Origin of the sequence: Rossellomorea sp. GCM10028870 (assembly GCF_042666755.1) — a bacterium.
GTDB lineage: Bacteria > Bacillota > Bacilli > Bacillales > Bacillaceae_B > Rossellomorea.
In genome coordinates, this window is the sequence record NZ_JBHTGN010000001.1 from 648879 (window position 1) to 706549 (window position 57671).

At 40.5% G+C, this 57671-nt stretch carries 64 protein-coding genes (1 of these 64 only partly in view); 60 read left to right on the forward strand and 4 right to left on the reverse strand.

What is annotated here, in order from left to right:
- Positions 1 to 497 precede the first annotated feature (497 nt).
- A complete protein-coding gene (locus tag ACFQWC_RS03335; RefSeq protein WP_299738034.1) occupies positions 498 to 1775 on the forward strand; it encodes a Glu/Leu/Phe/Val family dehydrogenase in 1278 nt (425 codons plus the stop codon).
- A gap of 780 nt (positions 1776 to 2555) precedes the next feature.
- Positions 2556 to 3521: a YpdA family putative bacillithiol disulfide reductase gene (locus tag ACFQWC_RS03340; protein WP_299738031.1), complete on the forward strand. Its 966-nt coding sequence runs from the start codon at positions 2556 to 2558 to the stop codon at positions 3519 to 3521.
- A gap of 76 nt (positions 3522 to 3597) precedes the next feature.
- Here the strand turns inward: ACFQWC_RS03340 and ACFQWC_RS03345 are convergent, their stop codons facing one another.
- The gene (locus tag ACFQWC_RS03345; protein ID WP_377106044.1) at positions 3598 to 4575 is read right to left on the reverse strand and encodes an asparaginase; all 978 of its coding nucleotides are present in this window, start codon (positions 4573 to 4575) and stop codon (positions 3598 to 3600) included.
- Between the two features lie 87 nt (positions 4576 to 4662).
- On the opposite strand from ACFQWC_RS03345, the gene prsW reads away from it, so the two are divergent.
- Positions 4663 to 5349, forward strand: coding sequence for a glutamic-type intramembrane protease PrsW (gene prsW / locus ACFQWC_RS03350; RefSeq protein ID WP_299738028.1), 687 nt, complete (start codon positions 4663 to 4665; stop codon positions 5347 to 5349).
- Positions 5350 to 5459: 110 nt separating this feature from the next.
- On the opposite strand, the gene ACFQWC_RS03355 is transcribed toward prsW, so the two are convergent.
- Positions 5460 to 5804, reverse strand: coding sequence for a hypothetical protein (locus tag ACFQWC_RS03355; protein ID WP_148970017.1), 345 nt, complete (start codon positions 5802 to 5804; stop codon positions 5460 to 5462).
- A 274-nt stretch (positions 5805 to 6078) separates the two neighbouring features.
- Between ACFQWC_RS03355 and sleB the strand changes: the two genes are divergently transcribed.
- From sleB to fni, 8 genes are all read left to right on the forward strand, one after another.
- Positions 6079 to 6915 (forward strand): spore cortex-lytic enzyme, encoded by an 837-nt coding sequence (gene sleB, locus ACFQWC_RS03360; protein WP_299739575.1) that lies wholly within the window; start codon positions 6079 to 6081, stop codon positions 6913 to 6915.
- A 14-nt stretch (positions 6916 to 6929) separates the two neighbouring features.
- Complete coding sequence (ypeB, locus tag ACFQWC_RS03365) at positions 6930 to 8276, forward strand: germination protein YpeB (protein ID WP_377106046.1); 1347 nt, start codon at positions 6930 to 6932, stop codon at positions 8274 to 8276.
- A gap of 139 nt (positions 8277 to 8415) precedes the next feature.
- Complete coding sequence (locus ACFQWC_RS03370; protein WP_299738024.1) at positions 8416 to 9063, forward strand: flagellar brake protein; 648 nt, start codon at positions 8416 to 8418, stop codon at positions 9061 to 9063.
- Between the two features lie 43 nt (positions 9064 to 9106).
- Entirely contained in the window at positions 9107 to 9304 is a 198-nt protein-coding gene (locus ACFQWC_RS03375; protein WP_377106048.1) for a YpfB family protein, read from the forward strand.
- 100 nt (positions 9305 to 9404) lie between these two features.
- Entirely contained in the window at positions 9405 to 10073 is a 669-nt protein-coding gene (cmk, locus tag ACFQWC_RS03380; protein ID WP_299738022.1) for a (d)CMP kinase, read from the forward strand.
- Position 10074: 1 nt separating this feature from the next.
- Positions 10075 to 10656 (forward strand): lysophospholipid acyltransferase family protein, encoded by a 582-nt coding sequence (locus ACFQWC_RS03385; protein WP_299738021.1) that lies wholly within the window; start codon positions 10075 to 10077, stop codon positions 10654 to 10656.
- 119 nt (positions 10657 to 10775) lie between these two features.
- On the forward strand, positions 10776 to 11909 hold the full coding sequence (gene rpsA / locus ACFQWC_RS03390; RefSeq protein WP_299739571.1) for a 30S ribosomal protein S1: 1134 nt from the start codon (positions 10776 to 10778) through the stop codon (positions 11907 to 11909).
- Positions 11910 to 11921: 12 nt separating this feature from the next.
- The gene (fni, locus tag ACFQWC_RS03395; protein ID WP_377106051.1) at positions 11922 to 12980 is read left to right on the forward strand and encodes a type 2 isopentenyl-diphosphate Delta-isomerase; all 1059 of its coding nucleotides are present in this window, start codon (positions 11922 to 11924) and stop codon (positions 12978 to 12980) included.
- Positions 12981 to 13417: 437 nt separating this feature from the next.
- Here fni and ACFQWC_RS03400 read toward each other — a convergent pair whose 3' ends face one another.
- Positions 13418 to 13549, reverse strand: a complete 132-nt coding sequence (locus tag ACFQWC_RS03400) for a YpzI family protein (RefSeq protein WP_299738017.1) — start codon at positions 13547 to 13549, stop codon at positions 13418 to 13420.
- A 100-nt stretch (positions 13550 to 13649) separates the two neighbouring features.
- Here ACFQWC_RS03400 and ACFQWC_RS03405 point away from each other — a divergent pair, with 100 nt between their 5' ends.
- From ACFQWC_RS03405 to ACFQWC_RS03565, 33 genes are all read left to right on the forward strand, one after another.
- Complete coding sequence (locus ACFQWC_RS03405) at positions 13650 to 14267, forward strand: YphA family membrane protein (protein WP_341356546.1); 618 nt, start codon at positions 13650 to 13652, stop codon at positions 14265 to 14267.
- The gene (locus ACFQWC_RS03410; protein WP_299738013.1) at positions 14264 to 15160 is read left to right on the forward strand and encodes a YIEGIA family protein; all 897 of its coding nucleotides are present in this window, start codon (positions 14264 to 14266) and stop codon (positions 15158 to 15160) included. Before ACFQWC_RS03405 ends, ACFQWC_RS03410 begins: the two co-directional genes overlap by 4 nt.
- Positions 15157 to 15348 carry a capping complex subunit for YIEGIA gene (locus ACFQWC_RS03415; protein WP_299738011.1) on the forward strand — a complete coding sequence of 64 codons (192 nt, stop codon included), beginning with the start codon at positions 15157 to 15159 and terminating at the stop codon, positions 15346 to 15348. The genes ACFQWC_RS03410 and ACFQWC_RS03415 overlap by 4 nt, the downstream gene beginning before the upstream one ends.
- A 172-nt stretch (positions 15349 to 15520) precedes the next feature.
- Positions 15521 to 16831, forward strand: coding sequence for a ribosome biogenesis GTPase Der (gene der / locus ACFQWC_RS03420; protein ID WP_299738008.1), 1311 nt, complete (start codon positions 15521 to 15523; stop codon positions 16829 to 16831).
- Between the two features lie 16 nt (positions 16832 to 16847).
- Positions 16848 to 17894, forward strand: a complete 1047-nt coding sequence (locus ACFQWC_RS03425; protein WP_299738006.1) for an NAD(P)H-dependent glycerol-3-phosphate dehydrogenase — start codon at positions 16848 to 16850, stop codon at positions 17892 to 17894.
- 404 nt (positions 17895 to 18298) lie between these two features.
- Positions 18299 to 18487, forward strand: coding sequence for a DUF2768 domain-containing protein (locus ACFQWC_RS03430; protein ID WP_299739569.1), 189 nt, complete (start codon positions 18299 to 18301; stop codon positions 18485 to 18487).
- A 31-nt stretch (positions 18488 to 18518) separates the two neighbouring features.
- On the forward strand, positions 18519 to 19229 hold the full coding sequence (locus tag ACFQWC_RS03435; RefSeq protein ID WP_299738004.1) for a hypothetical protein: 711 nt from the start codon (positions 18519 to 18521) through the stop codon (positions 19227 to 19229).
- Positions 19230 to 19481: 252 nt separating this feature from the next.
- Positions 19482 to 20960, forward strand: a complete 1479-nt coding sequence (gene spoIVA, locus ACFQWC_RS03440) for a stage IV sporulation protein A (protein WP_299738002.1) — start codon at positions 19482 to 19484, stop codon at positions 20958 to 20960.
- Positions 20961 to 21034: 74 nt separating this feature from the next.
- Positions 21035 to 21169 (forward strand): hypothetical protein, encoded by a 135-nt coding sequence (locus ACFQWC_RS03445; RefSeq protein ID WP_341356545.1) that lies wholly within the window; start codon positions 21035 to 21037, stop codon positions 21167 to 21169.
- A 482-nt stretch (positions 21170 to 21651) separates the two neighbouring features.
- Positions 21652 to 21924, forward strand: a complete 273-nt coding sequence (locus ACFQWC_RS03450) for an HU family DNA-binding protein (protein ID WP_034758336.1) — start codon at positions 21652 to 21654, stop codon at positions 21922 to 21924.
- 228 nt (positions 21925 to 22152) lie between these two features.
- Positions 22153 to 22719 carry a GTP cyclohydrolase I FolE gene (gene folE / locus ACFQWC_RS03455; protein WP_299737997.1) on the forward strand — a complete coding sequence of 189 codons (567 nt, stop codon included), beginning with the start codon at positions 22153 to 22155 and terminating at the stop codon, positions 22717 to 22719.
- Between the two features lie 10 nt (positions 22720 to 22729).
- The gene (mtrB, locus tag ACFQWC_RS03460) at positions 22730 to 22954 is read left to right on the forward strand and encodes a trp RNA-binding attenuation protein MtrB (RefSeq protein ID WP_044336317.1); all 225 of its coding nucleotides are present in this window, start codon (positions 22730 to 22732) and stop codon (positions 22952 to 22954) included.
- A gap of 196 nt (positions 22955 to 23150) precedes the next feature.
- Positions 23151 to 23984, forward strand: a complete 834-nt coding sequence (locus tag ACFQWC_RS03465) for a heptaprenyl diphosphate synthase component 1 (RefSeq protein ID WP_299737995.1) — start codon at positions 23151 to 23153, stop codon at positions 23982 to 23984.
- A gap of 6 nt (positions 23985 to 23990) precedes the next feature.
- A complete protein-coding gene (locus ACFQWC_RS03470) occupies positions 23991 to 24692 on the forward strand; it encodes a demethylmenaquinone methyltransferase (protein WP_341356544.1) in 702 nt (233 codons plus the stop codon).
- 27 nt (positions 24693 to 24719) lie between these two features.
- Positions 24720 to 25682: a heptaprenyl diphosphate synthase component II gene (gene hepT, locus ACFQWC_RS03475; protein WP_299737990.1), complete on the forward strand. Its 963-nt coding sequence runs from the start codon at positions 24720 to 24722 to the stop codon at positions 25680 to 25682.
- Positions 25683 to 25784: 102 nt separating this feature from the next.
- A complete protein-coding gene (gene ndk / locus ACFQWC_RS03480; protein WP_299737988.1) occupies positions 25785 to 26231 on the forward strand; it encodes a nucleoside-diphosphate kinase in 447 nt (148 codons plus the stop codon).
- Positions 26232 to 26367: 136 nt separating this feature from the next.
- Positions 26368 to 27141 (forward strand): CheR family methyltransferase, encoded by a 774-nt coding sequence (locus ACFQWC_RS03485; protein ID WP_299737985.1) that lies wholly within the window; start codon positions 26368 to 26370, stop codon positions 27139 to 27141.
- Between the two features lie 213 nt (positions 27142 to 27354).
- Complete coding sequence (gene aroC / locus ACFQWC_RS03490; protein WP_299737983.1) at positions 27355 to 28527, forward strand: chorismate synthase; 1173 nt, start codon at positions 27355 to 27357, stop codon at positions 28525 to 28527.
- A gap of 3 nt (positions 28528 to 28530) precedes the next feature.
- Entirely contained in the window at positions 28531 to 29613 is a 1083-nt protein-coding gene (aroB, locus tag ACFQWC_RS03495; protein ID WP_341356543.1) for a 3-dehydroquinate synthase, read from the forward strand.
- A gap of 77 nt (positions 29614 to 29690) precedes the next feature.
- Positions 29691 to 30056 carry a chorismate mutase gene (aroH, locus tag ACFQWC_RS03500; RefSeq protein WP_299737978.1) on the forward strand — a complete coding sequence of 122 codons (366 nt, stop codon included), beginning with the start codon at positions 29691 to 29693 and terminating at the stop codon, positions 30054 to 30056.
- Positions 30057 to 30093: 37 nt separating this feature from the next.
- The gene (gene hisC, locus ACFQWC_RS03505) at positions 30094 to 31194 is read left to right on the forward strand and encodes a histidinol-phosphate transaminase (RefSeq protein WP_299737976.1); all 1101 of its coding nucleotides are present in this window, start codon (positions 30094 to 30096) and stop codon (positions 31192 to 31194) included.
- A gap of 78 nt (positions 31195 to 31272) precedes the next feature.
- Positions 31273 to 32376, forward strand: a complete 1104-nt coding sequence (locus ACFQWC_RS03510; RefSeq protein ID WP_341356542.1) for a prephenate dehydrogenase — start codon at positions 31273 to 31275, stop codon at positions 32374 to 32376.
- Positions 32377 to 32388: 12 nt separating this feature from the next.
- Positions 32389 to 33681 carry a 3-phosphoshikimate 1-carboxyvinyltransferase gene (aroA, locus tag ACFQWC_RS03515; RefSeq protein ID WP_299737972.1) on the forward strand — a complete coding sequence of 431 codons (1293 nt, stop codon included), beginning with the start codon at positions 32389 to 32391 and terminating at the stop codon, positions 33679 to 33681.
- A 129-nt stretch (positions 33682 to 33810) separates the two neighbouring features.
- Positions 33811 to 34707, forward strand: coding sequence for a hypothetical protein (locus ACFQWC_RS03520; protein ID WP_377106060.1), 897 nt, complete (start codon positions 33811 to 33813; stop codon positions 34705 to 34707).
- Between the two features lie 35 nt (positions 34708 to 34742).
- Positions 34743 to 36002 carry a tetratricopeptide repeat protein gene (locus ACFQWC_RS03525; RefSeq protein ID WP_341356540.1) on the forward strand — a complete coding sequence of 420 codons (1260 nt, stop codon included), beginning with the start codon at positions 34743 to 34745 and terminating at the stop codon, positions 36000 to 36002.
- 129 nt (positions 36003 to 36131) lie between these two features.
- The gene (locus ACFQWC_RS03530) at positions 36132 to 36671 is read left to right on the forward strand and encodes a ReoY family proteolytic degradation factor (protein WP_149156921.1); all 540 of its coding nucleotides are present in this window, start codon (positions 36132 to 36134) and stop codon (positions 36669 to 36671) included.
- Between the two features lie 174 nt (positions 36672 to 36845).
- On the forward strand, positions 36846 to 37310 hold the full coding sequence (locus ACFQWC_RS03535; RefSeq protein ID WP_299737960.1) for a YpiF family protein: 465 nt from the start codon (positions 36846 to 36848) through the stop codon (positions 37308 to 37310).
- Positions 37311 to 37450: 140 nt separating this feature from the next.
- Positions 37451 to 37960: a QcrA and Rieske domain-containing protein gene (locus ACFQWC_RS03540; protein ID WP_044336348.1), complete on the forward strand. Its 510-nt coding sequence runs from the start codon at positions 37451 to 37453 to the stop codon at positions 37958 to 37960.
- A 13-nt stretch (positions 37961 to 37973) separates the two neighbouring features.
- A complete protein-coding gene (qcrB, locus tag ACFQWC_RS03545; protein WP_044336350.1) occupies positions 37974 to 38648 on the forward strand; it encodes a menaquinol-cytochrome c reductase cytochrome b subunit in 675 nt (224 codons plus the stop codon).
- A 48-nt stretch (positions 38649 to 38696) separates the two neighbouring features.
- Complete coding sequence (locus ACFQWC_RS03550; protein WP_113970697.1) at positions 38697 to 39467, forward strand: menaquinol-cytochrome c reductase cytochrome b/c subunit; 771 nt, start codon at positions 38697 to 38699, stop codon at positions 39465 to 39467.
- A 64-nt stretch (positions 39468 to 39531) separates the two neighbouring features.
- The gene (lhaT, locus tag ACFQWC_RS03555; RefSeq protein ID WP_377106064.1) at positions 39532 to 40128 is read left to right on the forward strand and encodes a lipoprotein heptaprenylglyceryl N-acetyltransferase LhaT; all 597 of its coding nucleotides are present in this window, start codon (positions 39532 to 39534) and stop codon (positions 40126 to 40128) included.
- A 66-nt stretch (positions 40129 to 40194) separates the two neighbouring features.
- The gene (gene ypjB, locus ACFQWC_RS03560; RefSeq protein ID WP_299737949.1) at positions 40195 to 40986 is read left to right on the forward strand and encodes a sporulation protein YpjB; all 792 of its coding nucleotides are present in this window, start codon (positions 40195 to 40197) and stop codon (positions 40984 to 40986) included.
- Positions 40987 to 41045: 59 nt separating this feature from the next.
- A complete protein-coding gene (locus tag ACFQWC_RS03565; RefSeq protein ID WP_299737947.1) occupies positions 41046 to 41726 on the forward strand; it encodes a zinc metallopeptidase in 681 nt (226 codons plus the stop codon).
- Positions 41727 to 41809: 83 nt separating this feature from the next.
- Here ACFQWC_RS03565 and ACFQWC_RS03570 read toward each other — a convergent pair whose 3' ends face one another.
- The gene (locus ACFQWC_RS03570) at positions 41810 to 42679 is read right to left on the reverse strand and encodes a YitT family protein (protein ID WP_299737945.1); all 870 of its coding nucleotides are present in this window, start codon (positions 42677 to 42679) and stop codon (positions 41810 to 41812) included.
- A gap of 101 nt (positions 42680 to 42780) precedes the next feature.
- Here ACFQWC_RS03570 and ACFQWC_RS03575 point away from each other — a divergent pair, with 101 nt between their 5' ends.
- The 16 genes from ACFQWC_RS03575 to asnS all read left to right on the forward strand — a co-directional run.
- Complete coding sequence (locus ACFQWC_RS03575) at positions 42781 to 43194, forward strand: nucleotide pyrophosphohydrolase (protein WP_299737943.1); 414 nt, start codon at positions 42781 to 42783, stop codon at positions 43192 to 43194.
- Positions 43181 to 43951 carry a 4-hydroxy-tetrahydrodipicolinate reductase gene (gene dapB, locus ACFQWC_RS03580; RefSeq protein ID WP_341356539.1) on the forward strand — a complete coding sequence of 257 codons (771 nt, stop codon included), beginning with the start codon at positions 43181 to 43183 and terminating at the stop codon, positions 43949 to 43951. The genes ACFQWC_RS03575 and dapB overlap by 14 nt, the downstream gene beginning before the upstream one ends.
- A 12-nt stretch (positions 43952 to 43963) precedes the next feature.
- On the forward strand, positions 43964 to 44371 hold the full coding sequence (gene mgsA, locus ACFQWC_RS03585; RefSeq protein WP_299737939.1) for a methylglyoxal synthase: 408 nt from the start codon (positions 43964 to 43966) through the stop codon (positions 44369 to 44371).
- A 1-nt stretch (position 44372) separates the two neighbouring features.
- Positions 44373 to 45074, forward strand: coding sequence for a bacillithiol biosynthesis deacetylase BshB1 (gene bshB1, locus ACFQWC_RS03590; RefSeq protein WP_299737937.1), 702 nt, complete (start codon positions 44373 to 44375; stop codon positions 45072 to 45074).
- Between the two features lie 4 nt (positions 45075 to 45078).
- Positions 45079 to 46200, forward strand: a complete 1122-nt coding sequence (gene bshA / locus ACFQWC_RS03595; RefSeq protein WP_299737935.1) for an N-acetyl-alpha-D-glucosaminyl L-malate synthase BshA — start codon at positions 45079 to 45081, stop codon at positions 46198 to 46200.
- A 44-nt stretch (positions 46201 to 46244) separates the two neighbouring features.
- Positions 46245 to 47441 carry a CCA tRNA nucleotidyltransferase gene (locus ACFQWC_RS03600; protein ID WP_377106069.1) on the forward strand — a complete coding sequence of 399 codons (1197 nt, stop codon included), beginning with the start codon at positions 46245 to 46247 and terminating at the stop codon, positions 47439 to 47441.
- Positions 47426 to 48409: a biotin--[acetyl-CoA-carboxylase] ligase gene (locus tag ACFQWC_RS03605; protein ID WP_377106071.1), complete on the forward strand. Its 984-nt coding sequence runs from the start codon at positions 47426 to 47428 to the stop codon at positions 48407 to 48409. Before ACFQWC_RS03600 ends, ACFQWC_RS03605 begins: the two co-directional genes overlap by 16 nt.
- 273 nt (positions 48410 to 48682) lie before the next feature.
- Positions 48683 to 49522, forward strand: coding sequence for a 3-methyl-2-oxobutanoate hydroxymethyltransferase (panB, locus tag ACFQWC_RS03610; RefSeq protein ID WP_299737930.1), 840 nt, complete (start codon positions 48683 to 48685; stop codon positions 49520 to 49522).
- Positions 49519 to 50388 carry a pantoate--beta-alanine ligase gene (gene panC, locus ACFQWC_RS03615; protein ID WP_299737928.1) on the forward strand — a complete coding sequence of 290 codons (870 nt, stop codon included), beginning with the start codon at positions 49519 to 49521 and terminating at the stop codon, positions 50386 to 50388. The genes panB and panC overlap by 4 nt, the downstream gene beginning before the upstream one ends.
- Positions 50381 to 50764, forward strand: a complete 384-nt coding sequence (gene panD, locus ACFQWC_RS03620; RefSeq protein WP_299737926.1) for an aspartate 1-decarboxylase — start codon at positions 50381 to 50383, stop codon at positions 50762 to 50764. Before panC ends, panD begins: the two co-directional genes overlap by 8 nt.
- A 116-nt stretch (positions 50765 to 50880) precedes the next feature.
- Positions 50881 to 53682 carry an ATP-dependent DNA helicase DinG gene (dinG, locus tag ACFQWC_RS03625; protein ID WP_377106074.1) on the forward strand — a complete coding sequence of 934 codons (2802 nt, stop codon included), beginning with the start codon at positions 50881 to 50883 and terminating at the stop codon, positions 53680 to 53682.
- A 76-nt stretch (positions 53683 to 53758) separates the two neighbouring features.
- Positions 53759 to 54604 carry a hypothetical protein gene (locus ACFQWC_RS03630; protein WP_299737922.1) on the forward strand — a complete coding sequence of 282 codons (846 nt, stop codon included), beginning with the start codon at positions 53759 to 53761 and terminating at the stop codon, positions 54602 to 54604.
- Positions 54605 to 54822: 218 nt separating this feature from the next.
- Positions 54823 to 54993, forward strand: a complete 171-nt coding sequence (locus tag ACFQWC_RS03635; protein WP_082051082.1) for a YpmA family protein — start codon at positions 54823 to 54825, stop codon at positions 54991 to 54993.
- A 12-nt stretch (positions 54994 to 55005) separates the two neighbouring features.
- Positions 55006 to 55482: a cell wall elongation regulator TseB-like domain-containing protein gene (locus ACFQWC_RS03640; RefSeq protein ID WP_341356534.1), complete on the forward strand. Its 477-nt coding sequence runs from the start codon at positions 55006 to 55008 to the stop codon at positions 55480 to 55482.
- 23 nt (positions 55483 to 55505) lie between these two features.
- Complete coding sequence (locus ACFQWC_RS03645) at positions 55506 to 56696, forward strand: pyridoxal phosphate-dependent aminotransferase (RefSeq protein ID WP_299737918.1); 1191 nt, start codon at positions 55506 to 55508, stop codon at positions 56694 to 56696.
- A 146-nt stretch (positions 56697 to 56842) separates the two neighbouring features.
- Positions 56843 to 57671, forward strand: the 5' portion of a protein-coding gene (gene asnS / locus ACFQWC_RS03650; protein ID WP_299737916.1) for an asparagine--tRNA ligase. Its footprint extends 464 nt past the window's final position; the window shows 829 of its 1293 coding nt (coding positions 1–829); its start codon is at positions 56843 to 56845; the stop codon falls past the right edge of the window.

A 57671-nucleotide genomic window follows, 5' to 3' on the forward strand; every position in this document is an offset into this window, starting at 1 on the left:
GGCTTGGGGCTCGAGGTCATAAGCCAAGTAACCCAAAAAGGCAAAGAGCGCCTTTCCGGGTTACTCGTCTTATGCTTGTCGCCCCAGGGCGAGCCCCTTCCGCTTTTCGATATGTCCAGCTCCAGGGGCTTGGGGCTCGAGGTCATAAGCCAAGTAACCCAAAAAGGCAAAGAGCGCCTTTCCGGGTTACTCGTCTTATGCTTGTCGCCCCAGGGCGAGCCCCTTCCGCTTTTCGATATGTCCAGCTCCAGGGGCTAGCCCCTCGAGGTCATAAGGCGAGACCACCAAAAAGGCAAAGAGCGCCTTTCCGGTGGTCTCGCCTTATGCTTGTCGGGTCTGCCCAAGCCGCCTCCGCTTTTCGTTTATGATAGCGTTTTCAAAAAAATCTTCTTTTTTTTATTTTCCTTCTTTGCAAGAGGAAATCAAACGTGTATACTATGTCATGAAAGCGGACGAGGTTCCGTTAAACAGTGAAGGATACTGGGAGGTTTACATACATGGTAGCCGAAAAGGGGAAAGAAAATCACCAAGCATCTGATCAACACGATGTACTGAAATCTACACAAACGGTTATTCATCTTGCACTTGATAAATTGGGGTATTCACAAGAAGTATTTGAATTATTAAAAGAACCTGTAAGAATGTTAACAGTTAAAATACCAGTCCGGATGGATGATGGGAAAGTAAAAGTTTTCACGGGATACCGTGCTCAACATAATGATGCAGTTGGACCGACAAAGGGCGGGATCCGTTTTCACCCGAATGTTACAGAGAAAGAAGTGAAAGCACTTTCAATATGGATGAGTTTGAAGTGTGGAATTGTAGACCTTCCGTACGGTGGAGGTAAAGGGGGAATCATTTGTGATCCCCGGGATATGTCATTTAGAGAATTAGAGAGGTTGAGTCGTGGTTATGTACGCGCGATCAGCCAAATTGTAGGGCCTTCTAAAGATATTCCAGCTCCTGATGTTTTCACTAATTCTCAAATCATGGCGTGGATGATGGATGAATACAGCCGAATAGATGAGTACAATTCTCCAGGGTTCATTACAGGGAAACCATTGGTGCTTGGAGGATCTCATGGTCGCGAAACGGCAACCGCGAAGGGCGTGACCATTTGTATCCATGAAGCAGCCAAGAAAAAAGGGATAAAGCTTGAAGGGGCGAGAGTCGTCGTTCAAGGCTTCGGTAATGCTGGAAGCTTCCTTGCAAAGTTTATGCATGACGCAGGAGCAAAGGTGATAGGGATATCTGATGCCTACGGCGGTCTTCATGACGAGGATGGCTTGGATATCGATTATTTGCTGGATCGTCGAGATAGCTTTGGAACGGTTACGAAATTATTTAATAATACGATTACAAATGAAGAACTATTAGAGCTTGATTGTGACATTCTCGTGCCTGCAGCAATTGAGAATCAGATTACAGAAAAAAATGCTCACAATATTCGGGCGAGCATTGTGGTAGAAGCTGCGAACGGCCCGACGACATTAGAAGCGACAAAAATCTTAACAGAGCGAGGGATTTTGTTAGTGCCGGATGTATTAGCTTCATCGGGCGGAGTAACGGTTTCTTACTTTGAATGGGTACAAAATAATCAAGGATACTATTGGTCTGAAGAAGAAGTGGAAGAAAAGCTGGAAAAGATTCTAGTCAACTCCTTTAATAATGTATATGAAACTTCGCAGTCCAGACGAGTCGATATGAGACTTGCGGCTTATATGGTAGGCGTTAGAAAAATGGCAGAAGCATGCCGATTCAGAGGTTGGATTTAATTTCATAAGAACGGGATGAGATGGACGCTATCTCATCTTTTTTTTATTTGTCTTTTTAATAGGCTCTTTTGGCAAAGATTGTTGTTTTCTAGCATAGGACCTGCCAGGGCTCCAACCAGCTTATACTGGATGGTGAGGGGAACTGCTCCGCTTGCAGTTAGCGTTCGGCCGAGCCTCCTCAGCTTAGCCGAACGGGGTCTCGGCACGACCAAAATCCGCCGGAGTCTACACAGTTCCCCTCACCGTGTATAAGAGTTTTTCGTGACAGAGCTTATTTATGCTAATAAACAATTGAAAGAAACAGTTTGTCCTATACGAGCTAAAATCTACTGTACAATCAGAAAATTGCTGTATTCTAAACGATTATGATATTTATATTAGTCTATAGTAAGAAACTCACACTTAGAAAGTTGATTGGAGCGGAAGGTGCTCGACTCCTGCGGGAATAGCGGGAAAGTTGAGACCCCGCAGGGCAAAGCCTGAGGAGGCTCAACTCACGCCCCGCGGAAAGCGAGCACCTGGAGCGGAAATCAACTAGCACTTTCTCCTATACAATAGCAACAAACTATACGAAAAGAACCTTTTAATAAAAGTATTGAATAGCATTAAATTCAGCTGTTATTACAGATAATATTGAAGGCAGGGATAAAAGATGTGAGTGCTTCCTTTTGACCTAAACACAATCTTATTCCATAATAATTGGGTAGAGAATATTTTAACATCTGAAGTGCACGAACGTAAATCACCATTCAGATAGAGGAATTGAAGGAGTGTCTGAATTTGAAAATGGAAGAATGCATTATTGTGGGTGGAGGACCTTGTGGGTTGTCTGCTGCTATTAGTTTAAAAGAAAAAGGAATCAACCCTTTAATCATTGAAAAAGGGAATATTGTGAATGCCATATATCACTATCCGACTCATCAAACCTTTTTTTCATCAAGTGAGAAGCTTGAAATTGGTGAGGTTCCTTTCGTGATCGAAGAACATAAACCAAGAAGAAATCAGGCGCTCGTGTATTATCGTGAAGTGGCTAAGCGGAAAGAATTAAGAATCAACCGATTCGAAACCGTTCATAAAGTCGAGAAGCAAGGCGACCGTTTTTCGGTTTCCACTTCAAAGGGAACGTATGAAAGTAAGTCGATTGTCATTGCGACTGGCTACTATGATCATCCTAATTTTTTAGAGATTCCAGGAGAGGACTTAGAGAAAGTGTTTCATTATTTTAAAGAAGCACATCCCTTTTTTGACACAGATGTGGTTGTGATCGGAGGGAAGAACTCAGCGGTCGATGCAGCTCTGGAATTGAATAAAGCGGGGGCAAGAGTAACCGTTCTATACCGTGGGAGTGAGTACTCAAAGAGCGTGAAGCCTTGGATTCTCCCTAACTTTGATGCACTTGTCAGAAATGGCGAAGTAACGATGGAATTCAACGCGTGCGTAGAGGGAATTACAGATGACTCTGTCATTTACAATGTAAATGGCGAGAAAAAAGAAATCAAGAATGACTTTGTGTTTGCGATGACAGGTTATCACCCGGATCATAGCTTTTTGACGAAAATGGGGATTGATATTGATAAGGAAACCGGAAGACCTTCCTATCATCCCGAAACGATGGAAACCAATGTAGAGGGCGTCTATATTGCAGGTGTCATAGCTGCTGGGAATAATGCGAATGAAATTTTTATTGAAAATGGCCGTTTGCATGGAGGATTAATCTCTGAATCCCTTACCCAAAAGTATAAATGATGAAAAGGAATGAGGCTCTGATGTGAGCCTCTTTCCTTTCTGTTGGGTATCTTTTTAGCCTGGCTGGAGAACAATCTTAATTTTTGAAAATCGTTTCTAATTCTTTAATGTCATTGGTTTGGGAAAGTGCAACCATTAATTTAATTCTCGCCTTTTGTCCGTTTAGACCGTTTGAAAAGATAACCCCTTTTTCTTTCAATTGTTTCCCCCCACCTGAATAGCCGTATATATCCTGAACAATTCCATTAAAGCATCTCGAAACCAAGACAACAGGAATGTTTGCAGCTAACAGCTCATTGATTCCATTGACCGTATCAGGTGGGAGATTTCCTTGTCCCAATGCTTCGATTACAACTCCATCATATTGTAAATCTTTAATGGCTATCAATAAGCCAGAGTCCATTCCAGCATATGCCTTGATCAGCGTCACTCTCTTTGAAATATCACAAACATGATAGTATTCATTTGAAGTAGGCTGGTGATGAAAGAGGACGCCTCTTTTCGTCACAATGCCGATCGGACCATACTGTGGACTTTGAAAGGTAGATACATTGCTTGTGTGAGTTTTGGTCACGTTCTTCGCAGAGTGAATTTCGTCATTCAGGACGACTAAAACCCCTTTGTTCTTGGATTTGTCATCAGCAGCTACCCGAACGGATGAAATGAGGTTATAAAGACCGTCCGCTCCAATTTCATTACTTGATCTCATTGCCCCTGTTACGACTAGGGAGACTGGAAGAGAAAGGGTTAAATCCAGGAAGTAGGCAGTTTCTTCGAGCGTATCTGTTCCGTGGGTAATGACGACACCGTCAAATGATTTTTCCCTATATTTCGTTTCAATGATCTCTTTCAATTGCTGCATGTGCTCTGTTGTAATATGGGGGGAAGGCAGATGAAATGCTTCTAAGACCGTTAAATTTGCTAAATTCGATACGATAGACGTTTGTACCGAAAGGGGATTTTCCTTCCCAGGAGTGACTGCTCCAGTCTGTTCGTCTTCCATCATAGAGATGGTACCGCCTGTATGTATGACCAAAATATCTTTCTTCATCATTCATTCCTCCAACCAAATAAATTCCTGTTTCCATTCCTACATTAACATGATACGATTAAGAAAACAGAAAGAAAAGAGGACTTTTTTATGCTGGTGATTTTATCAGCGGGTATAGCACCAGGATTAGCATTGCTAAGTTACTTTTATTTGCGGGATGAATATGAGGCAGAACCTATTACGCTAGTGTTCAAAACCTTTATGTATGGGGCCCTTATCACCTTTCCTATTATGTTCTTACAATATGTGTTAGAAGTTGAAGGAATCATTGATTCCAATTGGTCGACGGCTTTCATTTCTTCCGGGCTTTTAGAAGAATTCTTCAAATGGTTTATTTTAATGTTTGCGATTTTCCAACATGTTGATTTTAATGAACCATACGACGGCATAATTTATGGTGCAAGTGTGTCACTTGGTTTCGCTACTATTGAAAATATTTTGTATTTGGTTGCAAACGGTGTTGAACATGCATTTGGAAGAGCGATCCTTCCTGTTTCAAGTCATGCCTTGTTCGGTGTCATTATGGGATATTACTTAGGAAAAGCAAAGTTTTCCTCAAGTGAAGAGAGGCATAAGTGGCTATTTATTGCGATATCTGTGCCCATCCTGTTACATGGAACATATAATTACATCTTTTTAGCCGAGAAAAACTGGGTCTATTTTATGGTACCGTTTATGTTTTTCTTATGGTGGCTGGGTTTGAAGAAAGTGAAAAGTGCTCATCGTTTAACAGAAAAGAAATATACACGTACTGAATTCGATAAAGAAATTATCTAAAAGACGCTTTACTATTTGAAGCGTCTTTTTTTACATTGTATTTTCAGATACTCTTATGTACTCCCGGTAACAAAGAACCGCCTTTTTGCTAAGGCGGTCTCATTTAATATTCACTTGTAAGCAGCTGCCAGGTCTGTTTTGGGTGCTTCCTTTCGTTTCACTTCATCAATTTTATTCACGAACATTTGAAACACTTTTCTTTTTTCGTCCAATTCGCGTATGTATTCCTTCAGTTCATTGTACTTTTCTTCAAAAGGCTTATGATACATTTCCCTGATATTTTCGATGATTTCCTCATTCACTGTTGATTGAATGACTTGCTTTGTAATGCCGTACTTATAGGAATACACCTTCAGTTCCTTCTTTATCTCTTCGTAATCAGTATTAATCTGATCCAACACCTCTGAAATATCTTCTTTCCACTCATCTAATGACTTTGCTAAATAGTCCTCCATCATGACCTCCCTTTCAATTCCGGATTTGTTTGAAGTAATCCTCATTCCATTATAACTTCCATTGTTTACATGGCTTTTGCTGACACATTACATTGTCTTATCAAAGTGCTTGTAGCCTCTTAACGAGACGATTCCGCTTATGGGCTTGCTAATTTTTATTATTCACTTGTATAAAATGGGAGCCACTACAAAAACTAGAGTTAATGTTAATTGAAGATATGGAGGTTAAAGCATTATGAATAGTCGTTTCAAATTGATTTCTACTTCAGTCGTCATGGTGCTTATGTTTTCTCTTTTTATGATTTCATCTGAAGGAGAGAAGGCAGACGCTTTTTCTAATCAAGTAATCCAACATGGCGCAACAGGTGAGGATGTAATCGAACTGCAATCCAGACTTCAATATATCGGATACTATAACGGTGATATTGATGGAGTATTTGGGTGGGGCACATATTGGGCTCTAAGAAACTTTCAATATGAGTTCGGACTTCCTATTGATGGATTGGCAGGAGCGAAAACGAAAGAAAAACTGGTGAAAGCCTCAAAGTATAACAAGCAATTTGTAAAAAAACAAATTGAAAAAGGCAACAACTTCACTCATTATGGCGGAACAGATTTAAATAAACAAAAAGGTCCTGGAGGTGGCGGGGCTGGAGGCGGAAAATCCGGTGGAAAAGCAGCTCCTCAAAAGAAGCCTGCTCCAAAACCAACACCCACTCCTTCCAAGCCAACGGCAGTGAATACGCCTAATGGATTTTCACAAAACGACATTCAATTGATGGCAAATGCGGTATATGGAGAAGCCCGGGGTGAACCGTATGAGGGACAAGTTGCGGTAGCAGCGGTAATTCTCAATCGAATTGACAGCTCGGCATTCCCGAATACAGCGGCGGGGGTCATCTTTGAGCCTGGTGCCTTTACAGCCGTAGCAGATGGGCAAATATGGTTAACGCCAAATGAAAAAGCGAAAGAAGCGGTTTTAGATGCCATAAACGGCTGGGATCCTTCTTCAAGTGCTCTCTATTACTTTAACCCTGTGACAGCAACAAGCAAGTGGATTTGGTCACGTCCACAAATTAAGAAAATTGGAAAGCACATATTCTGTAGTTAAAGAGGTGAAGTACATTGCTACGTGTCATTTTAATAACGGTGCTCGTCCTTGGTGTTGCAGGAACCGCATTCTGGGGATACCAAGAGCATCAGGAGAAAAATGCGATATTAATCAATGCTGAAAATAACTATCAAAGAGCGTTCCATGAGTTAACTTATCAAGTGGATCTGGTTCACGATAAAATAGGTTCGACTCTTGCCATGAATTCAAGGAAATCATTGTCTCCGGCACTTGCCGATATATGGAGATTAACTTCTCAGGCGCACAGTGATGTAGGGCAGCTTCCGTTAACGCTGCTGCCGTTTAATAAAACAGAAGAGTTTTTAAGTAATATTGGAGATTTCAGCTACCGAGTAGCAGTGAGGGATTTAGATAAGAATCCTTTAACGGATAAAGAATATAAATCACTTGAAAATTTATATGAACAAAGTGCTGATATTCAGAATCAGTTAAGAAAGGTCCAACATCTGGTTATGGAGAACAACCTGAGATGGATGGATGTGGAGCTTGCTCTGGCGTCAGGGAATGAACAGGCTGATAACACCATTATCGATGGCTTTAAAACCGTTGAAAAGAATGTTTCCGGATATGATGAAGCAAACTTTGGTTCGACAACATTTGTGAATACCGAGAAGAAAGACCGGAATTTTCAGAAGATTAAAGGGGAAGAGATTTCAAAGGATGAGGCTGTTTCAATCTTAAGAAAATACTCCGGGATAAGTGAAAAGATTGATGCAAAAGTAACGAAGAGCGGAAAAGGCTCTGACTATAAATTTTATAGTGTTACGGTTGAAAAAGGTAAAACACATGCAAGTATGGATGTAACTCAAAAAGGGGGATATCCAATCTGGTATATAAACAATCGGGAAGTGCAGAAAGCAAAAATTAGTCTAAATAAAGCGGCAGAGAAAGCGACTGCGTTCCTGAAAGATAACGACTTTTCCAATTTAGAACTATTTGAAAGTGCACAGTATGATAACATTGGAATTTTCACATATGTGACAGTCCTGGATGGTGTAAGGATTTATCCGGATTCTGTTAAAATAAAGGTAGCATTGGATAATGGTCAAATCGTCGGGTTTGCTGCCGAAGAATATTTAAAGAATAACCATGACAGAGAGATTGCTGAACCGTCCATTACTCAGGAACAAGCGAAAGAAACGACCAACCCTAACCTTAAAGTAATGGAAGAGCGTCAATCTGTCATTGTGAATGATCTAAATGAAGAAGTGCTATGCTACGAATTCTTAGGAATGCTAGGAAAAGATACCTTTAGAATATTCATCAATGCAAACACTGGAGAAGAAGAAAAAGTAGAGAAACTAAGAAAAGCGGAACCGATTTATGAAGAAGTCGTATGAGCAGACAGGGACGGACCTCCGAAATGGAGGTCCGTCCCTGTGTTATTAAATTCAGAACAGAGCTATAAAAAGGTATGGAAAGGGGATGAAAGTCATGCCATAATAAAGATACTTAAACTGAAAGTGGGAGTTTCGGACTATGATAAAAGCAGGTACCACATTGCAGTTGGAACCGATCCATAATGATACATTTGAACGTTATAGGTGCCGGGTCGTTGAGCTTGGCGATGAAGGCATTTATATTGATTACCCCATTCATACGAAAACTGAGAAAGCCATTTTTTTAATTGATGGTACACAGCTTAAAGCCAGTTTCATTGTTAATGAGCAAACGGTACTTATGTTTGAAACAGAAGTAATGGGACGGAAATTATCCAAAATCCCGATGATCCATCTTCACTACCCTGGTGAGGGAGGTTTAGTAAAGATACAAAGAAGGCAGTTTGTTCGTGTTGAAGCCAATACGGATATCTCTTTAAAAATAAATGATCACTATCACCCGACGTTAACAGAGGATATAAGTGCAGGTGGCTGTGCTGTAATGGTGAGACAAGGAATGAACCTTGAAAGTGGTTCTGTGATATCCACTATCATCGTCCTTCCAATGCAAACGGGTGAATGCCAGTATGTAGAGATAGAAGGCAAGGTCATACGGGTTTGGGAAAAAGATCATAAACAAATCGCCAGTATTGAATTTATACATTTATCTGAAAATCAACGACAGCTTATTCTAAGATATTGTTTTGAACGACAGCTAAATTTAAGGAAAAAAGGGTTGCTTGAATAAAAATCCATTATTTACACATACTTTTTCTATGAATAGGAAAAGGGTGAGTACAATTAAATCGGTTGAACGAATATTAATCAATTTAGTCATTATCCATTTTATTTTATTAATAGCAGTCCAATTTGCTTTTCATCAATTAAATATCTTTCCGGAGCTCCACAAGATTGTTTTTTATGAGGGAGTGGAGAAAATGGAATACAGTGAAATAGTCGAAACCTTATCGGGTAAAGCAGGTGATTGATTGCCTGCTCTTTTTTTTGAATAAAGATTCTTTCAACGTGATATGAGATTTATGTTAAAATAGGTAAGAAAATTATTAGGAATTTAAGTAGGTGGATTAGTTGAAGAAATTAAGAATTGCAATCGATGGTCCTGCAGCGGCGGGGAAAAGTACAGTAGCGAAAATTGTAGCAGGTAAATTATCTTATCTTTATATTGATACTGGGGCGATGTACCGTTCATTAACATATAAAGCTTTGAAAATGAATATAGACTTGCATGATGAAAATGAGTTGAAGAATTTATTGTCTCAAACAACAATAAAGCTTGAACCGACTGAAGATGGTCAAATTGTATATTTAGATGGAGAAAATGTGACAGATGAAATCCGTCAGGCTGCCGTTACCAATTCGGTATCTCATGTGGCCGTTCATTCTCAAGTCAGAGAAGAAATGGTGAATAGGCAGCAGCACTTAGCTGAACAAGGTGCTGTTGTAATGGACGGAAGAGATATCGGGACTCATGTGATTCCCGACGCTGAAATTAAAGTATTCTTATTAGCGAGTGTAGAAGAAAGAGCGCAAAGAAGACATGAAGAAAATGTGTCGAAAGGGTTTCCTTCTGACTTGGAACAATTGAAAGAAGACATCGCTCGCCGTGACAAGATTGATTCAGAAAGAGAAGTGGCTCCTCTTAAGAAAGCGGATGACGCAATTGAAATAGACACAACTTCACTGTCCATTTCAGAAGTAGTGGATCAAATTATGTTGCTAGTAGAAAGGAAAGGTTAATGTGAACTTGTATTCCTTTGCAAAAGGACTCGTTAAATCGATTCTTTCCCCGCTGTATCGTATCGAGGTCCAGGGGTTAGAGCACTTCCCGAAAGACGGGGGAGTCCTATTGTGTGCCAATCATATTGATAACTTAGATCCGCCTGTGGTAGGGATTTCAGCTCCCAGACCTGTTTCGTTCATGGCTAAAGAAGAGCTTTTCAGTGTCCCGGTATTAGGTAAGCTATTACCTGATTTACGGGCATTCCCGGTGAAAAGGGGAATGAGTGACCGGGAAGCACTCCGGAAAGGTTTACAGGTTCTTAAACAAGGGGATGTTTTAGGACTGTTCCCGGAGGGTACTAGAAGTAAGACAGGGAAAATTGGTAAGGGATTGGCTGGAGCGGGCTTCTTTGCTCTTCGTTCCGATGCTTACGTTGTACCATGTGCGATCATTGGACCCTATAAGCCCTTCAAGAAATTAAAAGTCGTATTCGGCCCCCCTATTCCTATGGAGGGCATTCGTGAAGAAAGATTAAATGCAGAGAAGACGACCGAGATTATCATGCAGCATATTGAAAAACTAATACACGAGCATCAATAATATGAGCTTTCTCGCTTGACAAAAAGTAGTATTTATTAGAAGTTAGTAGAAAGAATATTTTAAATTGTGAAGTCTCGCAATTATCAAAATCTTTGCAGTCATGGATTAAGGAGGAGTACATAATGGAAGACATGAATGGAATTGAAGTGAAGAATCTTGAAATCGGTGAAAAAGTTAAAGGAACAGTTACTAAGGTTGAAGAGAAACAAGTCTTAGTTGACGTTCAAGATAGCAAAGTGGATGGCATCATTCCAATTAGTGAACTCTCAAGCCTTCATATCGAAAAAGCTTCTGATGTAGTCAGTGAAGGGGATGTACTTGAGTTAATCGTGACGAAAGTTGAAGAAGAACTTCTGGTTCTTTCTAAACGTAAAGTAGATGCTGAAAAAGCATGGGAAGAAATGAAAGTTCGCTTTGAAAATGGCGACGTCTTTGAAGCGGAAGTGAAAGATGTTGTAAAGGGCGGACTTGTAGTTGATCTTGGAGTTAGGGGTTTTGTTCCTGCATCATTAGTGGAAGATTATTATGTTGAGGATTTCTCGGACTATAAGGATAAAACTTTAACGTTTAAGATTGTAGAATTGGATCAGGAGAAAAATCGTCTAATCCTCTCACACCGCGCTGTTGTAGAAGCAGAAAAGCAGCAGCAGAAGAAACAACTTCTTACTGATATTGAATCTGGTGCTGTTCTTGAGGGGACAGTTCAGCGAATTACAGATTTCGGAGCGTTCGTAGACATTGGTGGAGTAGATGGATTGGTTCATATCTCTCAGCTTTCTCACGAACACGTTGAGAAGCCTTCAGACGTAGTAACCGAGGGTCAGAAAGTACAGGTCAAAGTATTAAGCGTTGATCGTGACAACGAACGTATTTCTCTATCCATTAAAGAAACCCTACCTGGACCTTGGAGTAACATTTCTGAAAAAGCACCCAAAGGCAGTGTTCTGGACGGAGTGGTAAAACGCTTAGTATCGTATGGAGCATTTGTAGAAGTGTTACCTGGTGTAGAAGGACTTGTTCACATCTCTCAAATTTCACATAAGCATATCGGTACCCCTCACGAAGTCCTACAGGAAAACCAAGAAGTACAAGTGAAGGTATTGGATGTAAATGAGAATGATCAACGTTTATCTCTAAGCATCAAATCTCTTGAAGAAAAAGAGGAAGAAGTGACTGATTACGAAATGCCTGAGGAAAATACCGGATTCCAATTGGGTGAAATGATTGGTGACAAATTAAAAGATCTTAAGTAATGGTGATGAATTGTGACAAGAGCTCAAAGAAAACAAGACCACATTAATTACGCTTTATCAACTGGCCAACAACGCAGAACAGGTTTTGATGAAGTTGCTTTTGTCCACCAAAGCTTACCGAATATAGCAGTAGATGACGTTCATCTACAGGCAAAAATTGGCGAACTTAATTGGAGTTCGCCAATTTTCATAAATGCTATGACAGGCGGCGGTGGTGAATCAACTTCTAAAATCAATGAAGAATTAACGATACTTGCACGGGAAACCGGTCTGGCAATAGCTGTCGGTTCTCAAATGTCTGCACTTAAAGACCCTTCAGAACGTAACACATATAAAGTCGTTCGCCAACATAATCCAAACGGAATGGTTTTTGGGAATTTAGGAAGCGAAGCAACTGTTCAACAGGCAAAAGATGCCGTGGAGATGATTGAAGCCGATGCGCTGCAGATTCACTTAAATGTCATACAAGAATTAACTATGCCTGAGGGAGACAGGGATTTCAGCGGCGCTCTTGAAAGAATACAGGAGATTGCTGGGAGTATTTCAGTACCTGTCATTGTGAAAGAGACGGGTTTTGGTATCAGTAAAGAGGTTGCCGAATCCTTGTCCCACTCAAATATTTCAGCCATCGATGTAGGCGGCTTTGGCGGAACAAACTTCTCGAAAATCGAAAATCAACGAAGAAAACGAATGTTGGAATTTTTCGATGATTGGGGGATTCCTACTGCCATATCGATCGCTGAGACTCATGCAACATCCTTGAAACCAATCCTAGCTTCCGGAGGCATCCAAAATAGTTTAGACATCGTTAAGTCTCTAGGTTTAGGGGCATCTGCTGTAGGGATGGCAGGGGTCATTCTCAAACAGCTTCTGGAATCAGGTCTAAAGGATTCCATTGATGAAGTGAATCAGATTCATACGGATATTCAGTTTCTGATGTGTGCCCTGGGGTGTAGGCGTCTAGAAGATCTTCACAGCGTTCCACTCGTGTTGTCAGGGGATGTGTTTCATTGGCTGGAAGTTAGAGGGTTGAATCCTGCAAGTTATAGCAAAAGAACGTTTAATAAGTAAAAAGAACGAATTCTCTTTTGAGAATTCGTTCTTTTTTTCTTGCGTGAGTTGAGTTGTGAATTTTGGGTATTTTTGTAAAACGGCTGGATTAACCCATAAAACGGCTGGATTTTAGTTCAAATCGGCCTGATTCCTGGCCATTTCCGCTGGATTATCATTCAAAACGGCCGGATTATTTAGAACTTCGGCTGAATTATTGTTTGTCCAAATGATTTCCAGTCAAATACGCTTGTCGGGCCAACCCAGGCTACCTTTCCGTGTGACTTCGTCTTATGCTTGTCGCCTCTATCAAGCCGCCTCCGCTTTTCTTGATGTCCAGCTACAGGGGCTTGGGGCTCGAGGTCATAAGCCAAGTCACCCAAAAAGGCAAAGAACGCCTTTCTGGGTGACTCGTCTTATGCTTGTCGCCCCAGGGCGAGCCCCTTCCGCTTTTCTTGTTACCTTTGCCCCTTTTTGGCTTCTTCCGGTCCTTGCAGGCTTGTTGCTCCGTTGTAGTGCAGGCCCTGGTCTCGGTCTGATTCTACTCGTTTGCTTTGTTTTAGTTTCTTTTCTTGACGATCTTTACCCATCGTAAACACCTCCCTTTCTTATTTTTTCTTTGAAAAGTTGATTCATACATGAATGAGATACATAAAGATTTTCCATAATGTAGATAATAGGAGGGAGTGAGTGATTGTGGATGGGATCCTGTATTTATGGTTGCTTTGGGGAATTTGGATTTATACGACGTTTATGATGAATAAGGCGCACCCCTATCGTTTTCGCTATTCATTCTTGTGTTTAGTGTTATTATGCGTGTTTCCATATGGTGTAAAAGTAGGTTCTGTGGACGTCGCAGCACCGATTTTTATTATAGGCCTTATTTGTTTCCGTTACTTAAGAATTCTTAGTTTGAGAGAGAAGTTTTATATGTATGTAGCTATTCTGACGATGGGAATGCTATATGCAGGCATAGGATTAGTGGCTATTTATGATCCTGTTCTAATGTTTATCGATCGGAACCTTATCATTGCTCTATCGCTTGCTTTCCTGGGTGTTCTTTTCTATGGCTCATCTTCATACGTGCTCCGGATGATCGCTATTGCCGGCAGTAGTATAGTTGGAGAAGTCTTTCTGAGCATTCCGTTAAAGAAGGTAGGATTATTTTATCCTATCGGTGGCCCTGTTTATCTTGATGTCCTGGCTATTTCTACTGGAATCCTTTTAATCATTAAGTTGTTTGGAGAAATTAATCAGTATTTTAACGTCAAAGTACAATCAAACAAAGGGGAAATGAAAAATCTATGAATGAGTATGTGTATCCGGTCATCTTCGGAGTAGTAGTGGGGACATTAACCAGAATTTATATGCTGCGTACAGACTATCGCCAATATCCCACTTATTTGCATGGGAAGATTATACATATCGCTCTTGGATTTATTGCTGCTGGCTTAGGCACCATCGCGATTCCTGCTTTACTAGAGGAGAACTTCACGGCGATTACTTTCTTGACCGTTGCTGCGTCTCAATTTCGGGATGTGCGAAATATGGAGAGGAACACATTGACAGAGTTAGATGCATATGAACTTGTCCCTAGAGGGGCCACATACATTGAAGGGATTGCCGTAGCATTTGAAAGCCGTAATTACTTGGTTATTTTCACTTCTCTCTTAGCTACTTTAGCTTATATTGTCTTTAACTTCTATGTAGCGCTGGTGATCAGTGCGATATGTATGGTGATTGCACATAAGCTAATGGCTGGGGGCAGGTTGAAGGATATCGTAACGATTGAATATGTGAAGCCTCATTTTGATGGGGCCGGACTTTACGTTGATAATATTTACATCATGAATATTGGATTAAAGGTAAGACAAGAAGAAATTTTAAAGTATGGAATGGGGTTTGTCCTTTCTCCCAAATCATTCGATGCCAGATCAACGGTAGCGAACCTTGGTCAAAGGCAAGCGATTCTTCATGATATGTCTACTTCGTTGGGGATATTTAAAGATTCAGGCACTCCCGCATTAACGCCACTGGCCAAGAGAGATTTGGACGATGGTCGAATAGGTGTCTTCGTCCTTCCGCAGCGAAAGGATGTAGAGAAAGCCATTGCCATTCTTGGGCAGGTACCGACCTTGGAAAATGCGATAAGAATGCCATCTGAATCAAAGGCGAATCAAGAGGGGAGTAAATTAGAATGAGTACATCTATTCAGAAGTTTATTCTCGCGACGGTTACGACAACCCCTGAAAAGGTTCCAAGTGGAACGAGCGTCTTTTATTGTAAAACAGATGAAGAATTGCAGAAAATCTGTGCAAATTTAGAAGCGATACTGGATGGTATTGCTCATGAACTGGATGAAGGGCTATTTATCATTGTAAAACATTGATTGCCAGTTTATTCTTTTATTGATAAAATAGTTAAGTTAGGGGGGACTGTCCCATAAGGAAACAATACCTTAAGGGCCAGTCCTTCTTATTCATAGTTATAAAGATGATTGAAATGGCTAAAAAGAGGAAATGTAAGAATAGGACAACCTTCTTACAGAAAGGGTGAATAACGTGACAAAACCAGTAGTAGCAATCGTAGGGCGTCCAAACGTTGGGAAGTCCACGATCTTTAATAGAATAGTTGGAGAAAGAATATCCATTGTTGAAGATGTACCTGGTGTAACAAGAGACCGTATATATAGTTCTGCTGAGTGGCTGACTCATGAATTTAACATTATAGATACAGGTGGAATTGAACTGGGAAATGAACCATTCCTGGATCAAATCAGACAGCAGGCTGAAATCGCTATTGATGAGGCGGATGTGATCGTATTCTTAACGAATGGACGTGAAGGAGTAACAGCAGCGGATGAAATCGTAGCGAAAATCCTTTATCGTTCGAAGAAACCGGTCGTACTGGGGATTAATAAGATTGATAACCCTGAAATGAGAGAAATGATTTATGATTTTTACGCCTTGGGATTTGGTGAGCCGTATCCAATTTCTGGTTCACATGGACTTGGTTTAGGAGATCTTCTTGATGAGGTTGTGAAAAACTTCAAACATGAAGAAGAAGAGGATTATGCAGAAGATGTGATCAAGTTTTCATTAATTGGTCGACCAAACGTTGGGAAATCTTCCTTAGTCAATGCTTTATTAGGTGAAGAGCGTGTGATTGTGAGTAACGTTGCTGGAACTACAAGAGATGCGATTGATTCCTCCTACACTTATGATGGACAGGATTATGTCATCATTGATACTGCAGGGATGAGGAAAAAAGGTAAAGTATATGAAACCACTGAAAAATACAGTGTGTTAAGAGCACTTAGAGCAATCGAACGTTCCGATGTCGTCTTATCTGTCATTGATGGAGAAGAAGGGATTATCGAGCAGGATAAGAAAATTGCCGGGTATGCTCATGATGCAGGTCGGGCAGTCGTGATCGTCGTGAACAAATGGGATGCCGTTGAAAAAGACGAGAAAACCATGAATAAATGGGAAAAGAATATCCGCGAACATTTTCAATTTCTTGATTATGCTCCGATCGTTTTCCTGTCTGCTAAAACGAAGAGACGGATCCATACACTACTTCCGATCATTAATATGGCGAGTGAAAATCACGCTCTGCGAGTGCAATCGAGCGTGTTGAATGAAGTGGTCATGGATGCAGTAGCAATGAATCCGACTCCTACAGATAATGGTAAGAGACTCCGGATCTACTATGCGACGCAAGTAGCTGTCAAACCACCGACTTTTGTGGTATTTGTTAATGATCCTGAATTAATGCACTTCTCATACGAACGATTCTTGGAAAATAGAATCCGTGATGCATTTGGATTTGAAGGAACTCCTATTCGTATTATTGCTCGCGCAAGAAAATAATAAGGTGGGTGTAAAAATGAGAAATTCAAAGAAAGTAACTGTCGTTGGAGCAGGAAGCTGGGGTACGGCTCTTGCTATGGTCCTGGCTGATAATGGCTTGGAAGTAAGATTATGGGGACACAAAAAAGAACAGATCGATGAAATTAATACTCAGCATACCAACCAAAAGTACTTGAAAGAGATTAAACTTCCAGAATCTATCAAAGGGTATCACGATCTTAAAGAGTCTTTAGATAGCGTTGATACCATTATCCTGGCTGTTCCAACGAAGGCGATTCGCGGAGTATTAGGGCAGATTCAAGAGGTTCAAAGTGCACCATTAACCGTTGTTCATGTTAGTAAGGGAATTGAACCTGATTCCCTTCTAAGAATCTCAGAGATGATCGAAGATGAAATGGATCCTGCTAAATTACATACAGTGGTGGTACTGTCCGGGCCTAGTCACGCAGAAGAAGTGAGTCTGAGACACCCAACGACCGTGACCGTTTCCTCTAAGGATATGAAGGCAGCTGAAGAGATTCAAGACTTATTTATGAACATGAATTTTCGTGTGTATACGAATCCGGATATGCTCGGGGTTGAAATCGGTGGGGCCTTAAAGAATATCATTGCCCTTGCAGCCGGAATTACAGACGGCTTAGGATATGGAGATAATGCAAAAGCGGCTCTTATTACAAGAGGACTGGCAGAAATAGCCCGTTTAGGAACTAAGATGGGAGCTAACCCATTAACGTTTTCAGGTTTAACCGGTATCGGTGATTTGATCGTTACGTGTACAAGTGTACACTCTAGAAACTGGAGAGCGGGAAACATGCTTGGTAAGGGTCATAACCTTGATGAGGTCCTGGATAATATGGGGATGGTTGTAGAAGGTGTACGGACGACCAAAGCGGCTCACCAGCTGGCAGAAAAGTATGAAGTGAAGATGCCGATTACCAATGCTTTATATGATGTGCTCTTTAATAAGGTAGAAGCGAAAGAAGCGGTTGACCACTTAATGGGTCGTGTCAAGACAAACGAAATGGAAGACCTTGTGAATATTCTCGGTGAGCGGTTAAATTAAGCTGATTCTTTTACCATGGGATGCCTTATCATCTTTCAAGGACAATGATATATAAAGAAGTGGAAATTTCTTTCGTAAACATTGAATTAATCTTGGAATAATAGGCATTCGAGGATGCGAACCTTGATACTGTTGCATACACTGTGATGAATATATACAGCTTTGCCTATGGATGGGTAGGTCTCCCTTTGTTTAGAGCAGCTCAAGTATTTTAACATCAAACGATGATGAAATACTTGAGAGGCTCTTTTTTTTTGAAAAGTTCTGCTAAAGGATGTTATCGAGCAGGGTAAGTCTCTCTATCGGTTTGTAACAGATTGATGAACAACCATTCTTTTCTAGTCCTTTATAAAAATCTTATGATATAATACATTCGATAACAGGAGGGATGTACTTTGAGTTCGATGATGAAGATGTGGATTTCGTTTGCATCTATGGGATTCATGTTTTTTGCTATATTAACGATCTATTTTAGCCGGTATAAAATCAAACAAAAATTCTTGCGTTTTATAACAGCATTCATGGCCTACATACTGATGATTGCTGGTGGACTTATGATGATTTATATTGTATTTAGTGGACCGACCAATTAGGTTGCTGTCCGATTGAAAGGACGTTTTTAGATTGAAACGCTTAGGTTTAATTGCATTTCTTCTTATTTTTACTATGAGTATTCTTTCTGGATGTATGTACCCTGAGGAAAAGCTTAGTCAGAATCAGATCCCTTATGAAACGCAGGTGAAAGCTGTACAAGATGCGGTAGAAACCTATCAAAAGGACAATGATGGGTTACTTCCAATTAAGACCAGAGATCAGGATACTCCCATTTATCAGAAGTATCCGATTGACTTCAGAAAGCTTTCACCCCAGTACCTAGCAGAGATTCCAGGGAATGCTTTTGAAAACGGTGGGATTTTTCAATATGTGCTGATAAACGTGGAGGAAAATCCTCAAGTCAAGATTTTCGACCTTAGGCTAGCAGAACAAATAAGAGAATTGAAAATCAGAATTGAAGCTCAAGGCTATCCGCCATTTAAAGAAGAAGTAGCCAATAATGTGTATACATTAAATTATAAAGAACTGGGTTATGATGGTGAAGTGTATGTGAATAGCCCTTATTCAAACAAAAATCTTCCCCTTGTCATTAATGGGGATGGTGAAATTTTTGTAGATTACTCAATGGACTTATTTGAACAGATTGAAACCAGTGATAAAGAACTTGAACCTGGTGTGGATATCAGGAATTTACTTGTCGAGGACACCTTTTTTGTTCCGGCATATTCTTTACCCTATACGGTGGATGAAAATAACGAACCTGTCTTTATGACAAAATAGGCATAACCCTTCTCTTACAAAATATATTGTAAGAGAAGGGTTATTATTTTTATGTCATCCTTTATAGGGAAATTTCATCAAAACTAATGATCATAAATGCTCAGACATAATAAATTTTTATACTTTTAATCATAAGGGGGGAAAAATAGCATATTAATAGTCATAAGTCATTGGGACAACATCATAAATATAGAATGTGAGACAGAATACACGGATGAAACATCCCTGGAATATAAGATGGGAGGGAATCTCTTGGAAAGAGTCGATCTATTTAAGGACATTGCCGAAAGAACAGGCGGAGATATCTATTTAGGTGTGGTGGGAGCAGTCAGAACAGGTAAATCAACATTCATCAAGAAGTTCATGGAACTTGTGGTCCTTCCTAACATCGCCAGTGAATCAGAACGTGCAAGAGCGCAGGATGAATTACCTCAAAGCGCTGCAGGCAAGACCATCATGACGACTGAACCGAAGTTTGTTCCGAATCAAGCCATTTCCGTTCACGTGGATGAAGGCCTCGAAGTGAATGTGAGATTGGTAGATTGTGTGGGATATACGGTCCCGGGTGCTAAAGGGTATGAGGATGAAAATGGACCCAGAATGATCAATACACCTTGGTATGAAGAGCCTATTCCGTTCCATGAAGCGGCCGAGATCGGTACGCGTAAAGTCATCCAGGAACATTCCACGATCGGAGTTGTTGTGACAACAGATGGCTCTATCGGTGAAATTGGCAGAGGAGATTACATCCAAGCGGAAGAAAGGGTCATTGAGGAACTGAAAGAAGTGGGTAAACCATTTATCATGGTCATCAACTCGGCAAGACCTCATGCACCTGAGACAGAAGACCTAAGAGTGAAACTTCAGGATAAGTATGACATTCCAGTTTTGGCCATGAGTGTGGAGAGCATGAGGGACTCAGACGTTCTCAACGTGCTTAGAGAAGCACTATTTGAATTCCCGGTACTTGAAGTGAATGTGAACCTTCCAAGCTGGGTCATGGTTCTGAAAGAAGAGCACTGGCTACGACAGAACTATCAGGAAGCCGTGAAAGAAACCGTTAAGGATATTAAACGACTAAGGGACGTAGATCGTGTTGTTCACTACTTCAGTGAATTTGATCATATTGAACGTGCAGGACTTGCTGGAATCGATATGGGTCAAGGGATTGCGGAAATCGACCTGTACGCTCCGGATGAGCTGTACGATGAAGTCCTGAAGGAGATTGTCGGTGTGGAAATTCGCGGAAAAGATCACCTCCTTGAATTAATGCAGGATTTCGCACATGCGAAAGCGGAATACGATCAGATTTCTGACGCATTAAGGATGGTGAAACAGACGGGATATGGCATTGCAGCCCCGTCATTAAATGATATGAGCCTGGATGAGCCGGAAATCATCAGGCAGGGATCCAGGTTTGGAGTCAGCTTAAAAGCAGTAGCACCATCCATACACATGATTAAGGTGGATGTACAGTCTAAGTTTGAACCGATTATAGGTACAGAAAAACAGAGCGAAGAACTAGTGCGCTACTTAATGCAAGATTTTGAAGATGATCCACTTTCCATTTGGAATTCTGACATCTTCGGAAGAAGCTTAAGCTCCATCGTGAGGGAAGGGATTCAAGCGAAGCTATCTTTAATGCCCGAAAATGCAAGGTATAAACTGAAGGATACGCTGGAAAGAATCATAAATGAAGGATCGGGTGGATTAATCGCCATAATCTTATAAATCGTGTGGCCTTCCTCGGAAGGTCTTTTTTTTTGTGGAAAATTGAATGTCATAAAAGATTGGGGACAAAAAAATTGAATGAAATAGGAGAACTTGAACTTCTTGTTTCTTCTATTTCCAAACATGATATTGCTGTGTATATCTTATTTGTGAGCCTGGTTTTTGAAATGAATATTTATGAATTTCTCCTTGATATAATGGGTGTGTAATGACATGGGAATTAGCCTTTTAATACGTATAAACCCTTAATGATAAAGGGGTTGTAGTGTATTTATCCAAAGTAAACAGTAATAGTTAAATTGGTTTATTCAAAAATAAAAAGATCTCGTGAATGTTTAGAGGGTAATCAGGTTGGGAAGTAAGATAGAGTACCTGATGGGTGAGGGTATTAGTTGCAGTCATTGGAAAGAAGTGATAGGTTGAATAGACGGCAAGAATAAAGGGCTAGACAGGGATTCTATTACATTTGTGTTTCAAATAAGAAAAGATTCCCATTATTTCTTGATTTATTCTTGCTAAGGTTAATCTATTGTGATAATCTTTTAACAGAATTGTTGTTGAATATTGATTCAGCAACGTTTTCAAGCGTTTTTTCTACACTTTATGTATAGAATCCGCTAAACTTGTTTACTAATGATATTAAAGTAAATGAATCATGACTGAGACATTTCCTTGGGAGGAGGTGAATGGCATGAACAAGACAGAACTTATCAATGCTGTTGCAGAAGCTGCTGAGCTATCTAAGAAGGACGCTACAAAAGCGGTTGACGCTGTTTTCGATACAATTCAAAACTCACTTGCAAACGGTGATAAAGTACAATTAATCGGATTCGGTAACTTCGAAGTACGTGAGCGTGCAGCCCGTAAAGGTCGCAACCCACAAACAGGTGAAGAGATCGAAATCTCAGCAAGCAAAGTACCTGCTTTCAAACCAGGTAAAGCGCTTAAAGAAGCTGTAAAATAATTACATACTTTGAGCGTATCAGAAAGGCCGCATATTTATGCGGCCTTTTTTGCTTCTCATTTTTAGTATGGTTTCTCCTAACTGAAAATATGCACGAATCATATTCCTTTATAGACTGTTTTATAATATTATAAAACTTCTAAAGCACTAGTCTTTGATGACATTATGGGCTTGTGCTAATATTAACAATGTTACTATTTCTTTAAGTTATTTTAGGAGGACAACATAATGGCACAAGTCAATCACGGCCAAATAGAAGAAGCAGTTCGATTAATTTTAGAAGCTATTGGAGAGAATCCTAATAGAGAAGGTTTATTAGATACGCCTAAACGCGTGGCGAAGATGTATGCAGAAGTATTTTCCGGAATTGATCACGATCCGAAAGAATACTTTGAAACAATATTCAGTGAAGAGCATGAAGAGCTTGTGCTGGTGAAGGAAATTCCTTTTTACTCAATGTGCGAGCATCACTTGGTTCCTTTCTACGGTAAAGCTCATGTTGCGTATATTCCACGAGACGGTCGAGTGGCGGGCTTAAGTAAACTGGCCAGAGCAGTTGAATCTGTTGCGAAACGTCCTCAGCTTCAAGAAAGAATCACGTCCACAGTGGCGGATACCATCATGGAAACCCTGGAGCCCCATGGTGCCATGGTAGTGGTTGAAGCGGAGCATATGTGCATGACAATGAGAGGCGTGAAGAAGCCTGGATCAAGTACAGTGACAACAGCTGTAAGAGGCTCGTTTAAAGATAACTCTCAAGCACGCAGCGAAGTTCTTTCTTTTATAAAGAATTAGGAGTGGGCCAATGACGAATTCAAATGATTATATTGTGATTAAAGCGATTGAAGATGGTGTGAATGTGATCGGGCTGACGAGGGGAACGGATACCCGGTTCCATCATTCTGAAAAGCTTGATAAAGGTGAAGTCATGATTGCTCAGTTTACGGATCATACCTCTGCGATTAAAGTTAGAGGGAAAGCGACCATCGTCACAAGCTACGGTGAAGTAGAAAGTGATAACAAGAAATAATACTCTGAGAATGTTCGTTCCAGAGGAAAACCGGGTGGGACTGACTAAGAAGATGTGACCTTCGTAGTCGTCCCCTTTGTTATACACAGGATTATAAAGGGGCAAGTCGGATTCACTATTGTTGAAGATTTTATGGTATAATATTTAATGCTGAAATTTTTAGACCGATACATAGTAGAAATGGGGATTATAGGGTATGAAATTCATTGATTGTAACCATCAAGCGAATATCATTCATCAATACATAGAAGAGCAGTTACATCACTCTTATTTAAAGGAATACATCGATCAACCATACATTGATCGGGACCGGATTTATTTCCTGCTCCTTCCTTTTGTAAGTGGGGGACGGACCTTGAATAAAGAAGTTGTACAATGGATTTCGACTGCCATGTTATTGCAGATAGCCCTTGATACCCATGAAAAGGTTACAATCTCTGAGCTTGATCCATTGAAAGAGAGGCAGCTTACGGTTCTTGCAGGAGTATACTTTAGCAGCCTTTATTACAAAATCCTTGCTGACACAGATGATGTGGACCTTATCGCGACTTTAGCGAAAGCGATTAAAGAGATTAACGAAAGCAAAATTTCCATCTACAAAGAGGAACATCAAAATCTTGATGAGCTAATGGCAAGCTTAAAGACAAGAGAATCAGCGATCGTTTCAAACTTCTTTCGTTTTTTTGAAGATGACAAATGGAGCATGATTGTTGAGCAAGCCCTTTTATACAAGAAGCTTGTCCAAGAGAGAATTTGTATTGAGCATGCACAGAATACGAGCTTCATAAAAGCGCTGTCGACTTTAACAAACGATTCATGCAGTGAAACACCGTCTTTAAAGCTAACGAAGGAAGAGTCCAGACATTTGCTTTCAAAGCTGGATAAATTAATCGCGTCAACGAAGAAAACAATTCAAACTCAGTTAGAGAACATAGAACCGGTAACACCATATTTTAAAAAGTTGATTGTAGAGCTATTGCCTTATGCTGAGCCTGAACCTATGACCAAACTATATGCGGAAGAAGGGTAAATTGAAATGCAGCAGTCCAAAGAACAAAAAGTCCACGGAGTATTTGAAAAAATATATTCCAATTATGATAAGATGAATTCGGTAATTAGTTTCCAGCAGCATAAAAAGTGGAGAAAAGACACCATGAAACATATGAATGTGGAGCCGGGCTCAAAGGCTCTGGACGTTTGCTGTGGAACCGCGGATTGGACGTTAGCTATAGGAGAAAAAGTCGGAGAAACGGGCAAGGTAGTGGGGCTGGATTTCAGTCAAAATATGCTCTCGATCGGCCGGGAGAAAGTAGAACATTCCCACCTGAACAATATCGAGCTCATTCACGGCAATGCTATGGAGCTGCCATTTGACGATAACACGTTTGATTATGTAACAATCGGGTTCGGCTTACGAAATGTACCCGACTACCTCCATGTTTTGAAAGAAATGAATCGTGTGGTAAAACCTGGTGGAATGGCTGTATGTCTTGAAACCTCTCAACCAACCATGTTCGGATTCAAGCAGATGTATTACTTGTATTTTCGCTTTGTGATGCCGGTGTTTGGAAAGATTTTTGCTAAGAGCTTTACTGAATACTCCTGGTTACAGGAATCGGCAAGAGATTTTCCGGGGATGAAAGAGCTTGCAAAGATGTTTGAAGAAGCCGGATTTAAAGATATACACGTGAAACCCTATAGTGGCGGAGTGGCTGCTATGCATTCAGGCAGAAAGTAAGAAATTCGTAAATTAGGTGGAAAAACTATGAAGCTAAACAGTATGTATTCGTTTCTAAAAACGGATATAGATGAAATTGAAAAGGAACTTGAAGTTGCGATTGAGTCAGAATCACAACTTTTACAAGAGGCGTCCCTTCACCTTCTACAAGCAGGTGGTAAAAGAATCCGACCTGTTTTCGTCTTGCTGTCTGCAAAATTCGGACAATATGATATTAACATTGTGAAAAATGTAGCAGTGGCTTTGGAGTTAATTCATATGGCATCCCTTGTTCACGATGACGTGATTGATGATGCAGAGTTAAGAAGAGGAAAGCCAACGATTAAAGCTCAATGGGACAATCGTATCGCCATGTATACCGGGGATTACATCTTTGCACGTGCTCTTGAGTATATGACGAATATTAAAGCACCTGAAGCGCATCAAATACTTTCTCACACCATTGTTGAAGTGTGTAAGGGTGAAATCGCTCAAATAAAAGATAAATATCGATTTGATCAAAACCTGAGAGATTACCTGCTCAGAATCAAACGTAAAACGGCTCTGCTTATTGCTGTAAGCTGCCAGATTGGTGCTATCTCTTCAGGGGCTCCTGCAGAAATCCATCGACGCCTATATCGCTTTGGTTATAATGTGGGGATGAGCTTTCAGATTACAGATGATATATTAGATCTTACAGCAAGTGAGGAAGAACTTGGAAAGCCTGCTGGCAGTGACCTTTGGCAAGGGAATATCACCCTGCCGATTTTATATGCAATGGAAAAACCTGAACTTAAAACAAAGATTGAAAGAGTGACTGAATATACTTCTCCAGAAGAGATGAAAGAAATCATTTCGTCCATCTTGGCGACCGATGCGATAGATCGATCCCATCAGCTTAGTAGAATGTATTTGGACAGGGCGTTGGAAGATCTGAATCATCTCCCTTACAACCGTGTGAAGAAAACATTAAAAAATATTGCAAACTTTATTGGTAAGAGAAAATATTAAGAAAATTTAAAATGGAAACGTTGCCAAAAACCCCAATCAGTGTTACTATTTTCGTGGGATGTCCTTAGGACTTCTATACATACATATTTAGGAGTGGGGAAGATGGAAAAGACATTTTTAATGGTAAAGCCGGACGGCGTACAAAGAGGGTTAATCGGTGATATCGTATCACGTTTCGAAAAAAAGGGCTTTCAATTAGTTGGAGCAAAGCTTATGAGTATTTCAAATGAGCTAGCTGAAGAGCATTACGGTGAGCACAAGGAAAGACCATTCTTTGGAGAACTTGTTGACTTCATTACTTCTGGACCTGTGTTTGCGATGGTTTGGCAAGGTGAAAACGTCATCACCACAGCTCGTGGAATGATGGGCGCTACAAATCCTAAGGATGCTGCTCTTGGTACAATCCGAGGTGACTACGGCTTAACAGTCGGAAAGAATATCATCCATGGATCTGACTCTGCTGAAAGCGCTGTTAGAGAAATCGCATTATTCTTTAAAGAAGAGGAACTAATTGAATATTCTAAGTTAATGAATGAGTGGGTTTATTAATCTTCGTACAATATTTAGAAAAGCAAGTCGTTTAAGACGACTTGCTTTTTTTTGCTTGTTGGATTAACTTTTCTCATGAATGTTCGATATAGTTAATATAGATATATACTTAAAAGGTGCAAAGAGAGTGAATCCTATGTCCAATGATTATAATGAATTTATACAGGGGATAAAACGCAAAACGGGAATTGATTTATCCCTTTACAAAGAAGCCCAAATGAAGCGGAGATTAACGGCCCTATACGAAAAGAGGGGATACGGAAGTTTTCAAGAGTTCTTCAGTAGCATGACACGGGACAGAGAGGAAATGGAAGAATTCCTGGATCGGATGACGATTAACGTTACAGAGTTCTACCGCAACTATAAGCGGTGGGAAGTACTTGAGAAGAAAATTTTACCGAGACTGTTACGTGAACAGAAAACCCTTAAAGTCTGGAGTGCAGCCTGTTCTACCGGGGAAGAGCCCTACACCCTTGCGATGATGCTGTCAAGGTACATACCCCTTTCTCAAATATGCATCAACGCTACAGACATTGATAAGAATGCGATTCAGCGAGCGAAGAACGGTATCTATCCAGAGCGATCACTAAATGAGGTCCCAAGAGAGATGATAGCCCGATTTTTCACTCAAGAACCTCCCTTTTTTAAACTGAATGAAGAAATTAAGAGAGTCGTTACATTTAAGCAACAGAACCTTTTGGTTGACCCGTTTGAGGAGAACTATGACTTGATCGTTTGCAGAAATGTGTTAATTTATTTTACAGAAGAAGCAAAAAACATCTTATATAAAAAATTCAATGCTTCACTAAAAACTGGCGGCGTACTATTTGTAGGAAGTACAGAACAAATCTTTAACCCTTCTCAATATGGCTTTGAAACAGAAGACACATTCTTCTACAAAAAAATATAAAAACGACGATGTAATCTGCATATAGTGGACGGCTGAATTGTTCCTTTCGAGTATCAATTCAGCTAATGCGTTCATATATAGTGGGTTCACATCGTTTTTTAATCTCAGGGAAAGAGATTGTTAGAAAATTTTTAAACTTAAGGACTAGGAAATGACATAAATTCTATGTTATATTGGTACATAATTCTTTAACGAGTTGAAGGGGGAAAGTAAATGAGATACTTAACATCTGGAGAATCACATGGACCACAATTAACGACCATCATTGAAGGGCTGCCTGCTGGAATGCCTTTAGTAGCAGAGGATATCAATGATAACCTGGCAAGAAGGCAAAAAGGGTATGGTCGTGGTCGAAGAATGCAAATCGAAAAAGATCAGGCCTCCATTGTAGGGGGAGTTAGACATGGATATACTCTGGGATCTCCTTTAGGACTGGTTGTGGAGAATAAAGACTGGACTCACTGGACGAAAGTAATGGGTATCGAAGCTCTCGAGCCTGGAGAAGAAGAAGAGGTAAAGAGAAAGATTTCAAGACCAAGACCGGGGCATGCAGATCTCGTTGGTGGCATGAAATATGGACATAGGGACCTGAGGAATGTATTAGAAAGGTCTTCAGCGAGAGAAACGACTGTTAGAGTGGCGGCAGGAGCCGTTGCCAAAAAATTGTTAAAGCTATTAGGTATCGAGGTTGTCGGTCATGTTCTTGAAATAGGTGGTATTAAAGCAGAGAAACTACACTATGATTCTATCAGTGAACTCAAGTATATAACCGAAGAATCTCCGGTAAGATGCCTGGATGAAGAAGCGGCACAAAAAATGATGGACTTAATAGATCAGGCGAAACAAAATGGAGATTCCATTGGTGGGGTTGTGGAAGTCATCGTAGAAGGTATGCCCTCAGGAGTTGGAAGTTACGTTCATTATGACCGCAAGCTTGATGCGAAGATTGCCATGGCAGTGATGAGTATAAACGCATTCAAAGGGGTTGAATTCGGCTTAGGATTTGAAATGGCCCGAAAACCGGGAAGTGAAGTTCACGATGAAATCGCCTGGAGTGAAGAACAAGGGTACTACCGAAAAACAAATCGTTTAGGCGGTTTTGAAGGCGGCATGACGACTGGAATGCCGATCCGTGTAAAAGGTGTCATGAAGCCCATTCCTACCCTATATAAACCATTGCAAAGCGTGGATATTGAAACGAAGGAACCATTTAAAGCAAGCATTGAGAGATCGGATAGCTGTGCGGTACCTGCTGCCAGCGTAGTGGCAGAAGCCGTAGTTGCATGGGAGCTTGCGTCTGCTATTGTAGAACAATTTCACAGTGATCAATTCGATAAGCTTTCTGAAGATATCAATAGACAACGTCAAGAATCAAGGGAGTATTAATGAATGAAACATGTAACCATTCAAACTGCTTCCAAAACGTATGAAGTGAAAATTGGAGTAGAAATGACGAATGAAATTGTTTCTTTTATTAAAAAGTCCTTTCCTGATATTTCTAAGTTATGGATCATTGCTGATAAAGAGGTCTACAAGCTTCATGGAGCAGCTTTCTCAGAGATTTTAAGTCAATCTTATGAAGTGACGACTTATGAGGCTCCTAAAGGCGAACACGCGAAAAGCTTCGCCATTTATGAAGATGCCATCACACATGGGCTGAAAAATCATGTCGATCGAAGGTCGCTGGTGATAGCATTCGGAGGCGGGGCCATCGGTGATCTTGCTGGTTTCGTCGCTTCCACCTATATGAGGGGAATCCCATTCATAGGCGTCCCTACAACGATACTGGCTCATGATAGTGCTGTCGGAGGGAAGGTTGCGATTAATCATCCCCTGGGTAAAAACATGGTAGGGCAGTTTTATCAGCCTGAAGGTGTGTTTTTTGATTTAGATTATTTTACAACTTTACCCAGAACTGAAGTGCTATCAGGATTCTCTGAAGTGATCAAGCATGCTTTTTTATCCGATCGATCCTTTTTACAAGAATTAATGAATTCGTTCCATTCTCCGGAAAAAATGGATAAGGAATTTTTAACAGATTCCCTAATGAAAGGGATTCGTGTAAAAGGGGATATTGTTTCAAAGGACGAAAGAGAGTCGAATATACGAGCTTTTTTAAATTTTGGACATACGTATGGGCACGCTGTTGAAAGTGCCAGCGGCTACGGAAATCGCACACATGGTGAATCGGTAATGATCGGGATGATCTTTGCTCTGTATCTTAGTGAACAGTACTGCGGACTTTCATTTAATCTACAAGAATTTATTAAATGGGTCACTACACTTGGCTACAATCTAAACATTCCGCCTCATATCACATTTGACACATTATATGAGGGAATGAGACATGATAAGAAATCCCAATATGGAAAACCTGTTTTTGTGTTATTGAAGGATATTGGCGAGCCAGTAATGGTGAAGGTATCTGCCGGGGATTTAAGACGGGCAGATGAGTTTATCCGCCAGTTGTAAAGCCTACTCTGGATTTAAATAAACCAGCACTAACAAATAGAGAGTTTTTAATAAAAGGAGAAAAAGGGTGTGGAAGAATGATCAGGGGAGTTCGAGGCGCCACTACAACGGATTGTGATAATGAAAAGGAGGTTCTCCTTTCAACTGAAAGTCTCTTAAAGGAAATGATTTTACATAATAATATTATGGCAGAGGATGTTGCATCTGTATTTATTTCTGCCACGAGTGATATTACGAGCGTATTTCCGGCTAAAGCATTAAGAAGGTTCGAAGAATGGAAATATGTACCCGTTATGTGTATGCAAGAGTTGGATGTCCCGCATGGATTGTCATACTGTATTAGAGTAATGATTCACTATAATACATCAACACCTCAGAAAGACATTCAACATATTTACATGAAAAATGCAGTCAGCTTACGGCCTGACTTGAAAGATAACTAGCCTCTCTTTAATGAAAACGACTGAAAGGAAGTTAAACATGAAGTGGAAATCTCAGATTCAAAATCTTAAAGCATACCAGCCCGGGAAAACGATGGATGATGTGAAAGAACTATTCAATCTTGAGAAAGTAGTGAAGCTTGCTTCAAATGAAAATCCATTTGGATGCTCAAAGAAGGTGGAAACCTTTTTAAAAACAAACGCTTTTTCACATGCCATTTATCCCGACGGCTACGCGAAAGAATTGCGTATGAAGGTGGCTGAACAGCTATCTGTGGGCCCTGGACAATTACTGTTCGGGAATGGTTCAGATGAAGTGATTGAGATCATATCAAGAGCTTTATTAGACGGTGATAAGAGCACGGTGATGGCTACACCGACCTTCCCTCAGTATAAGCACAATGCCATTGTTGAAGGAGCGGAGATAAGGGAAGTTCCCCTTGATCCGGCTGGTAAACATCAGTTAACCAAAATGCTTGCTGAAATTGATGAAACTACCTCAGTCGTTTGGCTTTGTTCACCAAACAATCCAACAGGGGAATATATTCGCAGTGAAGAGCTAATTTCATTTCTGGATGCTGTTCCTGCACATGTATTAGTCGTATTGGATGAAGCCTATTATGAATATGTTGTGGCCGAGGATTACTATGATTCATTGGAATTATTAAAATCGTACCCTCAATTATTAATTACACGTACTTTCTCAAAGGCATACGGATTAGCAGGCTTTAGAGTAGGATTCGGAATTGCGAATGAAGATGTGATTAGGAAATTGGAGCCAATCCGTGAACCGTTTAATAATAATGCTTTAGGTCAAGGAGCCGCTGCCGCAGCCGTTGAAGACCAGGAGTTTATTAGAGAATGCAGGGATCACAATCGTAAAGGGCTGGAACAGTATTACCAGTTCTGCCGGGAACACGGTCTACATTTTATTCCTTCACAAGCAAACTTTGTGTTAATCGATTTCGGTGTTAGCGGTGATGATGTGTTTCAATACTTAATGAGCAAAGGGTACATTGTGCGTTCCGGAGAGGCTCTGGGGTATCCTAACTCTGTAAGGGTAACCGTCGGCTCTCATGAACAAAACGAAGAGGTTATTGAAAAAATGAAGGAGTTTTTAGTCCTTCAAAACCGAGTGTAAGAAGGAAAATGATGGTCGGAAGGGCTTCGCTATGTGAGCCCTTTCCGACTTTTTTCAAATCATATGAGGGGGACAATTATGAAAGGGACGGTATTGGTCATTGGCATGGGTTTAATCGGAGGATCATTGGCGCTCTGTATCAAGAGCGAACACCCCGATGCTAAAATCATTGGCCATGATGTTAATCATAAAGAATTAAGGTTGGCGAGGTCACTGGGAATTATCGATGAAATGTCTCTTTCCTTACAGTCTGCTGCTGAAAAAGCGGATCTCATCATCATTTCCACTCCAGTATTTCAAACTGAAAGGATCATTGAGCAATTTCAATCATTCGCCTTGAAAGAAACGGTTTTAATCACCGACACGGGGAGCACGAAAGAACAAATTATGATGTGTTCCGAGCAGCTGACTTCAAAAGGTTTTCAATTTATTGGTGGTCATCCAATGGCGGGTTCTCATAAAAGCGGTGTTGCAGCCGCTAAAAAAATCTTATTTGAAAATGCCTTTTATATGCTGACTCCCAGTCCTGATGCTTCTGACAAAAAAGTGGAAGAGCTTCAAAAGTGGCTGAAAGGTACTAATGCCAAATTTCTGATCGTAGAACCAAAGGAACACGATGAATTAACGGGTACGATTAGTCACTTTCCACATATTGTAGCCGCTTCTCTTGTTCATCAGGCGAAAGAGTCATCTGTACAGCACCCATATTTGCGACGACTGGCTGCTGGCGGTTTCCGTGATATTACACGGATTGCCTCGTCTAACCCGACAATGTGGAAGGATATCACGCTCCAGAACAGAACGGTGTTGCTTTCTCTCCTCGAACAATGGAAATCAGAGATGGATGAGGTAATGACCATCATCGAAGAGAACGATTCACAGAAAATCTTTGATTACTTTAGTGAAGCGAAAACCTTTCGAGATGATCTCCCAATCCTTGAAAAAGGGGCAATTCCTTCGTTCTATGACCTATTTGTTGATGTACCGGATTATCCGGGGGTGATTTCTGAAGTTACAGCTTACCTCGCACATGAAAACATAAGCTTAACAAACATTAGAATCCTGGAAACGAGAGAAGATATTTACGGAGTATTAGTCATTAGCTTTCAAACACTGGAAGATAGAGAAAGAGCTTTAAACTGTTTAAAAGAAAATACGGGCTATGAATTATTCTTAGGATAAAGGGTGATAAGGATGGAAGGAAAGAAGAAATTAATAAACCCCCAAAAAGGCCTTAATGGAGAACTGCAGGTCCCTGGGGATAAATCTATTTCCCACCGGGCTGTTATGTTTGGTTCAGTCGCTGAAGGAAAAACGGTTATACATAATTTTCTTATGGGAGAGGATTGTTTAAGCACAATCGAATGCTTCCGTAAGTTAGGCGTAGACATTAAAGTGACAGAGGAAAAAGTAATTGTCACGGGCGAAGGATGGGATCATTTAACAGAACCACAGGACATCCTGGATGTAGGAAACTCGGGTACCACGACTCGTCTTATCATGGGGATTTTGGCAGGAAGACCATTTCATTCAATCCTTATTGGGGATGACTCGATTGCTAAACGCCCAATGAAAAGAGTGACGGAACCATTAAAGAAGTTTGGAACAATAATAGACGGTCGTTCGGAAGGTAACTATACTCCATTGTCGATTCGGGGGGGTAACCTTAGAGGGATTCAATATACATTGCCTGTAGCCAGTGCACAGGTGAAATCTGCCCTACTATTAGCAGGACTTCAGGCTGAAGGAACAACTGAAATTGTAGAGCCGGAAAAAACGAGAAATCATACGGAAAAAATGATCATCGAATTTGGGGGTCATATCGAGAGGCATGGAGATACAATCAAAGTAAAGGGCGGTCAGGTATTGAAAGGGACTGAAGTCTATGTCCCAGGAGATATTTCTTCAGCAGCCTTCTTTATGGTAGCCGCTGCAATCGTACCTGATAGCAGAGTGCTTCTGAAAAATGTCGGTCTTAACGAAACCCGTGTAGGGATTGTGGAAGTGATGAAGCAAATGGGGGCATCCATAGAAATAATGGAGAGTTCGAAAGATGGAGAACCGATAGGTGATATCCTGGTGGAATCTTCTGATCTTACTGGCATTGAAATTGGGGGTGACCTGATTCCTTCGTTAATTGATGAAATTCCTGTTATCGCTTTGTTAGCTTCCCAGGCAAAGGGGAAGACAACCATTAAGGATGCAGAAGAATTAAAGGTTAAGGAAACAAATCGTATCGATGCCATTGTTCAAGAGCTCGGGAAGCTTGGGGCTGACATTCAAGGAACAGAGGACGGGATGATCATTGAAGGGAAAACGCCATTACATGGCGGTGAGGTCCATTCCTGGGGTGATCACAGGATTGGTATGACACTGGCTGTAGCTTCTTTAATAACGGATTCTGACGTCTATCTTGAAGGAGCGGGTGCAGTGAACATTTCGTATCCAGCATTCTTTGAGCATATAAATCATCTGATAAAGAAATAATGTACAGTAACTCTTTGAGGGAGGTGTTTGGACTGGGGTTTAGTCCTTTCACCTCTCCTTTTATATGAATGCATAGCATGATTTCATCACTTCTTTCATAGCTTGTCTATAAAGGAAGGTGATGGTGATTTGAGTACGTATATTATTGAAAATGCGAATTGGGTAAAAGATTCCAAAGTCACTCAAACTTCTTTGCTGGTTAAAGACGATAAAATATCGGCCATAAGAGACAGCTTTTCTTATTATCGCTACATGAGGATGGATGTTTCATCTTTTATGATGACTCCCGGACTTGTAATGTGTGATTTAGAGGTACCTAAAGGGACGGAATTTCTTTCAATCAAGAATTATTACGTAGATGAATTTATCAATAAAGGGTGTACCACAGTGCTAACGGCATTTGATTTAAAGTACGAATTTGAATTTCAAACTAAATTAAATGAACGCAAAACCTCTTTGTTTAACAGTCCCCTTGACTACACGATAGGGTTAAAAACATCCGCAAATCTTATTACTCCAACGATTATTCGGTCATGCAAAAGACATAAGATTCCTGTCGTCTGGATTAATATAGACGAAATTGAACCATTCAAAGAAATTCGCTGGGGATGGATCAAAGGTTTATTATATAATTACCCTATTACTTTTGTCCCTTTTTTTACGACAAACATAGACAAAAAAACAAAAATAAAGCATCTTAAAATATGGCAAAATTCGATGAGAATCGAGAAAATCCCTCATCTTTCAAATGAAATTATCCAAAAAGAACCAATGTCATTAGATAAACTGAAGAAAATTGGAATATACCCCCTTAGAGGAAATTTTTTAGTAGGTGGAGAAATAAGTTATAACCTCTATATGAAAGTCGAAGGGGAGGGTGCTGAGCCCTTAGCATTTCAAACCGATCATCATGTGCTAAAATGTACAATGAACAAAGGGAAATATTATTACTTAAATAATAGAGGCTATTTTTATCCCGGGGCGGGTGAAGAACTAATCATTCAAACACCGGGTTACTTTATTTAAATGAATATAAGCTTTTTTATAGAAAGGGATTGACCATGTCATACGCTGAACGAATGTTATCTTCTTTAGAAGAAGGAAAATTGGAAGAAGCACAGAAAGAGTATAAGCAAGCATTGAAATTTGGAAGTCATGAAGAGAAATTCAGCCTGGCTGAAGAATTACACCATTTAGGGTTTCTTGATGAAGCAAAAGAATTGTATGAAAATCTCCTCCAGTACTATCCGGGCGAGGGAGAGCTCCTGATTGAACTTGCAGAAGTGCTGGTGGAAATGGATAACGAAGAAGAAGCAATAGACAAACTGGCAGAATTAGATGAAGAAGATCCAATCTATCCAAGAGCATTGCTTCTCTTGGCAGATTTATATCAAATCCAAGGCTTATTTGAGGTAAGTGAACAAAAGCTTTTACAAGCCAAGAAGTTATTACCCGATGAGCCCGTCATTGATTTTGGCCTGGGGGAATTATATTCTGAAACAGGCAGGTTCCTGGAAGCAATCAGGCACTATCATACTCTTATCCAGAAAGGGACCAGTGAGATTGGTGGTACAAATGTTCATCAAAGATTAGCGGAAGCTTATAGTGTAGGGGGAGCCTTTGAAGAGGCTTTAACACATTACGAAGAGGCACTTAAAGATCATCTTGAAATAAATACCCTGTTCGGATATGCCTTTACCGCATATCAGGCTGGATTCTACGAAAAAGCCATTGAAAAGTTTGTTTCCGTTAAAGAGTTAGACCCGGAATATCATTCGGTGTATTTATTATTAGCGAGGTCCTATGAACATGAAGAAATGCTGCAGGAAAGCCTTGAAACCATACAAGAAGGCGTAAAGCAGGATGAATACAACAAGGAACTGAATTTGTTTGGTGGGAAGGTTTCCTTGAAGCTTGGATTAGAAAAAGAGGCGGAAGCTTTTTTAAGAGAAGCCTTAGCATTAGATCCTGGTTATGTAGAAGCGGCTTTGGTTATTAATAAATTGTTTTTTACACAGGATCGATTCGATGATGTATTGGAAATTGCCCAGATGCTTACGGTTGAAGGGGAAGAAGAGCCTCAAATCAACTGGGACCTTGCAAAGGCCTATGAAGGGCTTGAACAATATAATCATGCATTAAAACAATACCGTATTGCATATACTTACTTTAAGAATCATCAAGAGTTTTTAATAGAGTACGGACAATTTTTAGTAGAAGAAGGACTCAGAGGTGAAGCGATAGAAGTATATAAACACCTGATTGAAATGGATCCTTCAAATGACGAGTGGCAGGAGTTAATTGAAAGATTACAAGACTAATCGACGTCGGTGGTACAAAGGGATTTGACTGGTGTGTAAGCACATGAGAACACCTTAGAGTTGCTAACGTTTTTAATTGTCAAAAGGAAAACGGACCTTATAAAAGGATTCTGCAGAGGAGGGAAAACCATGACCACCCCTGTTTCTGTCAACGAGAAGAAAGAATTTATTCGCTGGTTTTTAAACCGATATCAACTAAAAAGAAGAGAATGTGTGTGGATACTAAATTACCTGATGAGTCATGATCAATTAATGAAAAAAGTTCATTTTGTGGAAGAATCTCAGTACTGTCCCAGGGGGCTTGTGATGTCCACGCATTGTGTTGAGGATGTGCCATTCCGCTTCTATAAAGAAAATATTATGACAACAGATGCAGAAAAGTCATTTCACGACATTCGTTTAAATAAGGACGAAGATATTTACATTCAATTGAACTTCAGTAAGGCAAACTCAAGTTATCAATTTGCAGCTGTACTTGAAGAAAACCCGTTTATGCCAAAGTATTTATTGATTAATGAAAAAGACAGGATTGTCGCTGAGCAGTTCCTTAAAGACAGTTTGCAAACCTTTCAACGTGACCGTTTGCTAAAGGCCATTGATCAGGCTCTTGATACCGGAGATGAAAAATCCTTTAAGAAGTTAACTCAAGAATTGAATAGCTTAAGCTAAAAGCTCGAATGAAGAGAAAGGTACATCTCTTCATTCGAGCTTTTTTGCAGATGCAAATAAATAGGATGAAGGTTTATGGAGCATACTATTGTAAAAAGTGAAATCGCTTTTAAACGAGTGTTATAAAGTGATATGATGGGAAGTGAAAAATGAAAGACGAAACGAGGGTTTTAAATGAATTGGAACGTAAAAGATATTGAAGTCTTTGAATCTGAAAAAGAATACATAGATACTGCTGTCATTCCGATGGTTCCTGTTGATTTTGGGAAGGATATCAAAGTATCTGCAGCACAATCTGAATTTATCACTCTACTCACCTTTCACCTTGAAAGACAATTTAAAGGTAGAATGATCATGACGCCGGCATTTACGTATGGAATGTCTGCTTCCAGGATGGACGAGGTTTTGAGATTAACCCAGTGGGCCGAGGATTTAAGTGACAGTGGAGTGAAGCATACGTTCTTTCTGACATCGGACAGCGAGTGGAAAAAGGTAGAGGATGACTTGCATGACCGCTTGATTTGGGTGCCCTCCATACCGCTTGAGCATTTAGATGAGCAGTACAAACATTCCATCATGGAAGATCAAGTGAAGCAGCTCTTAAATGTGATTGTACAAAAATGGCAAAAAAATTCATAAAAACTTCACATTGTGTCCATCATTTAGATTAGAGAGTTATTGACCTTGTATAGAGTTTAATATATCATAGTTATGTCCTAGTTTTATATTTGTGCGAAATATGTCCGATGGACTTACCTTACGATAGAGGGGGGAAAAGGATGAGCAAACATCGTGTATCTAGACGTCAATTCCTTAACTATACACTTACGGGTGTAGGCGGTTTCATGGCGGCAGGAATGTTAATGCCGATGGTTCGATTTGCTGTAGATCCAGTATTAAAAACTTCAGCTGCTGGAGAATTTAAAGCGACAAAGCAAAAAGTTTCAGAGTTAACGAATGAACCAGTACGTGTCGATTTCTCTTATGAACAAAAAGATGCGTGGTACACATCAGAAGTAACACAAACTGCATGGGTTTATAAGAACAAAGAAGGAAATGTTGTTGCTCTTTCACCAGTATGTAAGCATCTTGGATGTACTGTTAACTGGGCGGGCGACAAGAGTAACCCAAACAAGTTCTATTGCCCTTGTCATGGTGGTTTGTATGAGAAAAACGGGAAAAATGTTCCTGGTACACCACCGACAGCACCGTTGGATGTATATCCAACAAAAGAAAAAGACGGTATTTTATACCTTGGACAACCTGAACCAAATAAATATGTTAAGTAAGGGGGCGTAATCTGTGCTGAACAAAATCTATGATTGGGTTGACGAGCGTTTGGACATTACGCCTTTGTGGCGCGATATTGCGGATCACGAAGTACCTGAACATGTAAACCCTGCGCATCACTTTTCAGCGTTTGTTTACTGCTTTGGTGGATTAACATTCTTCGTTACCGTAATTCAAATTTTATCTGGGATGTTCCTGACAATGTACTATGTTCCAGATATTAAAAACGCTTGGGAATCTGTGTACTACCTGCAAAATGAAGTTGCATTTGGACAAATTGTCCGTGGAATGCATCACTGGGGAGCTAGTTTGGTTATCGTAATGATGTTCTTACATACACTACGTGTCTTCTTCCAAGGTGCATACAAAAAACCTCGTGAACTGAACTGGGTTGTTGGAGTACTTATTTTCTTCGTAATGTTAGGACTTGGTTTCACTGGTTACTTATTACCGTGGGATATGAAAGCGCTATTCGCTACGAAGGTTGGTATTGAAATCGCAGCTGCTACACCATTTATTGGTGAGCAAGTGAAGATCTTACTCGCAGGAGATTCTTCTATCATTGGTGCACAAACACTAACAAGATTCTTCGCTATTCATGTATTCTTCCTGCCTGCAGCATTGCTTGGACTTATGGGAGCTCACTTCCTGATGATTCGTAAGCAAGGTATTTCAGGACCACTATAAGATACGAACATAAATTAATAAACCTTAAATTAGAAGGAGGGGGACGCTATGCATCGAGGAAAAGGGATGAAGTTTGTAGGGGACTCACGTGTACCTGCAGACAGAAAGCCGAATATTCCTAAAGATTATTCGGAGTTCCCTGGAAAAACAGAAGCTTTCTGGCCAAACTTCTTACTAAAAGAATGGTTAGTTGGAGCTGTTTTCCTAATCGGTTATCTATGTTTAACGGTTGCTCATCCATCACCGTTAGAGCGTGTTGCCGATCCAACAGATACTGGATATATTCCATTACCTGACTGGTATTTCTTATTCTTATACCAATTACTTAAATACACATATGCATCTGGACCTTATAATGTTATTGGAGCGTTCGTTATTCCTGGAATCGCATTTGGAGCGCTTTTACTTGCTCCATTTATCGACGTAGGACCTGAACGTCGCCCAACGAAACGTCCATTCGCAGTAGGATTCATGTTATTGGCACTTGCAGCAACGTATTTCTTAACTTGGGAATCAGTTGTGACTCATGATTGGGAAGCAGCGAAGGAACAAGGTAAGATTCAGGCTGAAGTGGATATTGATAAAGAATCTGAAGGGTATAAAATCTATGCAGACCAGAAAAATGGTTGTATTAACTGTCATGGTGAAAATCTGCAAGGTGGAGCGGGACCTTCTTTAGTTGCAACTGGCCTCTCACCTGAAGAAGTAGCGGATATTGCCAAAAACGGTAAACCACCAGGCATGCCTGCAGGGTTATTTAAAGGATCAGACGAAGAGCTGGATAAACTGGCTGAATTCATCTCTGGTTTAAAAGAATAAATAGTGAAAAAGGGCCGGCTTACGTTGGCTCTTTTTTTTCTACTTGAAAGAGAGGATAAAATAAATGTTCTGGATCATGTCCATCTTGAAGAACAAAACGTTTCTATGGTTCCTTCTCATTGTGAATTTGTTTGGAACAATATACGGTTATCTATGGTATATCCCTCAACTACGAAATACTCCCTCGCAATTTTTAGTGTTTGTTCCCGACAGCCCGACAGCCAGCCTGTTTTTTTGTTTCGTTCTCGTAGCATTTTTACTGAATCGCAATTGGCCATTATTTGAAGTGTTAGCCATTATCACCCTATTTAAATATGGGATATGGGCCGTGATCATGAATCTGTTAACACTGTGGGTTTCCGGTGATTTACCTTGGGAAGGTTATATGCTCATGGCGTCACATGGTGCAATGGCGCTCCAAGGGATATTGTATTCTTCCTTTTACCGGGTCAAGATATGGCATATTGTTGCAGGTGGAATCTGGACGATCCATAATGACATAATCGATTACGTCTACATGCAGTTTCCTGTTTACTCCAGATTGTATATGTACATACAGCATATTGGATATTTCACTTTCTGGTTAAGTATTGTATCAATCGCAATCGCTTATTACTTTACCCAAAAAACGAAACGATTAAATATTCATACGATGCCATAGTCGTTTTTTGGTCTACTCTTGTCCACCCTTTCATAAACTTTACTAGTAGTTTTAGGGGGGACAAGTATGAAATTTATCCAATTCTTTATCGCGCTGTTCTTTTTTCTCATTTTAATACCTCACCCATTAAATGCAGTAGAGTCGACGTCTCCGATGAACGAGCTTGATGAAGTTGCAGACCAGGCCTTGCAAATGACAAAGGCTGGAAGATATGAAGAAGCGAAACATCTACTGGTTTATTTCTCTGATGAATTTGCGGCTTTGAGTGCCCAACGGTCTTTTTCAATGGATGAGCTTAGAATTCTCACCATCTCACATAATCTGGCAGTGGAGAGTATTAATCAAACCTCTGCTGACATGGAGCAGAAGGTGAACGCCGTTACAAAGTTCCGCCTTGTGATGGATGCTTTAAGCAGTCAATATCAGCCATTGTGGGTCGAAATGGAAGACCCGATAATGGAAGCATTTAATGGAGTGAAGTCGGCAGCGGAAAATGGAAATGTAGATGAATACCATACCACATTGAATATGTTCTTATCGAAATATAATATTATTCAACCAAGTATTAAATTAGATATTCCGATCGAACGCGCTCAAGCACTGGACGCAAGAATTTCTTACTTGGATCATTACCGGCAAGACGTGTTGGAAAGTACGGAAACAATGACCGAATTAACATCCTTGGAAACTGACCTAGAGAAACTGTTTGAGAATAAACAAGAGGATGAAGCAGATCCTTCCCTTTGGTGGGTGATCATATCAACCGGCAGTATCATTGTCTCTACATTATCTTATGTAGGTTGGAGAAAATATAAAGGACAAGGGGAAGCAAAAAAGTCAGAGCGTCAAAAAAATTGACAGCGCGCTTTTAGCACTATAAAATTTAGGTATCTAAACATCTGGAGGTTATTGCGATAATGGCAGGATTTTTAATTTACTTTTTACTCATTGCTCTTATTCCAATCGGAGCTCAAATGCGTGTAAAGAGTACGTTTAAGAAATATTCAAGAGTGGCCACCACCTCAGGTATGACCGGCAGGGAGATGGCTAGAAGGATTCTCGACGACAATGGACTATACAACGTGAAGGTCGTGGAAGGCAGAGGTTTTTTAAGTGACCACTACAATCCGATTACCAAAACGGTTGCATTGTCACCTGATAACTATCATGGACATTCTGTAGCGGGAGCGGCTGTGGCGGCCCATGAAGTCGGACATGCGATTCAAGATGCTGAAAGCTATGCATTTTTACGATTCCGCCATGCTTTGGTTCCAGTTGCTAATATTGGTTCCAATATGTCCTGGATCTTCTTACTGATCGGAATGTTCACTCAAATGACTGGAATGTTCCTACTTGGTATCATTCTGATGGCAGCGGGGGTTGTGTTCCAATTAATCACCCTTCCTGTAGAATTCAACGCTTCTTCCCGGGCGATGAATCAGATCGTTTCACTTGGTCTGATCCGGAATGAAGAAGAACGGCATGCACGTAAAGTATTGAACGCCGCGGCGATGACATATGTAGCTGCTGCTGCAGTTGCGGTTATTGAATTACTTAGACTTGTATTAATCTTTACCGGGATGAATGGTGACGATTGATTCTAAATAAAGAAGAAGCTGGACTCTAGTTTTGAGCCCAGCTTCTTTTTGTCTGAAAATGGATTTAGATGGTTGAATACTTATTAGTCATGCAAAGGATTTTTATCTGCATCTAACGTAAAGCCTTCACCGAGTACGTCGTGCACGACGGTGACGGAGACGAAGGCGTGTGGATCGACGCTCGTGATAATATTTTTGAGCCGGACGATTTCATTTTTACCAACCACGCAGTAGAGCACTTCACGCTCTTGTTTCGTAAACGAACCATGCCCTCTTAAAATGGTTACTCCCCGATCCATTTTTTCATTGATGACGCTCGCGATTTCTTCATGGCTATCGGAAATGATCATGGCTCCTCTGGCTGAGTATGCCCCTTCCTGCATGAAGTCAATGACCCTTGCCGCAACGAATACAGCTACCAGTGTATACATGGCTTCCCTGTATTCCAGGTACGTAATGAGAGATGCCCCAATGACGACGGCGTCAAACATAAACATCGTTTTCCCCATGCTCCATCCTATGTACTTATGGGCGAGTCGAGCGATGATATCAACGCCGCCTGTCGTACCGCCATATCTGAAAATGATGCCAAGACCCACCCCAATAAAGACACCTGCAAACAATGCTGCCAGAAACAGATCGCCTTCGAGGTTGATCCTCATTTGATATCTTTGGAAAATCCATAGAAATACAGAAAGACTAACGGTTCCGATTACAGTATAATAAAAAGCTTTCTTACCGAGAAGCTTCCATCCTAAGAAAAATAGGGGTATATTTAATGCTAGGTTGGAGTAAGACGGATCAATGTCAAATAAAAAATAAAGGATAAGTGTTATTCCGGTAAACCCGCCTTCAGCCAGCTTATTTTGGATATTAAAATGGACAAGACCAAATGCGAATATGGCTGACCCCAACAGGATAAATAGTATATTTTTAAAACGTAATCCCAACATCTTTGATTCCCTCCTTCTCTTCGTATTATCTCGTTGACAGAGACATTATATAAGAAGAGAAACAAACTAGCAATGAAGAGTTTATAAATCAAACGTAATATTTGTCAAACGGCAAGGATTTAGCTAACATGATAGGAGATAATGAAGGAGTGAGGCTTCCTATGGATAATAAAAAATCGATGGAGCAATTACAAAAAGAAGTAGATCAATACATAGGTCAATTTAAAGAGGGATACTTCAGTCCACTAGCAATGATTGCGAGGCTCACTGAGGAACTTGGTGAGCTGGCGAGAGAAGTGAATCATTACTATGGAGAAAAACCTAAAAAGAATTCAGAAGAAGAAAAAACGATTGAGGAAGAACTGGGGGATTTATTGTTTGTTGTCATCTGCTTGGCAAACTCCCTGGATATTAGTCTGGAAGAGGCCCACAATCGTGTAATGCATAAATTTAACACAAGAGATAAAGATCGTTGGACAAGAATCGAAGGTAGGGATGAAGATGGAACAAATTAACATAACCATTGCAGGACCAAGAGGAAGAATGGGGAAAGAAGCTGTTCAGTTAGTTAGAGATACGAAACATTTTACGCTTATTAGTGTGATTGATTATAAGCAAGAAGTAAATATAGATGTACCGGTATACACAGATATCGAAACATGCTTTCAGGCTCAAACACCACACGTGCTTATCGACCTGACAACTCCAGAGGTGGGTTATCACCATACGAAAACAGCCCTCGAATACGGTGTTAGACCAGTTGTGGGAACGACAGGTTTTTCTACAGAAGAATTAAATGAATTAAAGATCCTGGCAGAATCAAAGTCATTGGGATGTATCATTGCACCTAATTTTGCGATTGGTGCGGTGCTCATGATGAAATTTTCCCAGATGGCCGCTAAATATTTTGACGATGTGGAAATCATTGAATTACATCACGATCAAAAACTGGATGCTCCTTCAGGGACTGCCGTTAAGACAGCCGAAATGATCAGGGAAGTGAGAGAATCGAAGCAGCAGGGGCATCCTGATGAAAAAGAAACACATCCAGGTGCAAGGGGAGCAAATGTTGACGGCATGCACATCCATAGTGTTCGCCTTCCGGGATTGATTGCTCATCAACAGGTGATGTTGGGAGCAGAAGGTCAGACTTTATCGATTCGTCATGACTCTTTTAACAGGGGAAGCTTCATGTCTGGAGTGAAGGTTTCCGTTGATACGGTCATGAAGCTGGATACACTTGTGTACGGGCTGGAAAATATTTTAGATTAAAGGGTGAGTGTTATGAATATCGCATTAATAGCTCATGATAAGAAAAAAGATGATCTGATTCGTTTTGTATTAGCTTATAAGCCGATAATTGAGAAACACGCTCTTTTTGCTACAGGGACAACGGGAAAGAGAATTGGAGAAGAAACGGGATTATCTGTCCATCGTTTCCGGTCAGGTCCCCTGGGAGGAGACCAGGAAATAGGCTCGTATATTGCCAATAATAATATGGATCTTGTTCTGTTTTTTAGAGATCCTTTAACAGCTCAACCCCATGAACCAGATGTATCTGCCCTCATCAGACTGTGTGATGTATATTCAGTCCCATTAGCAACGAATATGGGAACAGCTGAAGTACTGGTGAAAGGGTTGGATAGAGGGGATATCGAGTGGCGAAGTGTGGTAAAGGATAAGGAGGAGTAACGTGGATCAACAAGTTGACATCCTTGCATTCGGAGCTCATGCCGACGATGTGGAGATCGGAATGGGCGGCACCCTTGCAAAATATGCAGCTGAAGGAAAGAAGATTGTGATTTGCGATCTGACAGAGGCAGAACTTTCTTCAAATGGGACGGTTTCTTTACGAAAAGAGGAAGCAAGATCAGCTGCACGCATATTGGGTGCCAGCAAGAGAGAAACCCTGGATATTCCTGATAGGGGAATTTACATAACAGATGAAAATATTCAGAAAGTGGTTAACGTGATCAGAATGCACAAACCGAAAGCGGTATTTGCTCCATATGATCAGGATCGTCATCCTGATCATGGAAATGCGGCACGCTTGATTAAAGAAGGTTTTTTCTCAGCTGGAATTAGGAAGTTCCATTCCGCAAGCCCGGCCCATAAAGCGGATAATCTGTATTTTTATATGATCAACGGTTTTCACAAACCTCAATTTGTAGTGGACATCGAGGCACATATGCATACGAAGATTCGTAGCTTAGAAGCATATTCGAGTCAGTTTACCCAAGGATTTGAAGGAGTGTCTACTCCTTTGACAGAAGGGTACATTGAAGCGGTTGAAGCAAGGGAGCGAATGATGGGGAAAGAAGCCGGATTACGATATGCTGAAGGATTCTTCTCCTATAATACCCTTATATTGCATCATGATTTGTTAGGAGATTAATGGTATGAAAATGAAAATAGGAATTACCTGCTATCCCACCGTTGGTGGCTCAGGCGTAGTAGCTACGGAACTGGGTAAATTATTAGCAGAGAAAGGCCATGAAATTCACTTTATTACCTCGAGCATTCCATTTCGGTTAAATAAAATGTATCACAACATATACTTTCATCAAGTGGAAGTGAGTCAGTATTCAGTTTTTCAATATCCACCTTACGATATAGCACTGGCGAATAAAATGGCAGAAATTATAGAACGTGAGAAACTGGACATTCTTCATGTGCATTATGCGATCCCACATGCAGTCTGTGCCATTTTGGGTAAGCAAATGTCAGGTAAAGATGTAAAGATTGTTACCACCCTGCACGGCACCGATATTACCGTACTTGGTTATGATCCTTCTTTAACAAAAGCGATTCGTTTCGGTATTGAAAAGTCTGATGTTGTCACTGCGGTTTCTTCCGCTTTGGTGAAACAAACCAATGATTTAATCCAACCGGATAAAGAAATTCAAACGGTCTATAATTTCATAGACGAGAGAGTGTATAAGGCGGTAGATTCTCAGCATCTTAGAAATGAATATGGAATTAAAGACTATGAAAAGGTCATTATCCATGTTTCCAACTTTCGCGGCGTGAAAAGGGTAACAGATGTTGTAGCTGCATTCAACCTTATACAAAACGAGATTCCCGCCAAACTTCTCCTTGTTGGGGACGGACCTGAAATGACGGTGATTTGCAAACAGGTGAGAGAACTCGGATTAGAGGATCGAGTCCTGTTCCTTGGAAAACAGGATAATTTAGAAGAACTTTATTCGATTAGTGATATTAAGCTGCTGCTTTCAGAAAAAGAAAGCTTTGGATTGGTAGCCCTGGAGGCAATGGCTTGCGGCGTGCCGAGCATTGGGACGAATGTAGGAGGCATTCCTGAAGTAATTGAGGACGGATACAATGGCTTTATATGTGAAATCGGGAACGTCTCTCAGGTTGCAGAAAAGTCGTTGGAATTACTGACAGATGAGAAGCTTCATAATGAACTCTCGCGGAATGCACTACAAACGGCGAGAACTAAATTTCACTCCAGCAAGATTGTCAAAGAGTATGAACAGATCTACCAAGAGCTTCTATAATAAACAGTCGGAAGGTAAAGATCTGAGTAAAGCAGGTGTAAAAAATGTTACCGTCTATATTTCAAGAAGCCGTACCAGTTTTAAAGAAAATTGAAAGAGCAGGGTTCGAAGCATATTTCGTTGGAGGCTCTGTTAGGGATTACTTGCTGAATAAGCCCATTAATGACGTAGATATCGCGACGTCTGCCTATCCTCAAGAATTAAAGGAGATCTTTCCGAAGACGATTGATATAGGTATTGAACACGGAACCATCCTGGTCATTGATGATGGAAGGGAATATGAAATCACTACATTCAGAACAGAATCTACATATGCTGACTTTAGAAGACCAGATAAGGTGGAATTCATCCGTTCATTAGAAGGGGATCTGGAGCGCCGTGATTTTACGATGAATAGTATCGCAATGGATGGACGGGGTAGGATATTTGATCCTTTTAATGGACGGGAAGACATACATAACGGAATGATCAGAACAGTGGGATCACCGGATTTAAGGTTTACAGAAGACGCCCTTCGTATGATGAGGGGAGTCCGCTTTGTCAGTCAATTAGGCTTCAAGATCGAGTCTGGGACACTGAATGCTTTAAAGGAGCACTCCAAACTGCTAAAGCATATCGCCGTTGAAAGAAAAACGATGGAATTCGAGAAGATCGCCGGAGGTAAATGGAAACGAAAAGCGCTCACCCTCCTTGTTCGTACCAACCTATATACTGAACTCCCTCATTTCACTCAACATAAAGATGCTCTTCAACAGGTTGCGGATCTTCCACAATTAGAAGGCATAAATAAGGACCAAGTATGGTTACTTCTTTTAGCATGCATTGGGGATCCTGATCCCCAGGGATTTCTTAAAGGCTGGAGACTCCCGACGAAAACAGTAAGGGATCGTTCAAATGAGCTTGAAATTCTTCAGTTAAGAAGGAAATCCGGCTGGTCTAAGCCTTTACTTTATCGTGCAGGTTTGGAAGCAGCCATTAACGTTGAGAAAGTCTATGAATGCATAGAATCCACACCGGTTTCTTCTGTAGAAGCGGTGAAGGAAGAATATCATTCTTTAGCGATTACATCGAGACAGCAGCTGGATGTAACAGGAAATGACTTGATGACATGGGCAAACAAAAAGGGTGGTCCATGGATGAAGGAACTTTTGGCTGAAATTGAATCCGCGATTATAACTGGAACAATTAATAACGATAAAGAAGCGATTAGGAGGTGGCTACAGACATGCAATCGACTATAAAGAAGAAACTGCTTCACGCTTTGTCTGAATCGGATCAGGATTTTCTATCCGGACAAGCATTGGCTGAAATAGCAGGATGTTCAAGAACGGCCATTTGGAAGCATATTGAAGAACTTCGTAAAGAAGGTTTTGTGTTAGAAGCCGTAAGAAAAAAAGGATATCGCATTATTGAAACCCCTGATAGTGTGACAGAAAGTAAGATCCGATTGGGATTACAAACGAAAACGTTAGGCAGAGTGATCCACTATGAGGAGTCAGTTCAAAGTACACAGCGCATCGCTCATGTGCTTGCGGGCGACGGAGCTGCAGAGGGTACGTTAGTCATTGCTGACGAACAAACAGCCGGAAGAGGAAGGTTAATGAGAGAGTGGCACTCATCAAAGGGAACGGGAATTTGGATGAGTCTGATCTTAAAACCCCTTCTTCCACCCCAAAAGGCCCCGCAGTTTACGCTCATTACTGCAGTTGCCGTCGTTCAAGCGATCGAAGAAGCAACAGATCTTCATCCCCAAATCAAATGGCCGAATGATATTCTTATTGACGGAAAGAAAGTGACGGGAATATTGACGGAACTGCAAGCGGAATCTGATAAAATAAATTCCATTATCATTGGTATCGGCATGAATGTAAATCACACAAAGGAACACTTTCCTGATGAACTTCAGACGATTGCAACCTCACTGGCCATTGAACAAGGAGATACCCTTTCAAGATCAGAAATTGTTCAAAAGGTGTTAGAACGAATTGAAGCCCTTTATTCTATCTATATGAAAGAAGGTTTTACACCGATCAAGCTGTTATGGGAGAGTTATGCAATCAGTATCGGGAAGAAAATCCGTGCCCGTACCATCAATGGAACGATTGAAGGTAGAGCATTAGGAATAACGGATGAAGGAGTTCTAAAGATTGAAGACACAACAGGAACCGTTCATCAAATTTATTCAGCGGATATTGAAGTGAATATTTAAGGGGAAACGAGGTGGATGCTAAACGATTACTTCCATCTCGTTTTTTTATGGTATAATCTCATTGGGCAGTATCCTTGGAACTGCACCTCTACGCACGTTCAGCTTTTAATACAATTTCTGCCTTGATCCATTGTGGACTGGGACAGAGGGTCGAAACAATGATACTAAACACTTATGATCCTTCTGTCATTTATTCAGAAGGTTTTTTTATTTCTATAATGAAAGTGCTTTCATTTCGTTTCGTCACCTCTGACTGAAAAGAAGGAGGACATTATGAAACAAACAACAGATTTTCTTAAGATGAAGAATAAGAGAGAAAAGATTTCAATGCTTACAGCGTATGATTTTCCAAGTGCCAAGATAGCAGAAGAAGCGGGTATTGATGTCATTCTTGTAGGTGACAGCCTCGGAATGGTGGTATTGGGTTATGACTCAACGGTACCAGTTACAGTTGAAGATATGATACATCATACGAAAGCCGTAAAAAGAGGGGCAAAAAATACCTTTATCGTCACCGATATGCCGTTTATGTCGTACCACTTGTCCAGAGATGAAACTCTTAAAACTGCGGCACAGATTCTTCAACAGGGAGGATCTCACGCTGTGAAGGTTGAGGGGGGAGATCATGTGATCGATCGTATTCATTCCCTAACGAGCGCCGGCATACCCGTTATGGCTCATTTAGGTTTGACCCCTCAATCCGTCGGTGTCCTTGGAGGATATAAAGTACAAGGGAAAACAGCCGACACAGCCAAAAAGTTGATCGATGATGCCATTAAATGTGAACAGGCAGGTGCTTTTTCACTTGTATTAGAGTGTGTACCAAAGCAAATAGCCAAAGAGATTTCAGAAGCATTAACGATACCGACGATTGGTATTGGGGCAGGCAGTGAAACCGATGGGCAAGTGTTAGTGTTCCACGATCTTGTAACATACGGAGTGAATCGTGTGCCTAAGTTTGTCAAACAATACAGCAACGCGTCAGAAGTCATTCATAACAGCATAAAAACCTATATAGAAGAAGTTAAAGGGGGTAGCTTCCCGACAGAAGACCATTCCTTTACGATGCGTGATGAAGAATTGGATGCTCTCTATGGTGGAATGAAAAAATGAAAGTGATTACGAAAATACAAGATCTGCAGCGTATGATACAACAAGTAAAGAATTCAGGATCCTCTATCGGTTATGTTCCTACAATGGGATACCTTCATGAAGGGCACTTGACTCTAGCGGAGGAAGCCAGGAATAATAACGATACTGTCGTGATGAGTATCTTTGTAAACCCCCTGCAGTTCGGTCCGAATGAAGACTTCGACCGCTACCCCCGTAATGTTGAAAGAGATACAGAATTAGCAAAGAATGTTGGGGTTGATATACTCTTTATTCCTGAAGTAGATGAAATGTATAAAGGGGAGCAATCTGTTACCATGAGTGTGATAGAGCGGGTAGAAGTACTGTGCGGACGAAAACGGGAAGGGCATTTTGACGGAGTGGTAACCGTTTTGACTAAATTATTTCACCTTATTCAGCCTACCAGAGCGTATTTCGGACTGAAGGATGCCCAGCAGGTTGCAGTAGTGGAAGGGTTAGTAAGCGATTATTTCTTTCCGGTTGAAATTGTGAGGGTACCAACAGTGAGGGAAGAAGATGGGTTGGCCAAGAGCTCAAGAAATGTCTATCTCTCAAAAGAAGAAAGAAGGGAAGCTCCTTCTCTTTATCAAAGTCTGGAAGAAGCAAAAAATCGTATTGAAGATGGGGAGCGGGATCCCGATTCCATTATTTCTATGATTTCAAAGAACGTCCAAGAAAACACATCCGGGGAAATCGATTATGTGGAAGTGTATTCCTACCCTGAGCTAACGGAACTGACTAGCGTACATGGGGAAATCATTATCGCTCTGGCAGTTCAATTTCAACAGGCCAGATTAATTGATAATATAATCATCAGTGTAGAACCAGAGGAGGATTCAAATGTATAGAACGATGATGAGTGGTAAAATTCACAGAGCGACTGTAACAGAAGCGAACTTGGATTATGTAGGGAGCATTACAATCGATCAGGATATATTAGATGCAGTTGGTATGATGGCGAACGAAAAGGTCCAGATTGTAAACAACAACAATGGAGCCCGCTTGGAAACCTACATTATCCCAGGTGAAAGAGGGAGCGGAGTCATATGTTTGAACGGAGCTGCTGCAAGACTTGTGCAAAAGGGTGATATTGTCATCATCATATCATATAAGATGGTAGCAGAAGAAATGGTCCATGAACATATCCCGAAAGTAGCCATCATGGGAGAAAAGAACCGTATCATAGATATGATCGGAACAGAACCTGAAGCGACTATACTATAAAAGAAATCGGCAAGTCTTCTAATTTGTGAAAAGGAGACTTGCTTTTTTGTTTATGGTACACTTATTTAGAAATCATAAGAGAATGATGTAGGATTTATATAAAGGCAGTGAATAACATGTACCCATTTAAACTGGTTGTTATCGATCTTGAAACAACAGGAAATTCTCCTAAAAAGGGAGAAAAAATCATCCAACTATCAGCGGTTATTATAGAAGGCGGAAAAATCATTGATCAATACACATCATTTGTGTCACCTGGAAAACCGATTCCTGCTTTTATTGAGGAGTTAACGGGGATCAATGATGAAATGGTAAAGGACGCTCCAGCTTTTCATGAAATTGCACCAAAAATACTTGAGTTGCTGGATCATGGCGTTTTTGTTGCTCATAACGTTCAATTTGATCTTTCATTCCTTCAAGCAGAACTGGAAGAGGCAGGCTATAATCCATTTACGGGACCTGCCTTTGATACAGTAGAGTTAGCAAAAGTGGCTTTACCATCGGCAGATAGTTTTAAATTGACGGAACTGTCCAATTCATTGGATTTAAGCCATGTAAGGCCTCATCAGGCAGACAGTGATGCCTATGTGACAGCCGAAATTCTTCTATATTTTATTGAAGAATTGTCAAAGCTGCCATTAGTCACACTCGAGAAGCTTTACAAGCTTTCTCATCATTTGAAAAGTGATCTCTCCTTATTGTTTGACAGTATTGTGAGTGAGAAACAAAAACACGTAGAAGACCTTCCACCACAGTTAGAGGTGTATCGAGGACTGGCTCTTCTGAAGAAAGCTGCTTCAATGAAAGATGAATCACCTATTGAAGAGCTCCATTTTGATGAACCCAATATAGAAGAGCATTTAGCAAAGCATGTCCCCTTCTATGAGAAGAGAGAACAGCAAATGGTCATGATGAATGAGATTCAACATGCTTTTCATGAACGCCGCCATGTGGTCATTGAAGCAGGAACAGGGGTTGGGAAGTCACTGGGCTACTTATGGCCTGCGGTCATGTTTGCCAAGACCTCTCATGAAAGAGTGGTCATCAGTACATACACCATCCAATTGCAAGAGCAATTGCTTCATAAAGAAATTAAATTATTGGAAAAAATAAGCCCTATCCCATTCAGAACCGTCCTGCTAAAAGGGAAAAACCATTACATAAACCTGTTTAAGTTTGAACAGTCTCTCCGTGAAAAGGAGTCTCAATATGATGTAGTTCTAACAAAAATGCAGATTTTAGTATGGCTGACACGAACAGAGACCGGTGATATGGATGAACTTAACCTCACATCGGGAGGGCAATTGTTCTGGAATCGTTTAAAACATGATGGCTGGCACCTGCCTCATACAAAGGATCCTTGGATAGGGAAAGATTTCTATCTCTTCGCAAGAAGGAGTGCTCAAGAAGCAGATATCATCATTACGAATCACTCAATGCTTCTGAGTGATATGGTGAATGATAGCAGCATGCTTCCTCCTTATGATTACTTAGTAATAGATGAGGCTCATCATCTGGAGAAGTCAGCAAGACAGCATCTTGGAGTCGTTATGGATTATCTCTCGATTAAGTTTAGTACTTCCCAATTAGGGACACTGGTCCAAAAACAGTTGTTTTATCGTCTGGATCAGCTTATTTCCAGTCACTCAGTTCAAATGAATACACATTCATTTGAATTGGACTCTCGTATTGCCCAGTTTTACGATGACTTAGAAGAGGCCATTGGAGTGTTAACGAGCGTTTTCTATAAGAAAGCCAAAAAGAGAACCGGGGTACAAAAAATACAGCTGAGAATTACGGATGAAATGAAGAAGAGCAGCTACTTTCAACCTGTTCTCATGGCCATGGAACGAGTCGTATCAGGGATGAAGTTTGTAGAAAGAGAGTTCCAGCAGGTACTCGAGACAATCAAGGATAAGAAAATAAAACTCCTTGATAAAGAAAAAGCCTTAATTGAAGAATTCTACAGCTTTTTAGTGGATTTTACAGAGTTGAGAATGAATTTTCAAACGGTATTTTTAAGAGAAATGAACAACCACGTTCTGTGGCTTGATGGAGACACAAGGTCATTACCAAACAGTCTTTCTATTCAAGCTCAACCTGTTACCGTCGATCGCAAGCTTCATGATGAGATTTTTGCCAAAAAGAAAAGTGTGGTCCTGACTTCAGCTACCCTTACCGTCAGCGGGTCTTTCAATTACTTCATAAACGAGATTGGTCTTGTCGACCAGGGGATAAAACAGGTACAGCTTACTTCTCCATTTGACTACAATGAAGTTTCAAGATTATTCGTCCCAACAGACGTCCCTGAAATACAGCAAGTTCAAAGCGAAGAATATATTGAAGCAATAAGCTCTCATTTAATAGGGGTGGCACAAGCGACGAAAGGTCGAATGCTCATTTTATTCACCTCTTACGATATGTTAAGGAAAACGTATGAGTTGATGAAAGAAAGTGGTTTATTAGAGGAATATGTATTAATGGCCCAAGGAATCACCTCAGGAAGTCGCACACGACTGACAAAGAATTTCCAGCGATTCGATAAGGCTATTTTATTTGGAACGAGTAGTTTCTGGGAAGGTGTAGACATTCCAGGAGAAGACCTTTCTTGTCTTGCCATGGTCAGACTTCCATTTTCTCCACCAGACGAGCCTGTCAATCAGGCAAAATCAGATATTTTGAAGGCTCAAGGGAAAAATCCATTTTCTTCTCACTCTTTACCTGAAGCCATTATTCGGTTCAAACAAGGGGTAGGAAGGCTGATTAGAAGAAGCAGTGATCGTGGAATCGTAATTGTGTATGACCGCAGAGTAATGACGACAAGGTACGGAAAGGCTTTCCTGCAGTCCATCCCTTCAATGGAAGTAAAAGAAGGGGATTTATTTGATTTGGTTTCATGGATTGAAGATTGGCTCTAAAACAGATTAAACTTCAGTGATAAATTTTACTCTTTAACACAACCTAAAGAGTAGATGTGAAACTGGAGGATTGAAAATGAGAGTAATCTTAACGGCAATGCTATCTTTTCTCCTTGTCATTTCAAATGCCTATGGAATGAAAGTGCCTCAGGTGGATTTACATGTATCACATGAGGAGTATGCGATTAGTTTTCTTCCTGTTATAAAAGGAGAGGTAGCTGTTCTTCATTTAGCTTCTGGGGAAAATTATTTAATCAATACCGGACCTCTTCAGGAGAGAAATCAGTTATATTATTATTTGAATCAAATTCATATTAACAACATCAAGGGAATCATCATCACGGAAAAAAGAGAAGTGCATGAGGATATGATTGCTGAGTTAGGGGAGAAGTACTCTATTGAAGAAATAATAGTGGGCAGATCTCTAGCTAAAGCTATACCGGAAAAAGGATCCTATACCATACACACCATTCAAGAAAATCAGTCTTACTCACTTTCGAAAGAGTTGGCGCTAAATGTAATGCATGAAGGCAATGAGAAACGAGAAGGATTAGACTTTTCCATTACCTTTTATCATCATCGCTTTTTGTGGCTGAGCTCACAAACATTGCATTCTGAAGAGGTTTTACTGACAAAACCCCTAAAGAATGTCAACATTGTGAAAATACCTCTTCATTCTAAATCTGAAAACATGTCCCATAGTCTTCTGAGGCATATCGATCCTCAAACGGCATTGCTTTATCGTTCTAAGGAAAGGCTTCTTAATGGTGAAATGCTCGAAGCGATCAACGAGGCGTGGATTGACCTGTATCTGACAGGCCAGCATGGATTGATTGCCATTAAATTTAATAAGAGAAACTACGAAGTGCTGACTTTTGATCAAGAAGATGGAGTGTTTAAAGAAGATGGCCATACAAACTAACCCCATTAAAAAGAAGGGCTGACAATTCTGTCAGCCTGAGTGAGTGTGGATTAGTATATAGTTTTTGTGATAACCTCTACCATACTAGCCTTTAATGTTGTTATAATGTGTGTAGAGTTTCTTACTCATAGTGTGGCGAATCGTAATGTCACTATGAGTAGAAAAAAATGTTTTCTAATAAGGGAACACCATTGTAAGCGGGTAAAAGGAGGAACACCATGGAGAGCCGAATTGAAATTCTTTCCACTGTTCGTATCGAATATACGGATAACTTATATAAAGTAGTTGATACACTGAATAGAACCTTAAAAAAAGATGATTATATGTTTGGTTTAGCCTTAGATCCGGAAGATCAGAATCAAGCAGTATTAACAATTTATCGTACATAAAGAGTGATTGTAATGAAAAAATGGATAACGATTATCGCACTATTGTTCATTGTCCTTGGGATAACGGCTTCGGTCGTAATTTATCAAGTTTCCCGGAACCCATTGGATAATCAGGCTGAGAAGGCTCTAAGTCGAGTGAAAGCTGAAACGGCTATCGTCGATGTTGAAAGCACAAGCTTCTACAACGGCTCTAAGTCATATGTTGTGGTGACAGGTAAGGATGATCAAAACGAGAAGCTCGTCGCTTGGATACCCAATAAAAAAGGGAAAATAATTGAGAAAAAATGGGCAGATGGTATTTCAAAAGAACAGGCAATCAATAAACTAAATGATGAAAAGCAGCCGAAAGAATTGTTATCAGTCCGTTTAGGATATGAATCTGTCGGGCCTGTTTGGGAAATTACCTATTTAGATCAACAAGACAATTTAAATTATTTTTACCTGCTGTTTTCTACTGGAGAATGGTGGAGGAAAATAGAAAATTTATAATCAACTCTAGGGGGAATACGTCCATGAAATTTACGTTGGCTGACAGAGTAAGTGCATTAACACCATCAACGACTTTAGCGATTACTGCAAAAGCAAAGGAAATGAAGTCACAAGGAATTGATGTAATCGGGTTAGGTGCAGGGGAACCAGATTTTAATACACCTGAACATATCATCAAAGCTGCGCATGAATCCATGACTGAGGGCCACACCAAATATACTCCATCTGGTGGAATGGCGAAATTAAAAGAAGCCGTCATCCACAAGTTTGAGACAGACCAGAAACTCACGTATGCACCTTCTGAAATCATCGTAACAAGTGGGGCTAAACATGCCCTTTATACATTGTTTCAAGTGCTTTTAAACGAAGGTGATGAGGTCATTATTCCTACTCCTTATTGGGTTAGCTATCCTGAACAAGTAAAGCTTGCCGGAGGAACTCCTGTAATCGTTGAAGGGAAAGAAGAGAATGAGTACAAAATAACTCCACAGCAGTTAAAAGAGACGATAACTCCTAAAACGAAAGCGGTCATCCTTAACACACCTAGTAACCCTACAGGCATGCTATACTCCCCGGAAGAGTTACAAGCGATTGGGGAAGTATGCTTAGAAAACGATGTTCTGATCGTTTCAGACGAAATTTATGAGAAGCTTGTGTATGACGGGAACGCACACACGTCTATTGCTGAATTGTCTCCAGAACTTAAAGAGCAAACAATCGTGATTAACGGGGTGTCAAAATCTCATTCCATGACGGGATGGAGAATTGGGTATGCCGCAGGTAACGAGGCAATCATTAAAGCAATGACCAATCTTGCCAGTCATTCTACCTCAAACCCAACGACGACTTCACAATATGGGACGGTTGCTGCCTATTTAGGAGATCAACAGCCGGTAGAGGATATGAGACAGTCGTTTGAGGAGCGCTTAAACATTGTTTTTGATAAATTAAACAATATTCCAGGGTTTAGTTGTTTAAAACCTCAAGGTGCATTCTATCTGTTCCCGAATGTGTCAGAAGCGGCTAAGAAAACAGGCTACAACAATGTCGACGAATTTACCAAAGCACTACTGGAAGAGGCGAAGGTAGCCGTTATTCCTGGTTCAGGTTTCGGATCGGACAATAATATCCGTCTTTCTTATGCCACAAGTCTTGATGCACTTGAAAAAGCAATTGAGAGAATGCATGAATTTGTTGTTAGGAAAAGTAAATAAAACAAGGGTTTGCAGACCGCGTTCGTTTCGGTCTGCTTTTTACTTAAAATGATCTCGTTTTGCTGTATCTATTGCGACGAGATAACGGTAAATGTATAATAAATAACGATACATAAGCGTCTTAGTTTTTTTGGAGGGAAAAAATCGTGAAAACTACTATATCTCAAGTAAGTAAGTTTGTTGGTGAAGAAGTAACCATTGGTTCTTGGCTTGCGAACAAACGTTCAAGTGGAAAAATTGCCTTTCTCCAGCTCCGTGATGGTACTGGGTTCATACAAGGTGTTGTTGTAAAAAGTGAAGTGGAAGAAGAAATCTTTCAAAAAGCAAAATCATTAACGCAAGAAACATCTCTATATGTTACTGGAACGGTTTCTGAAGATTCCCGTTCACCTTTTGGGTACGAATTGCAAGTGAAAAGCGTAGAAGTGATTCATGAAGCAGTTGATTATCCAATTACACCTAAGGAACACGGAACAGAATTCCTGATGGATCATCGTCACCTTTGGCTTCGTTCCCGTAAACAACATGCAGTGATGAAAGTGCGTAACGAAATCATCCGTGCAACATATGAGTTCTTTAATCAAGAAGGATTTGTAAAAGTAGATCCTCCAATTCTGACGGGAAGTGCTCCAGAAGGAACGACCGAGTTATTTGCCACTAAATATTTTGAAGAAGATGCCTACCTTTCTCAGAGTGGTCAGCTTTACATGGAAGCAGCAGCCATGGCATTAGGTAAAGTATTTTCTTTCGGGCCAACATTCAGAGCGGAGAAATCGAAAACTCGTCGTCATTTAATCGAGTTCTGGATGATCGAGCCTGAAATGGCATTCTACGACTTTAAAGATAACCTGGAAGTACAGGAGCAATATGTTTCTTATATCGTTCAATCGGTTCTGGAAAACTGCAAGCTGGAATTAGATCGATTAGGAAGAGATACTTCTAAGTTAGAGCAAATTAAAGCGCCATTCCCACGAA

Coding starts and splice junctions, on each gene's coding strand:
- ACFQWC_RS03535 (WP_299737960.1), top strand. CDS start 36,846: ATGAATTGGAACGTAAAAGATATTGAAGTCTTTGAATCTGAAAAAGAA.
- ACFQWC_RS03345 (WP_377106044.1), bottom strand. CDS start 4,575: ATGATGAAGAAAGATATTTTGGTCATACATACAGGCGGTACCATCTCT.
- lhaT (WP_377106064.1), top strand. CDS start 39,532: ATGTTCTGGATCATGTCCATCTTGAAGAACAAAACGTTTCTATGGTTC.
- ACFQWC_RS03355 (WP_148970017.1), bottom strand. CDS start 5,804: ATGGAGGACTATTTAGCAAAGTCATTAGATGAGTGGAAAGAAGATATT.
- panB (WP_299737930.1), top strand. CDS start 48,683: ATGAAACAAACAACAGATTTTCTTAAGATGAAGAATAAGAGAGAAAAG.
- ACFQWC_RS03600 (WP_377106069.1), top strand. CDS start 46,245: ATGTTACCGTCTATATTTCAAGAAGCCGTACCAGTTTTAAAGAAAATT.
- ACFQWC_RS03470 (WP_341356544.1), top strand. CDS start 23,991: ATGCAGCAGTCCAAAGAACAAAAAGTCCACGGAGTATTTGAAAAAATA.
- aroH (WP_299737978.1), top strand. CDS start 29,691: ATGATCAGGGGAGTTCGAGGCGCCACTACAACGGATTGTGATAATGAA.
- ACFQWC_RS03570 (WP_299737945.1), bottom strand. CDS start 42,679: ATGTTGGGATTACGTTTTAAAAATATACTATTTATCCTGTTGGGGTCA.
- ypjB (WP_299737949.1), top strand. CDS start 40,195: ATGAAATTTATCCAATTCTTTATCGCGCTGTTCTTTTTTCTCATTTTA.
- ACFQWC_RS03540 (WP_044336348.1), top strand. CDS start 37,451: ATGAGCAAACATCGTGTATCTAGACGTCAATTCCTTAACTATACACTT.
- ACFQWC_RS03525 (WP_341356540.1), top strand. CDS start 34,743: ATGTCATACGCTGAACGAATGTTATCTTCTTTAGAAGAAGGAAAATTG.
- prsW (WP_299738028.1), top strand. CDS start 4,663: ATGCTGGTGATTTTATCAGCGGGTATAGCACCAGGATTAGCATTGCTA.
- aroC (WP_299737983.1), top strand. CDS start 27,355: ATGAGATACTTAACATCTGGAGAATCACATGGACCACAATTAACGACC.
- ACFQWC_RS03415 (WP_299738011.1), top strand. CDS start 15,157: ATGAGTACATCTATTCAGAAGTTTATTCTCGCGACGGTTACGACAACC.
- ACFQWC_RS03425 (WP_299738006.1), top strand. CDS start 16,848: ATGAGAAATTCAAAGAAAGTAACTGTCGTTGGAGCAGGAAGCTGGGGT.
- ACFQWC_RS03565 (WP_299737947.1), top strand. CDS start 41,046: ATGGCAGGATTTTTAATTTACTTTTTACTCATTGCTCTTATTCCAATC.
- ACFQWC_RS03635 (WP_082051082.1), top strand. CDS start 54,823: ATGGAGAGCCGAATTGAAATTCTTTCCACTGTTCGTATCGAATATACG.
- ACFQWC_RS03605 (WP_377106071.1), top strand. CDS start 47,426: ATGCAATCGACTATAAAGAAGAAACTGCTTCACGCTTTGTCTGAATCG.
- aroB (WP_341356543.1), top strand. CDS start 28,531: ATGAAACATGTAACCATTCAAACTGCTTCCAAAACGTATGAAGTGAAA.
- dinG (WP_377106074.1), top strand. CDS start 50,881: ATGTACCCATTTAAACTGGTTGTTATCGATCTTGAAACAACAGGAAAT.
- ACFQWC_RS03410 (WP_299738013.1), top strand. CDS start 14,264: ATGAATGAGTATGTGTATCCGGTCATCTTCGGAGTAGTAGTGGGGACA.
- ACFQWC_RS03640 (WP_341356534.1), top strand. CDS start 55,006: ATGAAAAAATGGATAACGATTATCGCACTATTGTTCATTGTCCTTGGG.
- dapB (WP_341356539.1), top strand. CDS start 43,181: ATGGAACAAATTAACATAACCATTGCAGGACCAAGAGGAAGAATGGGG.
- ACFQWC_RS03370 (WP_299738024.1), top strand. CDS start 8,416: ATGATAAAAGCAGGTACCACATTGCAGTTGGAACCGATCCATAATGAT.
- ACFQWC_RS03430 (WP_299739569.1), top strand. CDS start 18,299: ATGATGAAGATGTGGATTTCGTTTGCATCTATGGGATTCATGTTTTTT.
- mgsA (WP_299737939.1), top strand. CDS start 43,964: ATGAATATCGCATTAATAGCTCATGATAAGAAAAAAGATGATCTGATT.
- bshA (WP_299737935.1), top strand. CDS start 45,079: ATGAAAATGAAAATAGGAATTACCTGCTATCCCACCGTTGGTGGCTCA.
- ACFQWC_RS03400 (WP_299738017.1), bottom strand. CDS start 13,549: ATGGGTAAAGATCGTCAAGAAAAGAAACTAAAACAAAGCAAACGAGTA.
- ACFQWC_RS03465 (WP_299737995.1), top strand. CDS start 23,151: ATGAAATTCATTGATTGTAACCATCAAGCGAATATCATTCATCAATAC.
- ACFQWC_RS03645 (WP_299737918.1), top strand. CDS start 55,506: ATGAAATTTACGTTGGCTGACAGAGTAAGTGCATTAACACCATCAACG.
- folE (WP_299737997.1), top strand. CDS start 22,153: ATGGCACAAGTCAATCACGGCCAAATAGAAGAAGCAGTTCGATTAATT.
- ACFQWC_RS03335 (WP_299738034.1), top strand. CDS start 498: ATGGTAGCCGAAAAGGGGAAAGAAAATCACCAAGCATCTGATCAACAC.
- mtrB (WP_044336317.1), top strand. CDS start 22,730: ATGACGAATTCAAATGATTATATTGTGATTAAAGCGATTGAAGATGGT.
- ACFQWC_RS03510 (WP_341356542.1), top strand. CDS start 31,273: ATGAAAGGGACGGTATTGGTCATTGGCATGGGTTTAATCGGAGGATCA.
- ndk (WP_299737988.1), top strand. CDS start 25,785: ATGGAAAAGACATTTTTAATGGTAAAGCCGGACGGCGTACAAAGAGGG.
- hepT (WP_299737990.1), top strand. CDS start 24,720: ATGAAGCTAAACAGTATGTATTCGTTTCTAAAAACGGATATAGATGAA.
- panC (WP_299737928.1), top strand. CDS start 49,519: ATGAAAGTGATTACGAAAATACAAGATCTGCAGCGTATGATACAACAA.
- sleB (WP_299739575.1), top strand. CDS start 6,079: ATGGTGCTTATGTTTTCTCTTTTTATGATTTCATCTGAAGGAGAGAAG.
- ACFQWC_RS03485 (WP_299737985.1), top strand. CDS start 26,368: ATGTCCAATGATTATAATGAATTTATACAGGGGATAAAACGCAAAACG.
- ACFQWC_RS03550 (WP_113970697.1), top strand. CDS start 38,697: ATGCATCGAGGAAAAGGGATGAAGTTTGTAGGGGACTCACGTGTACCT.
- aroA (WP_299737972.1), top strand. CDS start 32,389: ATGGAAGGAAAGAAGAAATTAATAAACCCCCAAAAAGGCCTTAATGGA.
- ACFQWC_RS03450 (WP_034758336.1), top strand. CDS start 21,652: ATGAACAAGACAGAACTTATCAATGCTGTTGCAGAAGCTGCTGAGCTA.
- panD (WP_299737926.1), top strand. CDS start 50,381: ATGTATAGAACGATGATGAGTGGTAAAATTCACAGAGCGACTGTAACA.
- hisC (WP_299737976.1), top strand. CDS start 30,094: ATGAAGTGGAAATCTCAGATTCAAAATCTTAAAGCATACCAGCCCGGG.
- ACFQWC_RS03630 (WP_299737922.1), top strand. CDS start 53,759: ATGAGAGTAATCTTAACGGCAATGCTATCTTTTCTCCTTGTCATTTCA.
- ACFQWC_RS03530 (WP_149156921.1), top strand. CDS start 36,132: ATGACCACCCCTGTTTCTGTCAACGAGAAGAAAGAATTTATTCGCTGG.